The sequence below is a fragment of the Nibrella saemangeumensis genome (assembly GCF_039541915.1).
GTDB classification, from domain to species: domain Bacteria; phylum Bacteroidota; class Bacteroidia; order Cytophagales; family Spirosomataceae; genus Nibrella; species Nibrella saemangeumensis.
This window is the reverse complement of sequence record NZ_BAABHD010000030.1, coordinates 114,746-172,416: the sequence shown is the minus strand read 5'-3', so window position 1 is coordinate 172,416 and position 57,671 is coordinate 114,746. Positions and strand designations below refer to the sequence as shown.

Here is a 57,671-nt window from a genome sequence, read left to right as displayed (position 1 = left end):
CCCACAACGATATACGTGCGCAGTTTGGCATTGTCGTTTTTGATAGGCGAGTAGGCCGCATTTTGCAGTACTTTCCAGGTGTTATCGGTATTGACTACTTTTTCGGCTTCGCCATCACCCTGCACAATAAAACCGGCCTGGTAGCTCATCTGGGCAAACGGAGCCGACTCACCCAGGTACCAGACCTGAGCCGCCAGGGTATTGTTGCCGGTTTGCAGGTACGGCGCCAGATCCAGCGTCTCGTAGTTCCAGTGCTGGGTATCGCTGCGGGCCGGGCCGTGGGCGACCGGCCGACCGTTGATAAAAAGCCGGTAGCGGTTATCGGCCGATACGTGTACCACAAAGCGGCCGGGTTTCTGCGGCAGGCTGAACGTTTTTCGGAAGTGGTAAATGCCGTACTGCCGGCCGGGGGCTGTCGGGTGCATGATCCATTTGGCCGTCCAGTAGTCGGTTTGCCAGCGGGCGTTGGGTTTAGGCGTTTGGGCCGTAGCAGTTAGGCAAGTAGTGAGAACAAACCAGAAAACACACAATCTTTTCATGAAAAGCGGACCGAAAAGCTGATTATCCACGCAAGATAAAGACATTTCGGCAAGCCTGGACATTCGGGCCTGCGGAATGTTTCCGGGCGTATACGTTTGCCGCTAAAGCGAGCTCCGAATTTTCCCGGCCGGGAAGTTACCAGATCTTTTTTACGCTCAGAAAGCCACCGACCGTGTTTTCGTAGAGTTTTCCCCGGTCCAGCGCCACTGAGGCTGTGACGATGGTATTGGACCAGCGTGGCAGGGTAATCTGCGCCGAGAGCAGCGACGAAAACTGCTCAATGACGGAGAGGTAAGGCTGTGCGAAAATGCCGTAGTTGCGGCTATAGGATGTTCGAAGCCGCCACGTCAGCTGGTTGAGCAGCCGGCCCTCGGCTCCAACGTACCAGACCTCAACCCGGGTATTGGGGAAAAAGCCTCCGCCGGCCTGTTGGGTTTCCGGTCGGAAGTCCAGATAAGGAGCAATGAACGGTGTACCAATGGTGCGGCCTTTATACGACCAGCCTTCGATGTACTGGGCGTGATTGAAATAATTATCCCGGCCCTGGTAAATGGAGTTTGGGACGTAGAAGGTAGAACCACTCTGATCAAGTGTGCTGATAAATTCCAGCACCACCCGGCTCAACTGAAAGGCACCCGTAGGCGGGGTAAGTGGTTTCCGCTGCCAGCTCAGGCCCGTCAGCCCATCGGGAATATTGACCAGCGCGATGCCCGATTTGTCGTCAAAAATATGCTGGTGGTACAGCAGGAAGTGCATCTGCCGAGTGTCAACTTCAATACCGGCATCGTAACTGCCCAGGTTGTTACCCACGGCATACGTATCAAAGGAGGTAATGTCTGTACCCGCCCAGTCTTTGGGGACAACTCCGGTAACAGCCGCTACATAGGCTTTCAGGGAGGAGGGAAGTTTACCATCGGGGTTGACGCGATCCGAAAAATCACGGAGGTAATCGGCCTGACCGGCCCACTGAACCTGGTGGTTAACGCCGAGGTGTAGCTTCACGGGCCATTCAGGCTTACCCAGCCGGCCATACAGATACTTCTGATGCAGATAGGCGCCTTTTATATAGTCGGCGTTAAACCAGCCATGTCCGTAGCCGGCATTGATCGCCAGCACGCTGCCGAGAAATTTCAGGGGTATATAGCCCATCGTTGCCAACTGCACTTTGGGCACGGGCAGCGCATTACCGGAGCCGATCATAAAACCGGAAGACAGGGTAGAGTCACCCAGGCCAATTAGCTCACGACGTCGTCCTGCGAATAGTTCGAGGGATCGGAAACGCCCTTTTACGTAAGCCTCCGCCAGTATTACCTGATTGGTTTTTCCGGCATTGACCACCGGATTGACCCCAAAGCCCCAGTCGACCGATTTGCGGACGGCACTGGTATCCTGATGAGCATAGCGTTTGGTCAGACTCGCTCTCAGGGTAGCTACCGGAGCCGTCAGCGGAACAATACCGTACTGATTGGTCCTCAACCAGAACGGCATCGCCGACGGAGAGGCCATGAATCCCCCAGCTTCAAGCTCTGCCTGCCAGGCATTTTTATGAACGACTGATTGGGCTGGACTGCTAGTCGGCAGCATAGCGACAATAAACAAAAGACTAGCCAGGCTAAGACCTTTCCCATTAATGGACATACCGGTAAACATAAAGTGGCCTGGGGCCAATTTAGCAGAAATTAAAATAAACCTCCGGGCCAGAGACAGGTGTTCTGTTGATAAGTTTTTTACCGGAAAATAAATCAGTTGACACAAGATTTGATAAAGAGAAGGATATTAACTGTGTGTTCACAGAAAAAGTTTACCAGTGTCAACTTTCTAATTCGGCAAACTTATGAAAAACAAACGTAATGCTTTTTTCGCGTTGCTCGTTGCGCTGCTGGTGGTGAGCTGTCAGGACCACAATTTACCATTAAATCCGAATCGTATTCAGGTGACGGATTTTGCTTCCGGCTTAAAAAACCCTATGGCTATGGACACCGATCCGCAGGGCCGCGTATGGGTAGCAGAGGTTGGAACCGGTCAGAACGATGGTCAGATTTCGGTCATCTTGCCGGGTGGTTTCCGGTTTCCGGTTGTTATTGGTTTTCCCTCGTTTTTTGTGCCTACAGAGCCTTTCCCGGTCGGGTTGAATCATTTTCTGTACATCAGCGGTAAGCTCCATATATTACATGCTAATGGGATGATGTATGTGGCGGACGTCAGTCAGTTTAACCCCGGTACCAGTGTACCCCTGCTGGCGAGTAACCTGCCAACGGAAAATATTGGTCAGTTTGTTATCAACCATAATTTTGGGGCGGAAGATACGGGCGAATCCAATCCCTATAATATGACGGCGGGTCCGAACGGTAACCTCTATATCGTTGATGCGGCTGCTAATGCCGTTATCCGGAGAGACCTGAATGGTACCTTAAGCGTCTTTGCGACCCTTCCCCGTTTCGCTAATCCGACTAATCCAATGGTTGGACCGCCGATGATCGACCCGGTACCGACGGGTATCAATTACCACGGTGACGGATGGTTTTATGTAACTACGCTGACCGGCTTCCCGTTCCTGCCGGGAAGAGCTACTGTTTACCGGCTGGGGCTCAACGGTGTTTTCTCTACGTTCCAGACCGGGTTTACCACGCTGGTTGATGTGGAGTTTGCGGATGGTGTCAGCGGAAGCCTGCCGCTGGTCGTGCAGTTCTCTAATTTCGGTCAGCAGGGCTTCCAGCCCAATACCGGCAATGTTATCATGGCCCACGGCAACACCACTACCAACGTGGTGAGCGGACTGAACTTCCCGACTGATCTGGATAAAGCGAGTCCCAATATGTATTATATAAATAGCATGACGGACGGTACCATTAAGCGGATAACGTATCAGTAGCACAATACCCCGTACCCCGGAATACATTTCCGGGGTACGTACTATATTCGATCAATCAACTCCTTCACCTGGTGTACTTCGCGGCCTACGATGTGGTCGATGATGGCCTGGGCGTGCTCGCGGCCATTTTCAATAAACACTTTCTCGGTGTAGATACCCGCCATCACGGTGCCGCAGACGTACAGCCCCGGCACGGTGGTCTCAAACGTTTCTTTGTTGTAAACGGGCACCTGCGTTTCGTCGTTTAGCTCAACCCCGCAGCGCCGGAGCAGTTCGGCATCGGGAATGTAGCCGGTCAGGATCAGCACAAAGTCGGCCGGTAATGCTCCTTCTTCGCCGGTCTGCAGATTGGTAGTGTACACTTTGCCGGGTTCAATGCGCGTAACGCAGGTGTTGAACTGCGTATGGATCTTGCCTTCTTTCACCCGGTTCTTCACATCCGGTATCAGCCAGTACTTGACCGTTTTCCGAAAATCCTCCGCCCGGTGGACAATGGTGACGTGCGCATCGGTCCGGTATAGTTCCAGGGCCGCTTCGACCGCCGAGTTGGAAGCTCCAATGATCACTACATTAGAGAAGGAATACTGGAAGGGTTCGTCGTAATAATGCGTTACGTGCGGCAGGTCTTCGCCGGGGATACCCAGCCAGCGCGGCTTGTCGAAGTACCCCGTCGCCAGAATTACTTTGCGGGCGTGGTAGGTTTGGCCAGTTGTGGTCAATACGCTGAACGTCTCGCCCTGCTTCTCCACCCGGTCTACGGGCGTAAATAATTTGATGTTTAGTTTGTAGTACCCCGCTACTTTGCGGTAATACTGCAGCGCTTCGTTCCGGTTGGCTTTTACGCCGGTGATGGGAAACGGTATGCCGCCGATCTCGATGTTCTCGGCGGTTGAGAAAAAGCGCATCAGTTTGGGATACCGCCGGATGGATTCGGTGACGCTCCCTTTTTCCAGAATCAGGTGGGTTAATCCACTTTTGGTGGCTTCGATCCCGGCCGCCAGACCGCAGGGACCTCCGCCAACGATAATTACGTCGTATATCGCTGTGCCATTCATTGTTGCCATACCGAACAAACAACCAGAAAGCCCGTTATAGTTTGCCCCAGCGGGCTTTTTTGCAAAGATGATACCCCAATCGATTACTTTCCGGCCGGCCGCATTCGTATTTCTGTTGTATATTTAGGCACGGAGTACCCATCAACCCGCTTGTCTATTGTTCGATTCGCTGTTTCCATACGCTGCTGCTGAAGAGGTTACCTTTTTTGTAGACCTGATTCTGCCCATTCCGGTACCGAAGCTGTTTACCTATCGGGTACCACGGGAGATGGCCGGTCTGATCAAAATCGGTGCCCGGGTGATTGTGCCGTTTGGAAAGAGCCGGGTGATGACCGCCGTGGTGGCGAACATGCACAACCACCCGCCGGCCAAATACCAGGCCCGCTACGTGCTGGAACTGCTCGACGAATACCCGTTGGTGACCAACTACCAGTTGGAACTGTTCAACTGGATGGCGGAGTACTATATGTGCTGTGTCGGCGAGGTGATGAACGTGGCCCTGCCGTCGGGTCTGAAGATCACCAGTCAGTCGAAAGTCCAGTATAATCCGGATTTTGACTACCCGGAACTGCTGACCCCGGAGGAGTGGGACCTGCTAAAGGAACTGCAAAAGCACCCGGCGCTCTCGTACGAGGAACTGGGCCGGCTGGTTGGCGAGGTGAACGTACCAACCGTCATTAAATCGCTGGTGGGTAAGCGGGCGGTCATTGTGTTTGAAGAGGTGCGGGAGAAATACGTACCGAAGATGGTGCGCAAGATCCGGTTGCACGCCAACTACGAGAACCGCGATCAGTTGCTGATGCTCATTAACCGGCTCGAAAAACTGCCGAAGCAGCAGGAAGTGGTGATGCGCTACCTCCGCTACGTGCCGGTGCAGATCAACCCGGCTACCAATCAGAAAGGGCTGGACAAAACCATCCTGAACCAGGACGATGAACTCTCGCAGTCATCCCTGCAGACGCTCATCAAAAACGAGGTATTTGAGACCTTTGAGGTCATTCAGCCGCGCTTCAGCGATACCGGTATTACCCCCCTCGCCGAAATACGGCTGACGGCTGCCCAGCAGGGCGCGATCAACCAGGTAATGGCCCTGTTTCAGGAGCGGGACGTAGTGTTGTTTCACGGCATCACCGGTAGTGGTAAAACCGAAATTTATATCCGGCTGATCCAGCAGGCGCTGGAAGGGGGCACCCAGGTGCTGTACCTGCTGCCCGAAATTGCGCTGACGACCCAGATTGTGGTGCGCTTGCAGAAGGTGTTCGGCGACAAAATGGGCATCTACCACTCCAAGTTTTCCGATAACGAGCGGGTAGAGGTCTGGAAGGGCATCATCTCCGGGCAGTACCAGTTTGTCATTGGTGTCCGGTCGGCGGTGTTTCTGCCGTTCGACAACCTGGGGCTGATTATTGTGGATGAAGAGCACGAAACTTCCTATAAGCAGCATGATCCGGCTCCGCGCTACCACGCCCGCGACGTAGCCATTATGCTGGCGCACTGGCAAAAAGCCAAGGTACTGCTGGGATCGGCCACGCCATCGGTCGAAAGCTACTTCCACGCCCAGCAGAAACGCTATGGGCTGGTCGAGCTCTTCCAGCGATTTGGCGAGGCTACCCTGCCCAACATCCGGCTGGTCAATGTCCGGCAGGAACGCAAGCAGAAGACGATGAAAAACGAATTTTCGTCGGCCCTGCTGCAGGAACTGGAAATGAACCTGGACCGTAAGGAGCAGAGTATTCTGTTCCAGAACCGCCGGGGTTACTCACCTTACCTGCAATGCGAAGACTGCGACTGGACCTCGCAGTGCCCCAACTGCGCCGTGAGCCTGACGTACCACATGCGGGCGGCCGAACTGCGCTGTCACTACTGCGGCCACAAAGAAGAGGTGCCGCGCTTATGCCCGGTATGCGGCTCCACCAAGGTAAAGACGATTGGCTTTGGTACCGAAAAGATTGAAGACCAGTTGCAGATCCTGTTCCCGCAGGCCCGCATTCAGCGAATGGACCTGGACACGACCCGCACTAAAAACGCCTATCAGCAGATCATCAAGGAGTTTGAAGAAGGGCAGGTTGATATTCTGGTGGGTACCCAGATGATTACCAAAGGCCTCGACTTCGACAACGTCAGCCTCGTCGGTATTTTCGATGCCGACCGGCTCATTCATTACCCCGAATTCCGGGCGACGGAGCGGGCGTTTCAGATGATCACCCAAGTGAGTGGTCGCGCTGGTCGCCGGGCCGACCGGCAGGGGAAGGTGCTTATCCAGACCAGCAATCCCGAACAGACTATTTTGCAGAAGATTCTGGAGAACGATTACCTGGGACTCTACCAGGAGGAGGTCACCGAGCGCCAGAATTTTAATTACCCGCCTTTTAGCCGGCTCATCAAACTGACCATCCGGCATCAGGAGCAGGTGATCAGCCGGCAGGCCGCCAACAAACTGGCCGCCGACCTGACCGAAAAACTGGGCAGCAGCCGGGTGCTGGGGCCCGAAGAGCCGCTGGTCGAGCGTATCCGCAACCAGTTCCTGTACGACATTCTGATTAAGCTCGAGCGGGAAAAGCTCAACATCAAAGCAGTAAAGACGTTCATTCAGGAATGCATTACCAATATTCTGACGGATAAAGGGCTGCGGTCCGTGTCGGTAGTAATTGACGTCGACTGCTTATAATCTTCTTACTCGGCCGTATCACTGGTTTAACCTACCACGGTGTTTGTTTGTATATTACCGCTACTTGCTAGTTCACTACCTCCCTATGAACCGGATTTTTGCCTGCCTGATTGTTCTGCTTACCCTGAGTAGCGCTACCCGCGCTCAGTCGGGCTACATTCTGTCGGGTATTGTCCTCGACTCCGCCACGAACCAGCCGCTGGTCCGGGCGGCCGTTGTACTGGATTACGCCAGACAGACGACCGGTGCTTACACCGACACGCAGGGCCGTTTTGAAATTCGCGTTACACGCGGTGCGCACGTGATTGTGGTTAGGCATATTGGCTATTTATCCTTCCGGCTGGCGCTTAGTGTGCACCGGGATACAGACCTTACGGTGAAGCTACCCTCCGTCTCCAGTCAGTTGGAGGAGGTAGTGGTGACCAGCAAGGGCTATGACCGTACCGTGCGCGAACCAAGGCTTGGCGTTAGTCAGATCAGCATGAAAACGCTCGAACGGCTGCCGGCCGCCCTGGGAGAGGTAGATATTCTGCGGGGCCTGCAACTGCTGCCGGGCGTTACCAGCGTGGGCGAAGCCGCCAATGGTGTCAACATTCGGGGCGGCACTACCGATCAGAACCTGATTTTGCTGGATGATACGCCGATTTTTAATCCTACCCATATGTTCGGCTTATTTTCGGTGTTTCCGCCCGATGCCGTCAATGGGTTGGATCTTTACAAAGGCAACGTACCAGCGCGTTACGGAGGCCGGGCGGCTTCGGTGCTCGACATCAGCTTAAAGAATCCCAATTTGGAGCAGTTCCGACTAACCGGGGGCATTAGCCTGGTGTCCAATAAGCTAACCGCCGATATCCCTGTTGTGCCGGGAAAAGTAGGCCTGCTGGTCTCAGGCCGGGGGGCGTTTAATTCCCGGCTGTTGCCGATGGTCTCCAATCAGCTTAGTAGCATCCGGGCCGACTTCGGCGATGTAGTTGCCAAAGCATTCTGGCGAATTAGTGACCGCAGTACACTGACCGCCATGGGCTATTTCAGCAAAGATTTTTTCCAGACTAACCTGCTGGGTAGTTTAGCCAATATCAATTCAACCTCTACGCAGTTTCGCCACCAGACCCTAAATAGCATGGTGCGGTGGTTTTATGCCCTTACTCCCCGGCTCAACCTGCAGGCCACCGTCACTCAGGCCCAGTATGTACCCGATATATTGTCGAGAGAAGCGGTTACTGACAACATGGTAACCCTGCGGCAGGCACTCCGGCAGCGGCAGGCTAAAGTCAGCCTGAACTACCAGCGGGAGTCCGACAAAACCGAGGTAGGTATCAGCGCCATTCACTACCAGCTCAATCCGGGCGAACTGCTGCCGGGCAATAGCCTCAGCGTAAATTACCAGAAAACACCGGGCGAGAACGCCCTCGAACTGGACCTTTACGCCGACCACGAAGCCAGTATATCGGAGCGGCTGGCGGTGTCGGCGGGCCTGCGGTACTCTCATTTTCTGAGCCTAGGGCCAGCTCTGGTGCGCCAGTACACAAGCGGGGAACCCATTGATGAAACCTCTGTTGTAAGCACCATTGAATACGCGGCCGGAAAGGTGACCCGGCAATACAACGGTCTGGAACCCCGGGTAGGCGTTCGTTATTCCGTAGGTGCCAACGCGTCGGTAAAGGTCGGCTACAACCTGATGCGCCAGTATTTGCAGGTTGTGACTAATACGACTACACCCCTGCCTACCGCCCGCTGGAAAACCAGCGACCCCCATATTCGGCCGCAGGTGAGTCAGTTATGGTCGGCAGGTTGGTTTCAGAACCTCAAAAACAATGTCTACGAGTGGTCGGCAGAGGTGTACTGGCGCAATACCCGGAACGTGCTGGACTACAAGCCGGGCGCTGATTTTCTGCTCCAGGCGAACCCGGAAACGCAGCTGCTTCAGGGACGTAGCAAAGCCTACGGACTGGAGATGATGCTGAGTAAAAAAAAAGGAGAACTGACCGGCTGGGTCAATTATACTTTTGCCCGCACACTCAACCAGGTAGTGGCTGGTGCCGACTTCGATCAGCGCATCAACGGGGGCGACTGGTACAGGGCAAACTACGATCGTCCTCATAGTGTAAACGCCAGCATCAATATTAACCAGAGCAAACACCACAGCTTTTCGTTCAATTTTGTGTACAGTACCGGACGACCTTATACCGCTCCCGAGGGCATAATCCGGTATCAGAACCGCAACTATCCGTATTATAACGAACGGAACCAATACCGGCTGCCTGACTACCACCGGCTGGATTTTGCCTGGAACATTTACAACCCAGGCCTGAAGGCCCGGCGCTGGCAGGGGCACTGGACGTTTACGGTCTATAACCTCTACGGTCGTAAGAACGCGTACTCGATCTTTTTCCGGACCGAAGGGCAGGCGACCAACCCTTACCGGCTGGCTATTTTTGCGGCTCCTATTCCTAGTTTATCGTACAACTTTGAGTTTAAGTAAGCTATGATTTCACTCGTCTCCCTGCGTTTACCCCGATTGAACTGGCGCTTACTTGGGCTGTTGGTTGGCAGCTATTGGCTGACGGGTTGCGTGGATTCCTTTCAGCCGGAATTCAACGCTACGGTCAATGTGGTTGTCGTAGATGGCACCATTACCAACCTGCCCGAATCTCAGGTGATCCGGCTTAACCGCTCCAGGGCTGATCCATTTACGGGACGCTTTGGAAACATACCGCTTACTAAGGCACAGGTGCAGGTAATCGTGGATGGAAGTCAGGTAGTTAATGCGCACGAGACGGTGGAGGGTAGCTATCAGCTCCCCAGCGATTTCCGGGGGCAGGTAAGGCACAGCTACCAGCTGCGGTTTCGGTTGGAGGATGGTAGCCAGTATGAGTCTTCGCCCCAGATCATGCCCGATGTACCGCCTATTGACCGGGTCTATGCCCAATTTAATCCGCGAGTTCCCCGGCCCAATCAGCCGAATGCTTTTATGGGTGCCCATGAATTTTACCTGGATATGAGCGACCCGGCTGATCAGCAGAACTACTATAAGTGGGACTGGAAACTGTACGAAAAGCAGGCCTGGTGCCGGAGTTGCACGCAGGGCATATACGCAGTTTACAACATTATTCCGGGCAGATATATGTTTGGTGCCTACTATGTATCCGGTGACCAGCTTTACGAAGATTGTTTTAATCAGCCGCCTAATGTCGCCAGAGAGGGAGGACCACCTTATCACAATGAGCTTTGGTATTATGATTACACCTGCCGGACTCAATGCTGGGAGATACTGCACAACTACACCTTGAATTTATTTGATGATGCGCTGGTGAATGGTAACGCTATTTTGGGGCGTAAAGTAGCGCTGATTCCTTATTACCAGCGGAGTCCGTGTCTGGTTGAGATTCGTCAGTCGGCGCTTACCAAAGAAGCTCACCGCTTTTTTAAACTGGTAGAAACCCAGACGCAAAATACAGGAGGGCTGGCCGATACGCCCCCATCGGCACCGGTGGGTAATGTTAAAAATACAGCCAATGCGCGGGAAAATGTAGTCGGCTTTTTCGGGGCATCGGCAGCGTCGGTAGTTCGCTACTGGCTGGATCGAAAAGATGCTACCGGTATGCCCGTAGCCGCCTTTGACGATAAGGGTAATCCGCTGCTGAATAATGAAGAATTGTTTTATGCCCTCAATGGCCGACGTCCGGAACCGGAGCCTTACCCGCCCTATACGGGTGAGCGTCTAGAGCCCAAAATGCAGATTTGGGGCGGTCCTCCTCGTGTGCCAACGGCCATTTGTGTACCCAGCGACAGTCGGACGCCGTTTAAGCCCGAAGGGTGGCAAGAATAGCTTTGCTTTGGTTTTGCAAAAAATTTACAGACATATTCAGATAGGCAGTTAATTTTGCAGCGGCTTTTGGTAAACATTGCCAAATCTTACTGTACCCTATGTTCAAAAGAACCAAGATTGTTGCCACTGTCGGCCCGGCTTCTGACACAAAAGACCAATTGCTGGCACTGGCAAAAGCTGGAGTTAATGTTTTCCGGCTCAATTTCTCCCACGGTACCCACGAAGATCATCTGGCCCGCATTCAGCGCATCCGCGAAATCAACGAAGAACGAGGCTTAAACCTTTGCATTCTGCAGGATTTGCAGGGTCCCAAAATTCGCATTGGTAAAGTCGAAGACGACAACGGCGTAACCATTCTGCCCGGTAACCGGCTCGTGTTTACCAATGACGAAATTATTGGTACCGCCGAGCGTGTCAGTACACCGTACAAGGGCATGTACCGCGACGTGCATCCGGGCGAACGCATTTTGCTCGACGATGGTAAACTGGAGGTGAAAGTAATAGGCGTAGAAGAGACCGATGTGGTTACGGAAGTAGTGTATGGCGGTCCGCTGAAATCGAAGAAAGGGGTGAACCTGCCGAACACCAAGGTATCTATGCCGTCGGTAACCGAGAAAGATTATATTGACCTCGACTTCGGCCTGGAACAGGATGTAGAGTGGATTGCGCTGTCGTTTGTGCGCTATGCGTCGGATATTCAGGAGGTAAAAGATTATATAAAGTTGAAGGGGAGGAACTGCCGCGTGATCTCTAAGATTGAAAAGCCCGAGGCTGTTCAGAACATCGACGAAATTATTGCCGCTACCGACGGCATTATGGTCGCCCGTGGTGACCTCGGCGTCGAGCTGCCCGCCGAAGAAGTGCCGATGATTCAGAAGATGATCGTGGAGAAGTGCAACCGGGCGGGTAAGCCAGTTATTGTGGCGACGCAGATGCTCGAAAGCATGATTGATGCGCCCCGCCCAACCCGTGCCGAAATCAACGACGTGGCCAACTCCGTTTTAGATGGTGCCGACGCCGTGATGCTCAGTGCCGAAACGGCCTCGGGTAAGTATCCGATCCTGGCCGTAGAGAACATGACCCGCACCATTCAGCAGGTCGAGAACTCTACAGATAAGATTTATTTCCGCTACCACGCCCACGTAAACGAGCAGCCTACCGAAAACGTGCTGAACGACAACGTGGTGATGAGCGCCTGCCGGCTGGCCCGCGATACCAACGCCAAAGCCATTGTGGGTATTACCACTTCGGGCTATACGGCCGTACGCCTGTCGCACCACCGTCCCAAGGCTCAGATCTGTGTTTTCTCGTCCAACGCCCGGCTACGCAACATCCTGGGGCTGTACTGGGGTGTTCAGGTGATGCCCTATGAGCCCAACGAAAATCTGAACGTTGACCAGACCGTTGATGAAATCAAGGAAGTATTGGTGAACAAAGGCGTTTTGAAATCGGGGGATATTCTGATCAATACGTTAACGATGCCGCTTGCCAAGCATCGCCGGACGAATACGGTTAAACTCAGTCTGGTTGATTAGTTCATTGGTTGACCAGGTGTCGACAAACCAGTTAACTAATCAACCAATGAACCAAACTAAAAAGCAGCGAAGCCAATGGCCCATCGCTGCTTTTTCTTTCTCACTGAAAATGGATACTCTTTACGCTGGCTTCTGCTCCTCCTGTTCGGCTTCGTTGGCCGGAGCATCGGTGGTATCGGCCGAAGCGTCGGCTGTTTCGGCCGCTTCGCTCTTCTCGAATACCTCCGGTGCGTTCTTCCGCAGGATAGAATACCAGCTTACAATCTTCTTAATATCGTTGGGGCGAACCCGCTCCCGGTCATAATCGGGCAGGGCTTCCTCCATAAAATCGGTCAGTTCGTCGTTTGCGCTTTTGGCATTGACCGGTAACTCGTCACCAAACTTGTCGGCAATTGCCATGAACACTTCGCCCAGCGGCATCGACTCATCCGTCGTGTCTACGTACACCGAAATATCGTGCAAAATCGACACCCGCGCCGAGGGGCCCATCATGGTTTTCTCTTTCTTCTCATCAAGCGTTTCGACGATAACGCCCGAACGGCTTGGCTTCAGAATCCGGTAGAGGCCGCTGTGACCGGCGATGTTTGCGATTTGCTTCAGTGCTTCCATACTCCCTTTGTTTATCTCTAACGCCACTTTAGTAATATTGTTGCCGGTTTTTTGTTTGAATCGAGCCGCGAAAATAAACAAGTTTGGTTAGTTCCGACCAGAAATTTACAGCGTGTTTTTCGGCAGTCAGCGCTATCGTTCTGAGGCTCAGGGAATTTTTACCTCCTGATTGAGCGATTGAATAAACGCTAAAATTTCGTCGCGCCCGGCTCCCGAAGTCGCTGAGGAGGTGAAAATTTGTGGTACTTCCTCCCAGGTCTGCAGCATGGTTTCGCGGTATTGGTCCAGTTGTTTCTGGAGGGCCGTTTTGCTCAGTTTCTCCGTTTTTGTGAATACGATTACAAACGGCAGGCCTTTCTCGCCCAGCTTTGCCATAAACTCCAGGTCAATCTTCTGCGGATCAATGCGGGCGTCGACCAGCACAAACGTGCAGACCAGGTTGGAGCGGGTAGTCAGGTAAGTATCAATCATGGTACCCCAGTTTTCCCGATCGGTTTTGCTGACTTTAGCGTAGCCATAGCCCGGCAGGTCGACGAGAAACCATTCATTGTTGATGATAAAATGGTTGATGAGCTGGGTTTTGCCCGGTCGTCCGGATGTCTTGGCCAGTGAATTTCGACCGGTCAGCATATTGATCAGCGACGACTTACCGACGTTGGACCGGCCGATGAAGGCATATTCCGGTTTTTTCGGGGGCGGGCACTTTTGGGGATCACTGTTGCTGATAACGAATTCGGCGCTATTGATTTTCATAGGTTCTGACCGGTTGCAGCCGCAAAGTTCGAAAAGAATACGGATAATCGGCAATGTTGCCGAACCTGTGGCTACCAGAAGCTCAATTCACCTCAACAATCTATCTACCGCTCAGGCCAGCACCGAACCTTTCGCTTACCTAATAGTTCATTCCTATAATTTACCGGCCGCTAAACTGGCATACCGGGTAGTTTTGAACTGGATTTTAACGTATACAGGCACAAATGGAGACTTTATTTACGGCAGAGGCTATCATTAGTCTTCTGACGCTAACTTTTTTGGAAGTTGTTTTAGGTATCGACAATATCATATTCATCTCTATCGCGGCCAATAAGCTGCCGCGGGCCGAGCAGGCCAAAGCCCGCAACATTGGGCTGCTGGCCGCTATGTTTTTTCGGATTGGCCTGCTGTTCGCCGTTTCCCTGCTTATCTCCCTGAGTAAACCGTTTGCGACGGTTAACAGTCAATTGTTTGATGGGGCTTTTTCGGGGCAAAGTGTGATCCTGATTGTGGGCGGTCTGTTTCTGTTATATAAGGCTACCTCGGAAATCCATCATAAGCTGGAAGGAAAGGCCGATGTGGTGGAGGAAGGGAAGCCGGTAGTGAAAACAGCCGTGAAAAAAGGGGTCGCCGGTGTTATCTTTCAGATTATTCTGATCGATATGGTTTTCTCGATCGACTCCATTCTGACGGCGGTGGGCCTGACTCAGAATTACACGGTTATTGTGATCGCCATTGTTGTATCCGTTGGGATCATGTTGTTCTTCGCCGGGCCGGTCGGTCGTTTTATCAATGAGCATCCCAGTATTCAGATGCTGGGCCTGGCTTTCCTGATCATGATCGGCTTCATGCTGATTGCCGAGGGGGCTCACCTGGCCGATGTCGTCATCTTCAATCAGGAAATTGGCTCTGTCCCGAAAGGCTATCTTTACTTCGCCATTGCCTTCTCGCTGCTGGTCGAATTCCTGAACATGCGCATTCGCAGGAGCCAGAAACCTGTGGAGCTGAACACCTACAGTCAGCAGGCCGAACGGGAGGGCGTAATATAAGCAGCGGCAGGGGCCTGAGGGTAAGCGTCCTGTAATTCTTACTCCGGGCCCCTTGCCCCCTGCCCCCCGCTATATTACCTTTGCCTGTCGTTACGTACCCATTCACTTTGCAACTTCGCGACCAATTACAGGATATACTGGATAGTCTGGGCGGCTTTGGGCCGGAGGTATGGCTTTCGGTGGCTTTCGCGGGACTCCTGGTTGCTGAATTACTCCTGTCGCGGGCAGCATCACCCCAACAGACCCGTCGCTGGCTGGCCGTTCTCAGTATCGGCGCGCTACTGGTCGCCGGCTGTTGGGCCGTTTTGCAGCCGTTGCGCGGATTTTTATTTCTGCATCTTCTCTTTCTGGATGATCAGGCCGTCTTCTTCAAAGTAGTTATTATCCTTGGGGCGGTGGCTGTTGTTGCCTATGAGGCTTTTGGTACGGCAGAAGAGGACCTGTACCAGCCGGCAGACAGGCTTCCTGTTGAGTGGTATTCGCTATTGACGGCGCTGGTGCTTGGGTTGTTTATCATGACCATGGCAACCAACCTGCTTGCGATCTACCTGAGCCTGGAACTGGTGTCGATCTGCTCGTATCTGCTGACGGCGCTGACAACCAGCCGTAAAGCGGCCGAAGGGAGTATTAAATACCTGTTGTTCGGGGCGGTTAGCTCGGCTATTATGCTGTACGGGATGTCGCTGCTGTACGGTATGACCGGCACGCTGGATATTACCAGCACTGTGTTCGGCGTCGAATTGGCAAAAAATGGGCCGGTCGTGGTCGCGCTGGCCAGTATGCTGACGCTGGCCGGTCTGTTGTTCAAATTATCCCTGGTGCCCTTTCACATCTGGACGCCGGACGCCTACGATGCCGCTCCGGTGCCCGTAGCCGCGTTCTTCTCCATTGGTCCCAAAGCGGCTGGGCTGCTGGTGCTGATGCGGCTGGTGTCGGCCCTGCCGGGCGAGTTGCAAACCCCCTTAGCCGTGATTGCGCTGGCCAGTATTACGCTCGGTAATTTATCGGCGCTCTGGCAAACAGATGCCAAGCGGCTGCTGGCGTACTCGACCATTGCACATGCCGGGTTTATCCTGGTCGGGGTGGTGGCGTTTAACGAGAGCGGCTTTCAGGCGGCTACCTTTTACGTCGCTACGTATCTGTTCATTAACCTGGCCGCCTTTTTTCTGATTGATGCGTTTGCCCGGAGCACGGCAGGCAGCCTGCGCATCGGTGATTTTGCCGGGTTGGGTGCCGGCCGGCCGCTGCTGGCGGTTGCCATGACCGTAGTGATGCTGGCCCTGACCGGCCTGCCGCCTACGGTGGGCTTTACGGCCAAGCTATTGTCATTCTCTGCCTTGCTTCAGGCCTACCAGACCACCGAAAACCCCTGGCTGCTCGTTCTGTTTGGGCTGGGGGTGTTGAATGCCGTAATTTCCTTATTCTATTATCTGAAGATTCCCTATCTCCTCTTTTTCAAGGTAAGTACCCGCCGTGAAAATGGGCCTGTACCGTCTGTTGCCCGGCAGGTGCTGATTGGCGTGCTGGTGGCACCGATTATTATCCTGTTTATGAAGCCGGACTGGTTATTACGGCTGATTGCAAATCTCTGATTCAGATTAAAGTTTCAAAAAGCTCAGGCCGGCTCGTTGATAACTCTACAGGATTCTTAACTTTGTTCAAGTGCTTCACCGAACGAAAAGAAAACAGGTAACGTTACCTTTTCATCACTAAAAACCTCCTCATGAGCGACGCCATCAAACATGAGTGCGGCATTGCAATGATTCGTCTGCGCAAGCCATATCAGTACTACATCGACAAATACAAAACACCCCTTTACGCGGCTAACAAACTCTACCTGCTCATGGAAAAGCAGGTAAACCGGGGGCAGGACGGAGCCGGAGTTGCCAACATCAAGATTGACGTTCCGCCCGGACACCGCTACATCAGCCGCTATCGTTCTGTCGATTCACAACCGGTGGCGCATATCTTTCAGAAGATTAACAAGAAGTTCAAGAAAGCGCTGAAAGGCAACAAAGAGCATATCCGCGATGCCCGCTGGCTGCAGGAGAACGCTGCGTTTACGGGCGAGGTCTGGCTGGGTCACCTCCGTTACGGTACCCACGGTGCCAACGAAATTGAAAACTGCCATCCGATGCTGCGCCAGAATAACTGGCGGAGCCGTAACCTGGTCGTAGCCGGTAACTTCAACATGACCAATGTGGATGAGCTGTTCGATAAACTCGTCTCCCTGGGTCAGCATCCGAAAGAACTGGTCGACACCGTAACGGTGATGGAGAAGATCGGACACTTCCTCGACGAAGAGAACCAGCGGGTATTCGACCGGTTTAAAGGTATTTACGAAAACCCTGACCTGTCGGATATCATTGAAGATAACATGGACCTCCAGCGGGTGCTGTACCGCTCGTGCCGCGATTTCGACGGCGGGTATGCTATGGCGGGAATGACCGGCTACGGGGCGGCTTTTGTGGCTCGTGATCCGGCTGGTATCCGCCCGGCGTATTATTATGCCGACGATGAAGTAGTGGTAGTCGCGTCGGAGAAGCCGGCCATCAAAACGGCTTTTAATGTCGAATACAGTCAGATTAAGGAAGTCGAACCGGGGCACGCCCTCATTATCGATAAGTACGGCGAATACGACGAGTACGAATTCATCAAGCCGATTGAGAAGCGTTCCTGCAGCTTTGAACGCATCTACTTCTCCCGCGCCACCGATCCGGATATCTACAACGAGCGCAAAATGCTCGGGCGGTTGCTGGTACCGCAGATTCTGGAAGAAATCGACTACGATCTCGAAAATACCGTTTTCTCTTACATTCCGAACACCGCCGAGACTGCGTTCTTTGGCATGGTAGAAGGTTTGGAGGATTATCTGGCCAAGCAGCGGAAGAAGGCCATCATGGAAGGCATTCTGTTTGAGCAGGACCTGGAAAAAGTCCTGTCGTTCCGGCCCCGGATTGAGAAGCTGGTTTCGAAGGATGTAAAGCTCCGCACCTTCATCACCGACGACGCACACCGTGAGGATATGGTGGCGCATGTGTATGATACCACGTTCGAGGTAATCAAAAAAGGGAAAGACAATATTGTGGTTGTGGATGACTCCATCGTGCGGGGAACGACGCTGGAGAAAAGCATTCTGCGGATGCTCGACCGGCTCGGCCCGAAGAAAATTATCATTGTATCATCGGCCCCGCAGATTCGCTTCCCGGACTGCTACGGCATTGATATGTCAAAGGTAAAGGAGTTTGTGGCTTTCCGGGCGATACTTGAACTACTGAAGGAGCGTGGCCTGGATGATCTCGTTGATGAAGTATATGCCCAGTGCGTAGTCGCTATCGAGTCGGGTAATGCCAGTCAGAAAAATTATGTAAAAGCCCTTTTTGAGCCGTTTACGTATCAGGAGGTGTCGCAGAAAATAGCCCAGATCATAACACCCAAAGACCTGAGCGCCGAGGTAGCCGTGGTGTACCAGACAGTGGATAACCTGCACCGCGCCTGCCCGAACCACATCGGTGACTGGTACTTTACGGGTGACTACCCAACGGAAGGCGGCAANCTAGCGCTTTTAAGTCTAAAACAGAAGCGGCCCCGGTACTGTACCGGGGCCGCTTCTGTTTTAGAGACGAATTATCTGCGCCAGCTAAGCGTATTTATGTTCCGACCGATCTTCCGGCCTTCAACGAGCCCTATTTCGTTATCCTGCCGGGTGTGAATACCGCCCAGAAAGCGGGAACGGGCCGATTCCTCTGCGGCTTCCCAAAACGAATCGTAAGCTCTGGCTTTAAAGTCAACATTTCGCTGGACATCGCGGGCGCGGCCTACGTGGGAATCGTCTGTAAACGCGAAGTTGTTGCCGTACAGATCGGCCAGTACAGTAGCTGCGGCTGCCGATTGCGTGGCATGGCCGGAGGTATAGCCCGGAAACGGCGGAGCCGGCCAGAACGGAACCCAGGCGGGATCGATAGCCCGCCGGACAAAGGTGTACGGACGCTCGTTGAAAAACTTGTATTTGCATTTCCAGCATAGCGTAAAGGCATCGGCTACGGTTATGCCGGTTCGGGCCAGCGTTTCGGCCGCTTTCGCCAGATTGGCTTTTGACGCTTTGATGGCAATCCGGCCCAGGTTATACGAATGACCGGGGGGCGTAAAGGTTTCACTTGGATCATCGGCCCACCAGACGGCAATTTCCTTCTCGGCCTGGGTCAGCGCCTTGTTTTTGGTGTATACTTCCAGATACTGGGCAAAGTACTGCGATTTCAGATCCGTGGATGCCTCCAGCGGTTGTGGCATCGGAAGATTGCCGTTCGCAGCCAGGAACAGGCGGTTGTTACCCCAGTAAGGCTGCATGGGAATCTGTCGGCCGTTTTCGGTGGGTTGCCAGGAGCCGGGAAACGATGGTACCTTAAAATCGGCAGGAAAATTGCGGTTGTATCCTTCATGCCCGCCGTCGCTTTTCGACCACTCAAAAACGGCCTGAGCAATACTCCGGCCAAAGCTGATAGAACGCTCATTAATTTCGTTATTTTTATCTTTGAACGTTGTCAGAAGCGCATTCTCCAGGGAATCAATACGCGTTTTATTCGCAGTTGGCGTATTGGCAAACAGGTTTCTGAGGATGCTGGCCTGTGCAGCATTGGCGCTTAGAGCCCAATGGTAAGCTTTACCCGTTTCGGGCTGCGGTAATTGCGTAAGCCCCTGAAGCTGCCCAACCAGCGAGCGGTGACCCGTCATACCCGGTACCAATGCCTCGTAGAGGGTAACGCCCGCGTAGCCGAACGTACGGGCCGCTACCGGTGGGGTAAAGCCCGGACTCGTTCTGATCAGTCTCAGGTGTAGATCTGACCATTTCAGCGCAACATCGGCATTAAACGACTCAACGGTCTGGCTTTGCGGTTTTACCGGGTCTGTTGTTTGCTTACAGCGCTGAAACAGCAGCAGGCTCAGCAGGACCAGCGTGCTGATAGCAGGCCGGCTCAGAATCCTGGTAACTGGTGCTGTATATAGAAGGGGAGGTTGTGGTAGAATTTGGTCCATCATCATATGGGGTAGACATTCACAGGCTATACTACTGATTCATAAGGAAAAGAGCAAAATCACTGCCAGTTTGTTACAAATAAAAATTGTTGGCAGAATAAGTTGTTTGTCCACCCGATAAGATTTACCGTAAATTTGGTGTAGACTCCTGTAGTAGGGCGTCCTGGTACTGTTTTAATCCAGCCGTAATGCGCATTCCTGAAGAAACCGTCGACCGCATCCGTCAGGCTGCTGATATTGTAGAAGTAGTGGGTGATTTTGTTTCACTCAAAAAGCGGGGTAGCAATTACATTGCCTGCTGCCCGTTCCACAACGAGAAAACGCCTTCGTTCAACGTCAATCCCACCCGTCAGATCTATAAATGCTTTGGCTGCGGCAAAGCCGGTGATTCGGTTCGGTTTGTCATGGATGTCGAAAATATCGGTTACGGCGAAGCGCTGCGCTTTCTGGCGAAAAAGTACAACATCGAGATTCAGGAGCAGGAAGCCACGCCCGAAGAACAGATCCGCCAGAACGAGCGGGAGAGCCTGTTCATCATCCTGAATTTTGCCAAAACCTTTTACCAGGAAACGCTGACCCGCACTGAAGAGGGACAAAGCATCGGCCTGAGCTACTTCCGGGAGCGGGGCTTCACCAACCCCACCATCGAAGCGTTTGACCTGGGTTATAGTGTTGACCAATGGAGTGCCTTGCTGGACGAAGCGCAGCGGAAAGGTTATAATACGGCCCTTTTGGAAAAGGCCGGACTGGTGCTGGCTAAAGAAGGCGGCAAGGTATACGACCGGTTCCGGGGCCGCGTCATCTTCCCGATCCATAACGTGGCCGGGCGGGTGATTGCCTTTGGCGCCCGAATCTTAAAAACCGATAAGTCGCAGCCCAAATACATAAATTCGCCCGAGACGGAGGTTTATCACAAAAGTCAGGTATTGTACGGTATCTACCAGGCAAAGCAGACCATCCGGCAGGAAGACGTCTGTTACCTGACCGAAGGGTATACCGATGTGCTCTCGCTCTACCAGGCAGGCATTAAAAACGTTGTGGCTTCGTCGGGAACGTCATTGACCATTGAGCAGATTCGTCTGATCAGCCGCTTTACCCAAAATGTAACGATTCTGTACGACGGCGATGCCGCCGGTATCAAAGCGGCCCTGCGCGGGCTGGATATGGTGCTGGAAGAAGGCCTTAATGTGAGCGTAGCCAACTTTCCCGACGGCGACGACCCGGACAGCTACGTGCGGAAAGTTGGGGCGGAGGCTTTCCGTGACCACCTGCGCCGGAATACCCTCGACTTTATTACCTTTAAAACCGATACGTTGCTGCGCGATGCCGGCGATAATCCGTTCAAGCGGGCGGAAGTCATTGCCGAGGTGGTGGGGAGTATCGTGAGGATACCGGACCCCATCAAGCGGCAGGTGTTTTTCCGGACTACCTCGCAGCAACTCCAGGTGGATGAGCAGACGCTGATCAGCGAAGGGAATCGCCTAATCCGCAAACAACAGGAACAGAAAGCCCGTGATTATGAGCGCCAGAAAACGACGCCGGCCAGAGGGTTAGTTCCCGATTCGCCCGCCCCGGCCGGCGGTGACCCCTCTCTCGACGATATAAACGCGCTGCTGAACGGGCTGGAGATAGATGCTCCCCCTTACGATATTCCGGCTCCGGTAACCCCTAAAACGCCAACAACTACCAAAGGAACACGCAGCCCTCTGTCGTACCAGGAGGAAGAATGCATCCGGCTGCTGATCAACTATGGTGCCCGTGAACTGGAGCCCGGTATCTCGCTCTGCCATTATATGCTGAGCGAACTGGGCGATATTCAGTTTCAATACGCGCCCTACGACCTGATGCTGACCCTGTTCCGGGAAGCTTTTCAACGGGGTGATATACTGACCTCCGGCCACTTCCTGAGTCAACCGGATACCCTCCTCCAGCATGAAGCGATTACGCTAACTACCCCCCGCTATGAACTCAGCGACGGCTGGCTCAAACACGAGATCATTGTACCCAGGGAAGAAGAAGTGGCTATTCTGGCCGATTCAGCTTATGGAAATATTCTGCGGATCAAGAAACTACTGGCAGAGCAGCAGATGGTGCGGCTGAAACAGTTGATCAGCCAAACCGCCAATCCGGCTGAGTCTGATCAATATATGCTGGAGTATATGCACTTCAAGCGGGTTGATATGGAAATTGCCAAGCTGTTGGGGACCGTAATATCCGGATAAAACAATCCCGGCTCAGTGGGTTGACCACTAGCCGGGACAACTGTATACAGGGAAGGGAACTACGCCTGCGGGCTGGTCAACCGGCTCAATTCATGCGCAACATTGCGGTTTAAGTCTTCCAGCAACCGGGTATGGACCATCAGCTTGCCCGGCTTTGATGACTCGGGCTGCCTGACCGGTTTAGGGGCTGTCATGTCGACCATCAGCGTGGTCAGTACATCACTCATCTGCTTTCGCAGCTTTAGCAACGCTTGCATTTTATCGGGATTATGCGCACGGTCAGAAAACGCCTTTTTCCGGGGGCGACTATAGCGCGCCCGTTGCGCCCCGTTGATAACTTCGTTGATCTGAAAGTATCGCTGGTAAAACTCTTCGGTGGCCTTGACCCAGTCCATGACGACGGCTTGGGTTTCGGCGACCGGCATATAGTACGTAGGGTTTGAAGCTTCCATAAGTAGAGATGATAAACGGTCTGAAAAAGTTTAACGCTGAACAGCACATGCCGCCCTTGGGCCGCATGCCGAATGGAAACTACGGGAAAGGAACCGTTTGAGTCAACCGCGTACGGACGAAATCAACATTTGAGCGGACGAAATGACCAACAAAGTTTAATGCACCTGGCTAAATTTTAGTCGTTTCGTCCGCTCAAATGTTGATTTCAGTCGACCCAAATTGACAGCCTGAGCGTTAGAACGTAGATTCAGCATGTATTCTTAGGGGGACTCAATATGGAACAAATGGTGGACAGCCCGGATGGCGCAAAAAAATACTTTCTTCGTCGGCGGGATTTTTCAATTCTGGTGGCCCAGTCTGAGCAATTTACGTGTGAGGTGCTCAGTCAGTTGTTGAAAGAGCAGGGATACAATGTGGTAGGAAGGGCGGTAGAGATGGAAGACACCCTGCAGCAGATTCGGGTGAAACGTCCACAGTGTGTGATTCTGGATTCGGAAATATCGGGCCGGCGCAGTTTCGATATTGTCCGGCAGTCGCAGGCCGATGACCAGCATACCAAATTTATTCTTTACACCAGTCGCCCCGATCTGCGGACGATTGCCCATGCCATGCAAATTGGATTTTTTGGTTTTCTGTACGCCAGTGACGGGCTTGAAGAACTCTACCGCTGCTTTCAAACGGTCAGCACAGGTGGGTGTTACTACAGCGCCGGTTTTATGGCCCTGCTAAAAAACTACGGGGTAGAGGTGCTGGAAGAAGGTACCCGTGAGCAGATAAACCGGCTTTCTGACCGGGAGCGGGAGGTGCTGCGGCTGATTAGCCAGGGAATGCCTGGCGACGAAATTGCCAAGGCGCTGCACATCAGCTACCGGACTCTGTCTAACCATAAGACCAATATTGCCAAAAAGCTGAATGTCGGTAGTTGCCGGCAACTCACCCGCTACGGCATTACCATTAAAAACTATCTGTAAAGACAGGCGAATCCGGTAGCGATACAGTGGGACTGGCCGATGCATGCGGAACAGGCTGGTATTTGCCGCCCAGCCATTCTCTGAATTCCTGCAATCTGGCCCGGGGCAGAATAATCTCGCCGTCGAAGGGGCTGTTAAGCCGAACAATGTATTTACCTTTTTCCCAGTGGGCGTAGCTTTGAACCACCCGCCGGTTGAGAATAAGCCCCCGATTAACCCGGAAGAATTTGGTCGGATCGAGTTCGGCCTCCAGTTCGTTGAGTGTTTTGCTCATCATGTATTTACCTTTCGGGTGCTGGACGTAATAATTCCGGTCCTCAATGGTAAAGTACAGGCATTCTTCAACCGGGAAAATCATTTCGCCCTGTCCGTTGCGGCTTTTCACGACATCCAGGTATTCTGGTGCCGGCGTGGTTTCTGAGGACGGCAAACCGCCGGAGGTCGCTATCAACTCACCGGATTCAGGCCTGGCTACATCAGGCTCAGGGTACGACGGTCTCTGATTAAAGTAGTCATACAGCAGGGAGCCGTTAACCGCCAGATAGCCAATAAGAAGTACCGGGGTGAGGTAGAGTACGTACACCCGTACATTAAAGGTGCCCAGCAGGTATTTTTCCAGATACCGATCCAGGGTGTAGAATGGGTATGACTCCGTAATAAAGCGAATCGTCTGAGTAAACGGATTAAAGACAAAAAAGGCCAGCAGCAGAACAGGCAGCAGACGCAGCTGGTAACGCATGATTGCCGGCCAGCTCAGCGGCAGAGAGTGAATTCTGAACGTGGTATGATACGTGTTGATCAGCTTGATCAGAATATACAGTGTACAGACTTCGGGCAAAAACAGGCCCCGAAGCAGTAAACTTGCATAGGTAAGTCCACCGCCCAACTCTTCTACCTGGACCAGCTTGCTCCGATAAGCAACGGCCCAGGTAAGTCCTTCAAATAGTAACGCCACAATGAGCAGAATGGTGATACTATTAAAGGGGTTCCGCAAGTACAACCGGTTTAGCTGAACCTCTTTCATGCTCCACTTTTCCTCTTAAAGCTAAGTTAATAGTAAATATTGACTAAATCACTACGGCTTTTGATACTTTTTCTCCATTGAAGCCCCCCTCCGCCAAAGGTACCTTTGTAATGAATCAAGCGCGCTGATTAACTCACGTCCAAGTCTTCTTTACTCAAGCTTTCACACAGTATAACTCTGATGTATAGTATCATGAAAAAGACATTTTCTATAAAACCAGCCAAGTCGTCCCTGAATGATAAAAATCAGCTTCCGGCGGCTAAAAACGAAACCAGTACCCTTTTCAAATTTAGCGGTGGCAAAGACAAAGATCCTGATTGCTGCCCCTGGCTGATTACCTTTCTGGGTGCGAATGTACAGCAGACGCCCGTTTTATCATAACAAGGTTTTATAAACGGATCATTGTTTATGCAGGCGACACTTCGGCAATATTACAGGGAGTTAACTACGTGCCGGCAGCGGTTCGAAGCCGTGGATTTGCAGAAAGAGCGAGGGTATCTGGCTAAGTTTGTTACCTTCTCGGCCAATGTGCAGAACATTCTGCCCTTTGTACCCCTCTCCCAGCATGAATCGCTGTTTCGGGAATTACTGCTGCAACAGGTGTATACGACCTTTGACCAGGAGTTTCTGAGTGCCGGTGAACTGGTGCAACTGCAGGGCAGCTACCAGCAGGTCATCAGGCCGGGAGTGCCGCATATCTATTGCACGTTTCACCTGGGCTCTTACCGCCTGCTAACCAGCCTGCTTTACCGTCGGGGCCTCGATTGTGTGTTGCTGGTTGGTAGCCAGATGAGCCGGCAGCAAGGCGAGAGTATGCAGGCGCACATCGATGCGCTGCGACGCCAGTATCGCCTGACTAATACTTTTCGGATTCTGGAAGCCGGCAGCCCATCGTCGGTTATTTCGATCCTGCGTGAACTAAAAGCCGGCCGCTCCCTGATTATGTACGTGGATGGGAGTCCGGAGACTGCCCCAACCGGTGATGAACTGGAGAAGCACCTGCTGGTACGATTTGGCAATCGCCAGCTATTAACCCGTAAGGGCGTTGGGTTTATTTCGCACGCGGCCAAAGTGCCCATTGTGCCGGTAATCAGCTACCGGCGTACTGATCTGACCAATGTACTGCGCTGCCTGGAGCCTATCCGTCCCGATAGCTCAATGGATCGGGAAACTTATTCCCGGCAGACAATGCAACTGTTATATGACTCGTTCTGGCGGTATCTGAACCGCTATCCGGGCCAGTGGGAGGGGTGGAATTACATTCATTCTTTCATGGAGCCAGAAAAGCTTTCCATGTCCGGAACAGTAAAGAAGCCTGTCCGGCCTACGTTTAACCAGAAGCGTTATTCCTTATGCGACCTGGAAGATGCACCTGTTCTGTTTGACCGGCGTCTTTACGAAACCTACGAAATTTCTCCTGATTTGCGCGACCTGCTACTTGGCTTAGACGGAGTAGACTCCGTTGAAGATACGTTAGGGACCGAACTGTTTACGGAACTGGTAGAGAAGGAAATTCTTTGCTAATACTGGCCATATAAGACGAAAAGCCCCCGATCCAACGCGTTGGATCGGGGGCTTGACTTTTTACCAGGTAAGCCCGTCAACTGACCGCAGCCAGTTCGATCTCTTCGCCGAAGCGGTTGTGAAACTTGAAGTCTACAACGCCCAGCGAACTATCCTGTATCAGGGTTACCCAGGTCTTGTACTTCCAGAACCACTGCATCTGACGCGACCACGGCCCTTTGGTGAAGTAGGCGTGCAGAAAGGGGTGGAGCATTACCTGCACACCGCGCTCGTTCTGTTTGGTCAGGATATATTCCAGATTGTTCTCGATGATATCCGTGACCAGCACACTGGCCTGAATGGTACCGGTACCGCCACAGGTCGGACAGGTTTCGCGGGTGACAATGTTTAGTTCTGGTCGTACCCGTTGCCGGGTTATCTGCATCAGACCAAATTTGGTCAGCGGCAGAATGGTAAACTTGGAGCGGTCGGCTTTCATCTCCTCCCGCATCAGGTCGAAAACCAATTTCTTGTTTTCGGCCTTCTTCATGTCAATAAAGTCGACCACAATAATACCGCCCATGTCGCGCAGCCGGAGCTGGCGGGCAATTTCTTTGGCAGCTTCCGTATTGACACTGACGGCCGTAGCCTCCTGATCTTCTTCGGAGTTTGATTTGTTACCGCTGTTGACGTCGATAACGTGCAGTGCTTCGGTATGCTCAATGATCAGGTATCCTCCACCGGGCAGACTCACCGAGCGCCCAAAGAGGGATTTGATCTGTTTTTCAAGCCCAAAGGCTTCAAAAACTTTAGTTTTACCGTTGTAAAGCTTTACGATTCGCTCTTTTTCCGGTGCAATGGTGTGAATGTAATTTTTGATGTCGTCGAACATCTCCCGCGTGTCAACGGTAATGCTGTCGAACGATTCGTTCAGCATATCGCGGAGAATAGACGATGCCCGGTTCATTTCACCGATAATGCGGTCACGGGGTTTAGCGTCACGTAACGCTTTTATACCGTTCTCCCACTTTTCGATCGATGCCTGCAAATCACGGTCGAGTTCTTCAACGTCTTTCCCCTGAGCCACCGTCCGGACGATTACACCGAAGTTCTGGGGCTTTATAGAAGACATAAGCCGCATGAGCCGGCTTCGCTCGCCTTTATCCGTAATTTTCTTTGACAGGTTAACCGTATTGGCAAACGGCACCAGCACCAGATAGCGACCTGCGATCGAAATGTCGCAGGAAAGTCGCGGCCCTTTAGTCGAGATGGGTTCTTTTACCACCTGCACCAGAATCGGTGCATTTTTGGTCAGGACCTTATCTATTTTACCTAACTTATCAATCTCCGGCTCCAGTTTAAAATTATTGAGCCGGCCGGTATTGACGCGCTTGGCGATGACGTCTTTCGTAAACTTGTTCAGGGAGTTGATGTTCGGTCCCAGATCAAGATAATGCAGAAAGGCATCCTTCTCATAACCAATATCGACAAAAGCCGCATTCAGGCCTGTAACCAGCTTTTTTACGGTACCCAGGTACAAGTCCCCGACTGTAAAATTGCTGTCTGACTCTTCCAGGTGATATTCCAGCAACCTCTTGTCCTGCAAGAGGGCTATCCGGTCACCTTTCTGAGTTGAACTGATCACTAATTCATTACTCACAAGATGAATGCGCGGTTAGATGGCGGAATGCATGAATGCAAAACAGTTGTGCCGAACTTTGGCACAACGGCTAAAAAAAAGAGAAGCCGCGTCATTCCACGAGGCTTCAGGGGAGTAGGCAGACTACAGTAGGCAGTGGGCAGTAGGCAGAGAGATATCTGTTGACTGCATACTATAAACTGCTTACTGCCTACTGCCTACTACTTTTTCTTATGCCGGTTTTTTCTCAGCCGCTTCTTACGCTTGTGCGTAGCAATCTTGTGACGTTTTCTTTTTTTACCGCAAGGCATAGTGGTAAAACAGTTTACTTGTGTTATACATTGTCGGCTAACTACCCAGTCAGCCCAAAACTTTACTTAAGCCGCTCTTCGTATTCACGAATGGCCGCCAGAATCTGCGGGTCTTTCTCCTGCGTTTTCACCTGAGCCAGCACCTTTCGAGCTTCTTCCTTCTGCCCGGCTTCGGCCAGGCTGATGCCCAGATAAAACTGAGCTTTACGATTACCCGGACTGGTAACCAAAATCTGTCGGAACCGATCAATAGCGCGGGTGTGCTGTCCGGACCGCATCGACAACAGACCCAGGTTAAACAAGGCCAGTTCGTTGGTAGGGTCCTGCTGTAACACCTCACGCAATAGTGTAATGCCCTGCATCGGGTTCTGCGTACTCACGTACGTCATGGCCATATTGGCTTTTGCCGCCAGCAGGTTCGGATTCTTGTCGAGGGCTTTCTGGTAGGCTGCTCTGGTTTTTTCGCCCAGATAGGCTGCCTTCTGTTCATCAACTGCAAATCCGTACGCTTCAAAATACTGATCGCCGGACCGTAGCCAGTTTTGCTCAGTTGGCTCAAGTTTTGCGATTTCCTCTGCGTAATGAGCGGCACTGTCGTACCGGCTCACCGAACGAAAGAAAGTGATCAGTTCGCTGGCTGCAGCCGATTTGCCGGCCGCCGGGGCAGAGGCATACTGGCGCTGCAGCGTTTCCATCCGGCGCTGTTGTTCCGGTGTTACCGGCTCCTGATGCAGATCGGCGTTTCCGGTATCGCCCACGTGACCACCGGTACTGGTTGAGTCGCCGGTCACCATACCTGAACCGGACGTTTGGGCAGAAGAACGGCCACCCAACTGCTTGTTTTCGTTCTGCACAACCACCTTGGGCAGGCTATATAAGCCAGCCGTCAGCGCTGTGGCCAGAACCAAAACGAGTAATATGGATTTTTTCATGATTGACCTTTCTCAGCAAACGTCCGGACCGGGTGGTTTGGTTCGCAGGGCTGGTTCCGCAAAACGCGGCTGTACCCTTACATTTTACTCGACGGAAGCTTTTGTATTCTCGCTGGTTTTAACCTGCTCAACGAAAACCTTGGCAGGCTTAAAACTCGGAATAAAATGCTCGTCGATCACCATCGCCGTATTTTTTGAAATATTACGGGCTACTTTCCGTGCTCTTCGCTTATTGATAAAGCTGCCGAACCCCCGCACATATATCGGCTCATGGCTTGCCAACGACTGTTTGACCACAGAGAAGAATGTCTCCAGGGTTTGCGTTACATCAGCCTTGTCGATCCCTGTCTTCTCGGCAATTTCTGCGATTACGTCTGCTTTCGTCACGACTTTACTAAACTTTAACGTTTATTTTGTTGTTGAATTTTCAGGTGCCCAAAATGGGATACAAAGGTAGGTCTTTCCCCTAAAATACAAAAACCCGGCACCGGTATTTTCTGCCTAACGACTCATTTTTTGATTTTATTTTGAACTGGCAATCAGACGCCAACGAAAAGTTTACGGCTTTTGCCCCTACACTTGAGCGGTGGTATCAGCGACATAAACGCGACTTACCCTGGCGACACACCCGCGATCCATACCGCATCTGGCTCTCCGAAATTATCCTGCAACAGACCCGCGTGGCGCAGGGGCGACCCTACTACGAACGCTTTGTCGAAGCCTTCCCGACGGTCGCTGATATGGCCCGTGCCGAGGAGCGGGAACTGCTGCGGCTCTGGCAGGGGCTGGGCTATTATTCGCGGGCCAGAAACCTGCACCAGACCGCCAGGTACATCGCGGATGACCTGGGCGGACAGTTTCCTGATACGTATACTAAGCTACTGAAACTTAAAGGTATAGGTGTATATACCGCAGCAGCCATTGCTTCTTTTGCTTTTGGTGAGCGGGTACCGGTGGTTGATGGGAATGTGTACCGGGTGCTGGCCAGGGTATTTGGTATTGCCGAGGATATTACCACCACAGGGGCCAGGAAAACATTCGCAGCCCTGGCAATGCGGCTTATTGCATTTGCCGAAGACCCGGCCGAATACAACCAGGCCATCATGGAGTTTGGGGCAATCCAGTGTACGCCTGTGTCTCCTGACTGCTTACTCTGTCCCTTGCAGCAGCAGTGCCGGGCGTTTCTCACGGGGCAGCAGCACAAACTCCCGGTCAAGGCGAAGAAGGCTCCAGTGAAGCAGCGGTTTTTTAATTATCTGGTTTTCAGGAATGGGAACCAGTTGGCCATGCGCGCCCGAACGGCTAAGGATATATGGCTGCAGTTATACGATTTTTACCTGATCGAAACCGACGAGCCGACCGAAGCCTTACGTGACCTGGTAGTACCCACTGCGTCTGAATCGTTAGTGCAGACAGGAGCCCCAGCCAGGTTTCCGGAGACCGGGCAGCAGTTACTGTCGCACCAACGTATAGACGCTAAATTTTGGCTGATTGATGTCCCTGATACCCAAAAAAATGGGCTGCCGGAGGGATTGCAGTGGTATACACCGGAAGAGATCGGGCGGTTGCCCAAGCCGGTTTTAATCACGGCTTATCTTCAGCAAAAGTTTGGATAAGTCGGTTTTTTTCAATAACTTTAACTTCTTAGAGCCCGCTTGTAAATTTCATCTGTTTAACTATTTTTGACTTATGGCTGGTGTAAACAAAGTAATTTTAGTTGGTAATTTAGGCAGCGATCCTGAAGTCCGTTATCTGGACGGAGGGTCGGTGGTAGCGCGGTTCAATATCGCTACCTCGGAGTCGTACACGAATCGCAATGGTGAACGGGTAGAACAAACCGAGTGGCACAAAATTGAACTGTGGGATAACCTGGCCAAGATTGCCGAACAATATTTGCGCAAAGGAAATCAGGTATATATTGAGGGGAAACTGAAAACAGAGACCTGGCAGGATAAAGATGGTGCGCAGCGTACCGGGGTACGGGTACGGGCTACCAGTATGCAGTTGCTCGGTGGCCGCTCCAACAGCGGTGAAAGCCAGGACAGCGGTGAAACGCATACCGAGCAGGCTCCTGTGGCGGCACCCGCTCCGGCGCGTCAGCAGGCTGCGGCTCCCCGCCAGGCGGCTGCTCCGGCAACGGCGGCAGCGGCTCCGGCAGCCCAAAGCCGTCCGGCCGCTCAGGCAACGCGTCGTCAGCCTGAGCCGACTCCTTTTGAAAGCGGTGGTGATGATGATTTACCCTTCTAAAGCCACCGGCTTATTGTTGAACCAGACCCCACTTGCATGGACCCTGGCGATCCGTTAACGCAACAGGTGCTCCCAGCCGCTGCCGGCTGGGGCACCTATTTCACTTTATACGGGCCTTATGTGGCCATCCTGCTGCTGCTTCTGCTGCTGGCTGCTCTGGCCTCCGCTGCCGAAGCGGCTTTCTTTTCCTTAACACCTGAAGACCGGGCGCTCTGCCGGGATGGTAGCCGTCCGGCCGACCGGCGTATTACCTTACTGCTCGAACGACCTAAACGCCTGCTGGCGTCGCTCGTTATCCTGAACAACCTCCTCAATATTGCCATCGTCGTTATCGTGGCCTACCTGACGTGGGAACTCTGGCAGGTCGCCAGAGCATCCGGATGGGTACTTACAAGTATCACGCTGGCAACTACGCTGGCAATTGTACTTTTTGGGGAAATCATTCCTAAAGTGTACGCCAGTCAGAACCACCTGCAAATGGCCCGGCGAACCGCTTCGCTGGCCCATGTAGCCTCGCTGGTTTTCAAGCCATTTTCGCTGCTGCTGGTAAGTCTCAGCAACCAGGTCGACAAGCGGATTCAGCGCCGGGGCTATAAACTCTCTATGGAGGAATTGAACCAGGCTGTGGAACTGACCAGCAGTGAGGCCACGGCCGAAGAGCGTGAAATCCTGAAAGGTATTGTCAACTTCAGCAACCTGACGGCCCGGCAGGTAATGCGCGCCCGGATGGATGTTACCGCTTTTGCCAGTGATCTTACCTTCTCTGAACTTATTGAGCAGATCAATGCCTCCGGCTACTCGCGGGTGCCGGTCTATAAAGAATCCATCGACCAGATCGAAGGTATTCTGTACATAAAAGATTTGCTGCCGCATCTGCACCGCGAGGACGGCTTTCATTGGCAGAACTTGCTGCGATCGGTATTTTTCATCCCTGAAAATAAAAAAATTGATGACCTGCTACAGGATTTTCAGAAACGGCGGGTTCACATGGCTATTGTGGTCGACGAATACGGCGGCACGCGGGGACTCATCACCCTGGAAGACATCATTGAAGAAATCTTCGGCGATATTAATGATGAATTTGATGACGAAACGCCTGAAAACTACCGCCGGCTGGATGATCGGACGGTAGTTATTGAGGGTAAGGTACCCTTGTCTGATGTGTGCCGCATCCTGGATGTTGACCCGACGGTATTTGAAGATGTGCGCGGGGACAGTGAGTCGCTGGGCGGTCTGCTGCTGGAGCTCTTCAACCGCCTGCCTACCTCCGGTGAAGAAATCACCTACGAGAATTTTACCTTCCACGTTCTTAACGCAGACGATAAGCGTATCAATGAGGTTAGGATAACCCAGAACAGCCTGACAACAACCCTCAATAGCCGGTCTACCGGTGAATAATGAGTTTTTTGGTTACGTGGTGATTCGTGTTCTGAATCTGCATCATATACATACCATCGGTAAGATTGGGCGGCAACGGTATCGGGATTAGTCGGTTGGCTACGGCCAGCAGCGATTGTTGCCACCGCACGCGCCCGTTCAGATCAAGGACCGCAATTTGCCAGTTACCGCTCTCCGGCAGCCGCAGCAGCAGATTATGGCCGTCCGTCGGGTTGGGAAAAAGGAATGGTTCATCGATATCCCCAATTGGGCTGGTAATAACTACAGCGCTGTAATATACCTTACCGTTGGGCAATTCATGGCGCACCCGGTAGCGGTTGGCTCCCGGTAGCGGTTGCCGGTCGGTTATAGAGTATAGATGATGCAGGCCGCCGTCGGATCGTGTCTGTACCGCACCCAGCGGCTGGTATTGACCCAGACTATCCTGGCGCTCTACCACAAAGCGCCCACCGGCTGGCTCCTGGGCCGTTAGCCAGTGAATCTCATTCATATAGCCAACCGTTTCGGCTTGCGCGTCAAGAAGCGTTCTGGCAGACTCACTCGGTGCTACTACCCGAAACGCAGCGGAAGGAACCCCAGGCAGTACGGGCTTTGAGGAAACTACCCGGAACCGGTAGGTGCCGGGGCTTAGGGTGTCCGGGATACGCAGCCGGACAGGGCTAGTTTTGCCTCTCCCCAATTCGCTGATAAATTGTCCCTGACCGTCGAGTAACTGGATGATGTAGTCGGGACTGGCGTTCTCAAACCCGGCTTTGCTGAAAGGCACCGGAAGCTCTGTCCCCGCTGGAATCTGTGCTGGAATAAGGCCTGTCCGCAGAAACCACCAGGGCTGATTTACGGGCGACTTTTTAAAGAAATCATCTGTCAGGGCCTGGTTCCAGGAGGCCGCAAAAAGCGAGATGCCCTGAAGGCCATTTCTCACATTTTCAAAATGTCCGTGTGAGGGCCTTGGTACCTGGATGCCATCTGAGTCTGGTCCCGGCCATACGTTGTTGCCAGGGGTTTGAATGAGCTGATTCTGCGCGTTGATAATAGCCGATATGGGCGTAGACGTAGCGTGGCCAACCGATCCTTTGGCCACTACCCAGGTTAGGTGCGGAGCATAGTCCCGGCGTGTAGCGTTGATAAGATCCTGAACAAACCGGCGGTAGTTTTCGGTCGAGGTCCGGAGAGGGATCGCGTCTGATTCGCCATGAAACCAGAGTAAAGCCCGTATGCCGAATTGGCTGTGAAAATACTGTAGGGTATTCCGCAAATTGGTGTAAGGCTGCAGGTATGGCCAGGGTTTGCTATTAAAGATGTTGACGGCCGGTATGCCGTTGGCGGTGGCGCTCCAGTTTTCGGCCACGGTAGACGGGCAGGAGGCATTGAAAAAGGCTACGGGTACGCCGAAGCGGTCGGCAATCATATCACCCAGTTCACTCCAGGCCCAGGCGGCTTCGCCCATGGGATATATGTAGCAACGATCGCGCAGCTGGGTAAATTTAGGTACTGGAAAAGGATTGTCCTTTGCTTCCAGCACATCGTTCTTGTTGTAATGCCAGTTGATGGCATCGAAGGATACAACCCGTTCCGAAGCACTTTTCGACCCTAAGTTTGGTACGCCCATGGCATTTGACTGGCCAGCCACCAGGAATACCTCGCCAACACCGACCCGCTCCACCTGGGCAAGGCTCACCATCCGTCCTTCGCGCATGCCCCGTACGTCCAGGGTATACCAGCCACCTTCGGCCTGTATGGTTCCTTCAAAAACACCGTTCTTCGGGTCAGCCTGAAGCAGCAGCCAGTTGGTGGGCCGGCCGTGCTTTTGCAGAACGGGGGTCAGCCGCACTTCAATCCGGTCGACGGGTATAGTAAAGGTACCGGCAATATGCAGCGGAGCCTGATTGTCGCTATTACGCTGGACCACCATTCGTGGAAACGGGTAACTAACCTCTAATTGGGCCAACGCGGAACGCGAACCGGTCAGACAAAGAAGAACGATAAGTAGATAGTTAGCACATAGTTTCATTTAACAGCCTTTACCTCAATTATTTATACAAAATAAAGCAACAAAGCCGGTATATGGAAAGTCCATTTAATCAGTTTCCCTGTGTGGCTGTGGTGCCATGGTTAACCGGTACCTTATACCCATAAGCCCTGACCGTGATTAAATTGCCGGCCTATGGCTTTTATATCGGCCATTTTATAGGTAAGCCAGCCATTAGCTTTCAGTTGCCGCAGCCGGCGCTTTTCGAGCCGCGATAACCGGCCGTCGATCAGGGCACCAAACACAATGAGCCGTTCGAGACCCCGGCGGACATCTTCCGAAACCTGGCCGATCTGTTCCAAAAATTTGCCTTTGGGGCGAATTACGTCCAGCCCAAACCGGTCCATCAACTCTTCGGTAAATAACAAATGGGCATAGTTAAATTGCCGGTCTTGGATAGACAGAAACGAAAGCGCTTCCGGAATCAGGGAGCAGAACTGCTCATTGTGACCCCATTCTTCATGGATTTCATCGACAAATCCGCGGATGGTAGAGGGGGCCATGATCCGGATCCGGGCCTCGTGAATGACCGCTACGGAAGCAATGATGTTCCAGACCGCAAAGACTGGAATACTTACGAGACTATTCGTCATGGCCGGCAGCGCGTAGCCACCCGGAAGTTGTCTCAGCAGAAGCCTGATCACATAAGTACTGAGGGCAGCTTTCAGTTTGGTATACAAAAAGAAAATGGTCAGGCCCCACCGGGGCAGACTAAAATAAGGAGACTGGCCAAAGAGGAGCAGCCCGGATTTATCGGTCTCCACAGCGGCTTCGGTCATAGCGTATAGGTGTCTTTCGTATTGCGGGTCGTGAGCACGGGGAAACTGGCATAGGGCCATCAGGATGCGTATTGCCCGCAGGTTAACGTAGATCAGCAGGTAAACCTCCAGATAGACGAGCAGAATACCGTACAAAATGGTGATCAGCGGAGCCTCGTATGTCTGATTGAAAACAGGAATCGGTGTAGTGGAAAAGAAGTCTGGCCAAAAAAATTGGGGCAGGTAAAGCAGCAGCAGGCCGATAGTACCCAATAAGGTAACCAGCATTACGGTCTGCCGTTTAACCTGATGAAAAATCCGATGCTCCCAGTCGTTCATCACAAACGGCTCGTCGGCTGGGTGCGCCGTGTCGAGCGAACGCCGGAGATAGCGCAACGCCAGGTGATCGGTTGAACCAGAGGTATCGTTTGGCGGTGGTGTCGCCATAGTAGTAGAGGAAGAATGATAAAACACTACGCAGTATAACTGCGTAGTCCCCCTTCCTGTTTTTACTTGGGTGTAAACGGTTACCTCTCGGATACATTCCCTGCCGTATATTTGGCCTTACTATCTAGCTGATTCTTTGTTAATGTTATTTGAAGATACTTATCGTACCCTGGCCGGCCCGGCTGAGGGACTGTTTAAAGAGAAAGGAAGCAGGTTTCTGGCTTATGCTTTTCCGGTTGTCAGGGAGGCTGAGGTAAAAGCGCATCTGGAGGCTGTCCATAAAGAACACCCTAAGGCCCGGCATCACTGTTACGCTTATCGTCTTGGGCTTGACCGCAACAACTACCGCGTCAATGATGACGGCGAACCCAGCGGTACGGCCGGCCGGCCAATCCTGAATACGTTGTATTCGCATGACCTGACTAACATTCTGGTGGTTGTAGTGCGTTATTTCGGAGGAACGTTGCTGGGTGTTCCGGGGCTCATCAACGCCTATAAGTCGGCAACGGCTGATGCGCTGACCCAGGCAACAGTGGTGGAAAAAACCGTCAATGAAGTGTACCTGGTCCGGTTTGTCTACGAACAGATGAATGAAGTAATGAAAGTAATCAAAGATCAGCAGCTTACTGTCATAAGCCAGTCTTTTGATAACGAGTGTAGCCTGGAGATTGAGTTGCGGAGGACAATGGTCAATGGCATAATCGGGCGGCTGGAGAAGCTGGAGGGCATAACGGTCAGGTGGCTTAGGTAAAAAGTAGCTTTAGAACGGTGATACAATCGGGACTTTCGGGTCAATGTTTTGAAAGTCATTTACATTTTGTGTCATTAACTCCGCGCCAAGCTTCCGAGCCGTAGCAAGAATTATAGCATCGGGCAATTTGATTCTGCTCTGCTTTCGGTACTGAATCACCAGGTTTGCTATATCCATATCGGTTTGATATACAGGCAGCGTGTTAAGGAAATTAACTAATCGGCTCTCCTCCTCGGCATCTCTGAACGGGAATCCCAGAACTTCCATGTAAACAATTGATGGGATATAGATAGCATCGTACCGATCACTAATGGTTTTGAAAGAGAGTTGCCCTTTTGAGAGATAGATTAATATGTTGGAATCCAGGACACCTGCTCCAGTCCGTATTTCAATCCCACTCATTCCGCAGTTGTTTTTGCCAGGCAATGGGGTCTGGCACAGATTCAAACAGGTTTATCTCGTGTAACGACCGCAGCGCTCCTTCTACTGCTACAGGGTCATAGTTCTGCCCGCGTTCAGAAACCTCCATTTCCTCCCATAGGACAATGACCCGAACCTGACTTTTATCAAGGTTGGACATTGTCTCGGGCAACGTAATTTTGCCGTTTTCAATGGTTGTCTCAAACTCAAGTGCTTTCATATAAGCTGGCCATTTATCGTAGTAAAGATAAGATTTTAAAGAGAAAAAGGACCTCCTCCCCATTAACTGTAAACTTAACGCTACACCAAACCAAAATTTTCTCTTTTCTGTTAGAATTAAGAATAAGGCTTTTCATCACGTGACGGAAAACAAAGTTACGACCGAACCGGCACACCGGGACGGTCATAGTCTCACCGATATTGAATTAACGGGCTTTGAGCAGATTGAGGTGCTGGGTGCCCGCGAACATAATCTGAAAAATATTGACGTTACCATTCCCCGCAATAAGCTGGTGGTTGTGACGGGTATCAGCGGCAGCGGCAAATCGTCACTGGCGTTTGATACCATCTACGCCGAAGGACAGCGCCGGTATATGGAGAGCTTTTCGGCCTACGCCCGCTCGTTCATCGGCGATATGGAGCGGCCCGATGTCGACAAGATCAACGGGCTGAGTCCGGTGATCTCTATTGAGCAGAAGACCACCTCCAAAAACCCCCGGTCCACAGTCGGCACCACTACGGAGATTTATGACTTTCTGCGTCTGTTGTTTGCCAGAGCCGGGGATGCCTACTCTTATGCCACAGGCCGGAAAATGACCCGTCAGTCGCAGGACCAGATTATTGATCAGATACTGAATCAGTACAACGGCCAAAAGCTGACGTTGCTGGCACCCGTGGTCAAAGGCCGGAAGGGGCATTACCGCGAGCTGTTTGTGCAGATTGCCAAACTGGGGTATACCAAAGTGCGCGTGGATGGGCAGGTGCAGGACATAGTGCCCAAGATGCAGCTTGACCGCTATAAGGTACACGATGTTGAGATTGTCATTGACCGGATCATTCCCCGGCCCGAAGATCGTTTCCGGCTCTCGCAGTCGGTGCAGACGGCACTGAAGCAGGGCAAGGGAGCCATGCAGATTCTTGACCAGGATGGCCAAGTGATTTACTTCTCGCAGAACCTGATGGACCCGGAGTCGGGCATCAGCTACGATGAGCCTTCGCCCAATACGTTCTCCTTTAACTCACCCTACGGGTGGTGCCCGGTTTGTCAGGGTCTTGGCGTGGTGGAAGAGATTACCGAGGAGTCAGTTATTCCCGATAAGTCCCTAAGCATCAGTCGGGGTGCCATTGCCCCCTTAGGTGAATATCGTGAACTTTGGTTTTTTCGGGAGATTGAGGTCATCCTGAAGAAATTCAAATTAAGTCTGAGTACTCCGCTGACCAAATATCCGCCCGAATTACTGAATGTGCTGCTGTTTGGCGACCAGGAAGAAGCGACCATGCCGTCCAAGAAACACCCTGGTGAAGATTATTATAACTTTAAATTTGAGGGCATCATACCCTTTTTGAAGCGTCAGCAGGAGAACGGCTCCGAAAAGATTCAGGAGTGGCTGAAAGACTTTATGGTGGTCAATACCTGTCCGGAGTGTAACGGAGCCCGGTTGAAGAAGGAGTCGTTGTACTTCCTGATCGCCGATAAAAATATTGCTGAATTGGCCCGATTAGACATTTCGGAACTGTCGGCCTGGATGACCAATCTCGAAGACCGGTTGTCGGAGCGTCAGAACGTAATAGGACGGGAAGTACTGAAGGAAATCCGCAAGCGCATTGGCTTCCTGCTCGATATCGGTCTGGATTACCTGACGCTCGACCGGCCGTTGCGGACCTTGTCCGGAGGGGAAGCGCAGCGTATCCGGCTTGCGACGCAAATCGGCACGCAGTTGGTCGGTGTGTTGTACATAATGGATGAGCCCAGCATCGGTCTGCATCAGCGCGATAACGTAAAGCTGATCGACTCACTGAAGAACCTGCGCGATCTGGGTAATACGGTATTGGTGGTCGAACACGACAAAGACATGATGCTGGAGTCGGATTTTATTCTGGACATTGGTCCGGGAGCCGGCCGGCATGGTGGTCAGATTGTGGGGATTGGCACACCCGAAGAATTTCTGCGAAACGGCAGCACCACGGCTGATTACCTGAGTGGTCGCCGGGCGATTGAGGTACCCGCCGAGCGTCGGAAGGGTAACGGCAAGTTTTTGATCATTAAAGGCGCTACCGGTCATAACCTGAAGAATGTAACCCTGAAGCTGCCGCTGGGCCGGATGGTTTGTATAACGGGCGTGTCAGGCAGCGGCAAGTCGTCTTTGATTCACGAGACTTTATTCCCGGTGCTGAACCGGCACTTCTATAAATCGAAGCGGGAGCCGCTGTCGTTTAAGTCGGTAGAAGGGTTGGAGTATTTGGACAAAGTAATTGAAGTAGACCAGTCGCCGATCGGCCGGACACCCCGATCTAACCCGGCCACGTACACCGGTATGTTCTCCGACATCCGCGCCTTGTTTGCCGAACTGCCCGAAGCTAAAATTCGCGGGTACAAGCCGGGTCGCTTCTCCTTTAACGTGAAGGGAGGCCGCTGCGAAGATTGTGAAGGTGCCGGTATGAAGAAGATCGAGATGGAGTTTCTGCCGGATGTACACGTCGCCTGCGAAACCTGCAAGGGTAAGCGCTTTAACCGCGAGACGCTGGAAGTACGCTTCAAAGGCAAGTCTATTGCCGATGTGCTGGACATGACGGTCGAGCAGGCGCTGGACTTCTTCGCTAGTCAGCCTAAGATTCTGCGCAAAGTGCAGACGCTGAATGATGTTGGGTTGGGCTATATCACACTAGGGCAGCATGCTACGACCCTGTCGGGTGGTGAGGCCCAGCGGGTAAAGCTAGCGGAGGAGTTGTCTAAGAAAGACACTGGCAAGACCATGTACATTCTTGACGAACCAACCACGGGTTTGCACTTTCAGGATATTTCGCACCTGCTGGCTGTCTTGAACAAGCTGGTTGATAAAGGCAACACGGTTTTAATCATCGAACACAACCTGGATGTTATCAAAGTTTCGGACCATATCATCGATCTCGGTCCGGAAGGTGGCAACAAAGGCGGTGAAATCATTGCCGAAGGCACCCCGGAGAAAGTTGCGAAGGTAGAGGGGAGCTATACCGGTAAATTTTTGGCAGTGGAGCTGGGGACAACATCAAACCGTTAAAACGGTTAATTGTAAATGGGGTACGTGGCCGTTTCCCACGGATAAATCCGTGGGCTGATCAAATCGAAATTTTTGTGCTTATGAGTTCGCCCACCTTAATGGCCAATGCACAGAGCCTGGGTGGGTTTGATTACAGCCCACGGATTTATCTGTGGGCTGTGTGATTTAATAAGAAGCAATTCAACCGTTTTAACGGTTTGCCTGTTCCGGCACATCATTAAGGCCATAATGGTGCAAAAATCGTTCGTATTCCGCTGCAAACGGAACCGTGCGATGATGCTCCTCCTGATTCCGAATATATTGAATAACCCGCTCCACATTTGTTTCGCTGATGGAAAATGCTCCATAGCCCGTCTGCCACGCGAATTTTGTCGAAAGTAAATGCCGCTGATTAATCTCATGTGATGAACCGCCTTTTACCTGCTTCATCACATCCGCTACCGAAAATCGCGGATCAAGCTGGAACAGGATATGAACATAATCCTCGACACCGCCAATGGCAGCGACGTGACTACCCAAGTCTGTTAATTGCTTTGTAAGTATGATATAGACTTGAAAGCGAATGGTTTGCCGGATCTGCGGCTGCCTGGCTTTTGTGCTAAAGACAGCATGAATCCATAATTTAGTTTTGGAATGTGACATGCAGAGATGAGTACTAACTTTGGGGTTCAGACGGAGTAGAAAAGGCCTCGTCACAGAGTAAGGGTAAAAGCAGCCGGGCATCTGCTTTTCAAAATGACAACGTAACCTACGCTTATGAAAATCCATTTTTGGCTACTGGGAGCCGCTATACTACATGCAGCCGCCACTCTTGCCCAGCGCGATATTCCCGCCAATCCAGTAAAACCCACTCCGCAGCAGCTCCAATACCAGCAGCAGGAACTCATCGGCTTTCTGCACTTCGGCGTCAATACCTTCTCCGACAGCGAGTGGGGTACGGGTAAAGAAGATCCCCGCAGCTTTAATCCCACTAAACTGGATGCGCGGCAGTGGGTACAGGCCGCTAAAACGGCGGGTATGAAAACGCTCATCATCACGGCCAAGCACCACGATGGCTTCTGCCTGTGGCCATCAAAATACACTGAACACTCGGTGAAGAACAGTCCGTGGAAAAACGGTAAGGGCGATGTGGTGCGCGAACTGGCCGATGCCTGCCGCGAAGGCGGTATCAAACTGGGAATTTACCTGTCGCCCTGGGATATGCACGAGCCGAAATATGGCACCTCGGAGTACAACCAGTTTTACCTGAACCAACTGCGCGAACTGCTCACGACTTACGGTCCGATAGCCGAGTTATGGATGGACGGGGCCAAGGGCGAAAACGCGAAAAATATGGAGTACGATTTTGAGGCATACCGGGCTTTGATTCGTCAGTTACAACCCAATGCCGTGATTTTCTCCGACGTTGGGCCGGGCGTACGCTGGATCGGCAACGAGCGGGGTTTTGCCGGCGAAACCTGCTGGTCGACGATCAATACTGAAGGAATGGCCCCCGGTAAGGCCGACTCCAAATATCTGAACACGGGTGACCCAAAGGGCGACGAGTGGATACCGGGCGAATGCGACGTGTCTATCCGGCCGGGTTGGTTCTACCATCCTAAAGAAGACAGCCGGGTCAAAACTCCGCAGCAACTGGTGGATATCTATTATAAATCAGTTGGCCGGAATGGTACCCTCTTGCTGAACCTGCCACCTGACCCGAACGGTTTGCTTCACGAAAACGATATAAGCGCGCTACGGGGCATGCGCGAAATACTGAACGAAACCTTTAAGTCAAACGGAGCGATTAAAAAGCTGGCAAAGGCCAGCAGCCAGTGGGCCGGGTTTGATACCCAGCGCCTGACCGACGGTAACGCCGATACCTACTGGGCCGCCAAAGAAGGAGAAACGTCCGCTACGCTGGAACTGAATCTGGGCCGCCCTACCACCTTCGACCGCATTGCGTTGCAGGAGCCGGTACGGCTGGGGCAGCGGGTATCCGCGTTCCGGGTAGAGGCTGAGCAGAACGGTGCGTGGCAGGAGGTGGCCAAAGGCACCACCATCGGTTATAAACGGCTGCTGCGGCTTGATGCCCCCGTTACCGCGCAACGCATCCGGATTATAGTGGAGCAGGCCAACAACACCGTAGCGCTTTCGGAAATCGGGTTATACAAGGCCTCTGAGCGGGAGGGTAAGCCCCTGGCGGAGAAGAAATAAAGGAAAACAAAAAAGCGGGTCATGGCCCGCTTTTTTGTTACTTCAGAATCGGTTCCAGCGCGGCCCGGTTCTCATCAAGCCATTTGGCAATGTCGGAAACGATGTCCCTGATGCCTTTTTCGGGTTTCCAGCCGGTGAGGTTGGTGACCTTTGTATTATCGGTAATGTACAGGCGTATGTCGGCGGCCCGGTTTTCGGTCACCTGTTTGATGGGTATCGTTTTGCCGGTTACCTCCTGACAAATCTGGGTCAGTTCCTGCAGCGAGGCACTGCTGGCTACGCCACCGCCGGCGTTCAGGATTTCGCCGTTGACTTTATCCAGGTTGTGCAGTTGCCAGTCGATGAGCCGGTACAGGTCGTCGATGTGCAGCATATCGCGGGTTTGCTTGCCGGTGCCGCCGTAGCCGATGTACGCCAGCGACTGCTCAAAGTAATGCTTGGCAATCCAGAGTACCATTACGCCCTGGTCCACCTTACCCATCTGCCACGGTCCGGTAATGACGCCACACCGGTTTATGACCGTTTTCAGGCCGTAAAACTCGTTATATTCCTGAATAATCAGCTCCGACGCCAGTTTGGTAGTCCCATACAAGGACCGGGCACCATCCAGCGGAAAATCCTCGGCGATGCCTTTAGACGATACCCCCGGCACCGGCTGGTCGTCGCTGAGCACAAACCGGGTGTCGGCTTCCTCGAAATTCAGGGTTTCAATGGTTTTAATGGGGTACACCCGGCTGGTCGACAGAAAGATGAAATTGGCCTTATGCTTCAGCGCGTAGTTGAGGCAGTTGACCGTCCCGAAGAGGTTGGTATTGATGAGGTAATCGGGAGTGCCATCCAGCCCGGCCAGCACCGATGGTTCGGCCGAAGCTTCGATAATGGTATCGACGGCCGGCAGCGCATCAAAATCCTCTTTGCTGCGAATGTCGCCGTGGACGAACTCGACACCAGCCTGCTTCAGCCGGGCAATGTTCAGCTCGGAGCCCCGGCGCTTCAGGTTGTCGAGGGCAAAGATCTGATAATCGGGATAGTTGGTTTTAAGCGCAATCGCCAGCGCCGAGCCGACAAAGCCGGCCCCGCCGGTAATCAGTAGTTTCATGGGTTGGTCAATGAGAAAGGCCAAAAATAGGTGAAAACTTCAGACACTTGAGTATCTTAATTTTTAAGCAACTGAATTTTAGATCAGTTTTTGTTCGCTTACCTGTAAAGATTATCTCTTCTTTTGGTTATCATCCTCCCAGGCTCCTCCCATATACGCCAGTTTGTGTGTGTAAGGCTGGAACAAGACTACTGTGGTAACTTCGTTGTCCTGGCAGGTGTTGTATACCACAAAAGCGGTTTGAGCAACGGGTTCTGTCCAGAAGGATTTGGAGTCTATAATCCCCTGGTACAGCCGCTTGTTGCTGCGTCGGATGTAGCGAAAGGGTATGGCCTTGAGGCAGTGTTGGTCGCAGGGAGACTGCCACGATTGGCAGTTTTGACGGAGAATGCTGCTGAAGTAGCGAATATGAACCTCAGCCGGGTTTCCAAAGCGCACCACCGGAAAGTCGGCCGGCTGCTCAACATAGTAACAGAAGGTGTCGGGTTGCATCAGCACCAGGCTGTCCGGGCCAAATAGCCGGTCGATAAACTGGTAGAGGTGGGCATTTCTGGCCTGTTCTAAGGAGTCTAGCTTGATCTTTCTGACCGGAACATTTTTGATTCGCACAGGTTGAGCCTTAATGGTGAGTTTGGGCAAGAAGAGAAAAATTAAAATAAACAAGGTTTTCATAAGCTTTTTGTTTTGCTTCTGTCACCCAATGATTTTACACAGGTGACAGAAGCGTAATCAGTGAGTTAGTTACAGCGGGAAGTATTAGGCGTCGGACTACCGTGGGTTGTTCTCCGTTCGGTACCTGCCGGCAAACTGATATTCCGTAAGTCTTCTCCCAACTGGCCAGGACTACTGCCACTACCTATACCCCAACTCGTTCTGTTCCCAGGTAAATTGATATTTGCCGCTTGTAAGGCTTGGAGAGTAAAATCCATACAGTTATAGTTTTCTAAATCATAAGAATTTACAGAATGGTTGCGGATATAATTTAGCGTATTCGAGAATTGTGACCATGTAACTGGAAAAGAAATGCTAACATCATATCCTGCAGAGTAGGTGTCGTCCTGCCCGAAAATGCCTGGCCCAACCGGATTGAATGGACTCCCGGCAAAAGTTGGATACCACCCTAGGACTCTGTGAACATAGCTGTTGTTAGGCCCTATTTGCGTTAATCCCAAATAAACATGTCCAAAGCAAGCACAATCATCTGCTGAAGCATATCGATTGTATCCTGATCCAGGGGGTTACCATTTGGTGCGTTTGGGTCAAAAGGAGGGAGCTGTTCATTATAATCGCCAGATGCTGAGCAAATGTAGAGGGTATACTGGTCTGATCCAGTTACGCAGACTTCATTGTTACCTTCCCCCACACATATTCGCCAGTTTACAGTGATCATGAATGGTTGACAACTTGCTGCCCGTCCATTCGGAGAATTCTTTGGCGACTGTGGAGTAAGTACTGAGAAGCTTCCAACTACCTTACCCTTGACGATTTGAAATCCGTTGATAAATTCACCTCCATCATTAAAATTCAAGTACAGTCCGTCACACTGATTAGGGATTACTTTCCCTTTAGACATTTGAATATTGTCAAGTGTAGGTAGCCACTTTACAATGTGGGATTGAATCTGCCCCTGATTATTTTTTGTAAATACTTGAAATGTGTACCAGGCAATTCCACGTTCGGTATTTTTTTGTTGCTTTTCTTTTTCAAGAGTTGACCAGTGAGTGGTTAGCGTTACACCCATCTCATTTTTCATCGGAACCACTACCCAAGGCTTTCCAGTTGATGAAGTCAAGGATTTTGCATTCTCCCAATCTAGAATACGCTCCAGTTTGAAATTTTCTTGAGTGGTTAAATTTCCCGAACGAGTCCGGTCCAATGAGGCTGCTTTATTTACAAACCACTGACGTGCTTCGTCTACTGTAATCGGATATAATTCAGCCATCTGAATTATATCCGATTCAAGAGGTAGTTCAGGCTTTGTGCAAGCGTAGAAGTTAAAAAGTACAACAGTAAATAAAGGTAGAATCTTAAGAAGAAGTTTTTTCATTGTGATTTAACTTGTTGGTTCTACCACAAAGCTGCCTAACTCTTGAACAATGAAAATTGATCTATATCAATTTTTCATTGTTACCTTAGTCTCTTTTTGCTCTGATACGGCTAAAGGTTTCTGGCGTAAGGCCCAAAAATGAAGCAATGTGTTTATTAGGTACCCGGTTAGCCAGAGTGGGGTACTCAGATAAAAAAGCCCGATAGCGTTCGTCGGCCGTTTGCATGCGCAGGTGATGCGCCCGAAGTTCACTCCGCGTATAATATTGTTCGGTCACTACACGGCCCACATAATTGAATTCCGGGTATTGGCTATAAAGGTGACTTAGATGCTGATACGAGAGGCTCCAGAGTGGGCTTTCTTCCAGGGTTTCTAAATACTCGAAAGACGGCTGCTGGCGGTAAAAGCTTACCGGGGAGATTACAAAGGACGTCTCCGGCATGAAACCAGTTGTAATGTCTTTGCCGTCTTTCAAATAGTAGCCACGAACCAGCCCTTTCTCGACAAAGTAGATTTTGGTTGAAATCTGGTCCGGCGATAACAACAGGCTACCTTTGGGGAGGGAAGCATGACTGAGAAGACTGACTAACGATTGCTTCAGCGCTGTACTAACCGGGTAAATAGCTTCGATAAGTGTCAGCAGTGTATTCATCAGCCATGTTCGGCCCCAAATTGCAGCCTACCCGCCGTTCTACGTAGTAATTCGAGTCAATTTTACGTTCTCCACCGGGCGAATGACCAGCGGCACCTTTTCCACTTTTACCGAACTGCTGTCGAGACCAAACCAGCGGTCTTCGGAGGTGGTGAAGCCTTTAATGAAGAAGTAGACATTCATAATCAGCCGCTCCGACACGGGCAGGTCATTTTCAAACGAAAGGAATTTCTCCAGTACCACAAACCGGAAATCACCGATCACGTTCTGCCGATGAAGCGACTCATAGCGGCTGGTAATATCCACCTCCTTATTTTTCACCAGATCTTCAATCACTTTGCGGAAGAAGAGGTTAATGCGTTGTTCTACCCGGAAGCCGAGCCGGAAGGTTACCTTATAGCAATCATCCGGGGCGATGGTGTTTACCTTATACTCCATAGTATATGGATCGTCGGTGGTATCCACGTGAATAAACCAATAGATATCCGCCCGTTTGGGCCGCTTCTGAAAGATGGAATAAATGATCTTGGACTCGATCTCCGACTGCCGGGCGGCATTGCTCATAAACACCAGATGCGTAGCGTATTTCGGAATACTGATGTCCCGGCTTAATTCCTTAATGGCCTGAATGTACTGATCAATGCGGACATATTCAGTAAGTCGCATTTTAATCCGGCTGGCATTCAGCCAGATAATCATCACCATACCCATGATCCCGGCGATGAGCACAGATACCCAACCGCCATGCACAAATTTCACCAGGTTAGCTACCAGGAAGCAGCTTTCAATCGTCAGATAGAAAATGACAAAAAGCACTACCCACCAGGCATTGTATTTATGGGTATAGAGGTAATAACCGAAGAGCATGGTGCTCATCATCATCGTGAGGGTAATGGCCAACCCGTAAGCTGCTTCCATGCGGGAAGAATCCTGGAAATAGATGACAACCCCCACACACCCTATAAAAAGTAGCCAGTTTATGCTGGGTACGTACAACTGCCCTTTTTTGACGGAAGGGTAACGTAAGCGAACTTTTGGCCAGAAATTCAACCGGATGGCCTCACTAATCAGGGTGAAGGCACCGGAAAGCATAGCCTGACTGGCTATGACGGTTGCTCCGGTAGCTATAATAATTCCGATAAACAGGAACCACTCCGGCATAAGGGCGTAGAATGGATTGCGCTCACCTAGTGCCTGACCGTCAAGCGTTTTGACGTATACACCCTGCCCAAAGTAGTTCAGCAACAGGCAGGTCTTTACAAAAACCCAACTCACCCGGATGTTGCCCCGGCCGCAGTGACCCATATCCGAGTAAAGGGCTTCGGCACCGGTCGTAGACAGAAAAACCGCTCCCAACAGCCAGAACGCTCCGGGATAGGTTGATAAAAACAGGTAGGCGTGATACGGATTAAGAGCCGCCAGTACCGAGGGGTCATCAATGATGTGAACAAAACCCAGGACGCCCAACATGGTAAACCAGATCAGCATCACGGGGCCAAACGTAGTTCCGACCACGCTGGTACCGAAGGTCTGAATTAAAAACAGACCTGAGAGTATGGCAATAACAATGGGAATAGTCTCAATGTCCGGGTACAGGATTTTTAGTCCTTCTACCGCCGAGGAAACCGAAATAGGGGGTGTAATAATACTGTCGGCCAGCAACGAGCTTCCCCCAATTATGGCGGGTACGGTGAGCCAGCGGGCATGTCGGCGCACCAGCGCGTACAAGGCAAAAATACCGCCTTCACCGCGGTTGTCGGCCCGCAGAATCAGGACAACGTACTTGATGGTTGTCTGCAGCGTAATAGTCCAGAGGATGCAGGAGAGGGCTCCTAAAACAATCTCCTCTTCAATAACGGGGGCTGAGCCGGCCACGGCCCTGAGCACATAAAGAGGAGAAGTACCGATGTCACCGTATATAATTCCCAGGGCTACCAGCAGACCAGCCGCCGATACCCGGTCCATGTGTCGTTTATCTTCCATAAAAAGTTGCTCTGCCCTGCGCGGGCCGAGCGAATACAAACGCGGCAAAGATAATAGGTGTGCAAGTACGTTGTTTTCGGAAGATAAGAAAGTTATGAGCGTAAAATCTTTTAAAGCACGGTTTCTAAAAGCAGGTAGCTGTTTAAGGCGATAATAATGGCCGAAATAGCCCAAGCGGTCAGCTTCAGCCAGCGGGGGTTGACAAACGCACCCATGCTCAATTTGTCGCTGGTAAACTGTACCAGTGGTACCACCGCAAAACTTAGTTGCAGCGATAATATAACCTGGCTCAGCACCAGCAGATCACCAATTTTTTCGTCGCCGTACAGAATCGTCACAATCAGCGCCGGTACGATGGCCACCATTCTGGTAACAAGTCGCCGGAGCCAGGGCTTAAGCCGCAGTTTCAGAAAGCCCTCCATCACGATTTGCCCCGCCAGTGTACCGGTAAGGGTGGATGTTTGGCCGGCCGCCAGCAGCGCAATGGCAAACACCGCACCGGCAACCTGGGCGCCCAGCAGCGGATCAAGCAACCGATGCGCATCGGTGATGTCGGCTACGGTCTGGTTGCCGGAGAAGTGGAAGGTTGCGGCCGCCAGTACCAGAATGGCCCCGTTGATGAAAAAGGCCAGCAGCAGCGACACACTCGAATCGATGGTGGCATACCGGATGGCGCTCCGGCGACCGTCGTCCGTACGGGCAAAGTTCCGGGTCTGTACAATGCTGGAGTGCAGATACAGGTTATGCGGCATGACGGTAGCGCCCAGAATACCGATGGCAAGGTATAACATGCTGGGGTTGGTCACAATTTCCCGGCGCGGGAGCAGGCCGCCGGCAACTGCCCCGATGTCGGGCCGGGACAGCAGGATCTCATAAGCGAAACAAAGGAAAATGATGAAGATCAGGCCCGCCACAATACTCTCCAGGATCCGAAAGCCTTTGTTTTGCAGGTACAAGAGCAGCAGCACGTCCAGCGCCGTAATAACGACACCCACCGACAGTGGAATACCAAACAGCAGATTCAGAGCCAGCGCTGAGCCAATCACCTCAGCCAGATCCATGGCGGCAATGGCTATTTCGCTCAACACCCACAGGACCATGGCTACGGGACGGCTGTACTGCTCGCGGCAAGCCTGCGCCAGATCGCGCCCGGTAGCAATACCCAGTTTAAGGGCCAGGTGTTGCAGCAACATGGCAAACAGGTTGGAGATGAGGATAACTGAGAGCAGTTTATAGCCAAACTGCGCTCCTCCGGCAATATCAGTAGCCCAGTTACCGGGGTCCATATAGCCTACTGCGACCATCAGCCCCGGACCCACAAAGGCCCGCATTTTCTTAAAAAAACCGCCGTCGGTCGGAACAGGAATGCTGGCGTGTACCTCCGATAATGAACGTACGGCAGATTCCTGGTCTGTTTTAGGTAATAAACGATCTATTCGGTTACTCCGGGGGACAGACAGCGCCTGAGTAGTCCGCACAAATTCTTCTGATTTCATTGTATTTGTGTATACTTTAGAACCATGAGACAAATATATGCGATTGTTCTCAATAAAAATTTAGACTGGTCTAAATTTTTTTAAAGTATACTAAAAAAACTAATTTTGTGGATAAAATGTTCGAGGAGCAAGCACAAAAAGCTTAATAAACCGGATGTTGATCTTGCATGCATACCTTCACGGAAGAAAACTATCTGAAAACCATCTACTACCTCTCCGGTCGGCAGGAAGGCGAGGTTAGTACCAACTCGCTGGCTGAGATGACAGCGACCAGGGCAGCTTCCGTATCGGATATGCTGAAGCGGCTTTCTGAAAAGCAGCTAATTCATTATAAAAAATACCAGGGCGTACGGCTTACCGAAGAAGGGGAGCGGCTGGCCCTGAAAGTGATTCGCCGGCATCGGCTCTGGGAGGTTTTCCTGGTCGAAAAGCTAGGTTTTGGCTGGGACGAGGTACATGTAATTGCCGAAGAACTGGAACATGTTCGCTCCGACGAACTGGTTGAGCGGCTGGACGCTTATCTGGAGTATCCGCAGTTTGACCCTCATGGTGACCCTATTCCTACACCAGCCGGCCAGATGCCAACGACTGCTTATCGAAAACTTTCGGAGGTGGCCGTTGACGAGCGGGTGCGGATTATGGGTGTACTTGAGCACTCTCCCGAATTTCTGCAGCACCTCGACCGCACCGGCCTTACGCTGGGTAGTGAGGTCTGTCTCCAGGAAATCAGCCATTTCGACAAATCGGTCCAGGTACAGATTAACCAGGAAAAATCGTTATTTATCAGTCACGAAGTGGCTAGAAATTTATTGGTTAGTAGATAGGCAATATGGGGCCGCCCGGCGGTCATTGGTGATTTCGCGGAGGGTGGTATCACCAGCAACTATTGACGAACGACTTTTATGAAAATCCTTGATTGGTATATTCTGAAGCGTTTCCTGCAAACGTATATTTTCGTCGTGTTGGTGATTGTATTGGTGGTCTGTGTGATCGACTACACCGAAAAAGTAGACGATTTCCACCACCACAATGCCCCAATGAATAAAATTCTGATTGACTATTACCTGAATTTTATTCCGTATTGGGCCAATACCATTAGTCCGCTGATGGTGTTTATCGCTACCGTATTTATGACCTCCCGCCTGGCTTCGCGGACCGAAATCATCGCTATTTTAAGCAGTGGAGTTAGTTTTATGCGTTTTCTGGTGCCTTACATAGCCGGTGCTATCGTGCTGAGTGTAGCCACGTATTACCTGGTAAACTACGTAATCCCGCAGGCCAATAAGGTCCGGATCGCCTTTGAGTTGGAATATGTAAAGGATCAATTTACCTACACGGGCCGCAACGTACACCTGAAGATCGCGCCGAATATCTATGCTTACCTGGAGAGCTATAACAACCTGACGAATACCGGGTATAAGTTCACCCTGGAAGAAGTAGCCGGCAACGAACTTAAACAGAAACTCTCCGCCGACCGCATCGAGTGGGATACCCAGAAGGGGAAATGGGCACTCTATGATTATAAAATCAGGGCCATCGACGGGATACGGGAAACACTTACACCCGGAACCCGTATGGATACGACTCTGAACCTCAAGCCCTCCGACTTTGACAGTGACTATAGTCTTTTTGAGACTTTTACGCTGCCCGAACTGAACAACTATATCGCGCTGCTGCAAAGCCGGGGAGCCGACGGTGTTGAAACCTACCTGCTGGAGAAGTATTCCCGCACGACCCGCCCGTTTGCCATTATTATTCTGTCGGTCATCGGCGTCATTCTGTCGGCGCGAAAAAGCCGCCGGGGGGTAGGCTGGCAGGTGGCGCTCGGCTTCTTTCTGGCGTTTGCCTATCTGCTCTTTTTTATGCTCGCCAAAGGGGTCGCCGAATCAGGTAACCTGAATCCAATGCTGGCAGTCTGGTTGCCAAACATTATTTTTGCGTCCATAGGCGTACTTTTGTACCATACAATTCCGCGCTAAACGGTGATTCTCTGACCGATTGTCTCGTTCCGGAAGAGCCATACAATAGCTCAGCGGAGCAGATGTCCTACTGTTTATGAGCCAACATTCAATTGGAAAACCTGACCTGTCGGATTATCTGCACCTCCATTTTCTGGTGGTAATCTGGGGATTTACGGCCATTCTGGGGTTACTGCTGGAACCTTTGGAAGCCCCGGCTCTGGTAGTGTACCGCACATTACTGTCGGCGTTGGGTCTGGGGGTGGTGTTGTACTACCGCCGGCAGTTAGTGATACCGCGTGCGTCTGTTCAATGGCAACTTATGGGTACCGGGGCCCTGATGGCCATTCACTGGATTGCCTTCTTCGGGGCCGCCCGGCTGGCCAATGCCTCTGTCTGTCTGGCGGGTATGGCAACGGGTTCTTTGTGGACTAGTGTGCTGGAGCCCCTGTTTCTGCGCCGGCGTATTCGGGCCGTCGAGGTGTTGCTGGGCGGGGTGGTCATAGCCGGACTTTACGTGATCTTTCGGTTTGAGTTTGACCGCATGGCCGGCCTGCTCATGGCTATTTTCTCGGCTATGCTGGCAGCGGTATTTACCATTATTAATAGCCGGTTTACCCAACGCTATAATGCGCTGACGATCTCTTTCTACGAGATGATCGGGGCCTTTGGGGCAGCCCAGCTCTTTTTGCTGATTTATATGTGGGTTAGTCCCGATCAGAGCCTGTGGTCGGCAGACCGGCTGGTGCCTACATCGGCAACGCAATGGCTCTGGCTTGCGGTGCTGGCGTTCGTCTGTACCGTGTATGCCTATACGGCTGCGGTTCAGCTGATGCGTAAGTTTTCGGCATATGCCGTCAATCTCACGGTTAATCTGGAACCTGTTTATGGCATTGTGCTGGCCTTTCTGGTATTCGGCGAAAGTGAACGGATGACATCCGGCTTCTATATAGGTACCCTGATTATCCTGCTGGCAGTACTGGCCTATCCGTGGCTGAACGGTCGGTTGCAACGGTCGTCGGCCGCGCCGGTTGAAGCGGCTGAGACGGGAGGATTGAGCCTGCCTCCGAACGAAACCCATTCCACTACTGCATGAAACACCCGCTTGTTAGCCTTTCCGTACAGATAGTTGCTGCCCTTTTGTTTCTGCTGGCGTTTGTGCCGTTACTCGTGCTGTCTTTCCACAATCACCCCTCGGCGGCTGATGATTATTGCTTTGCCGACACGGCCGTTCGCTTTGGTTTTTGGCAGGCGCAGAAGTTTTATTACGATGGCTGGACCGGCCGTTACTTCTCGAATTTCCTGGTTCATGGTAATCCGCTGGTCTGGGGATGGTACAGCGGTTTCCGCCTGATCCCGGTGCTGGCTGCTGCGGGCTTGTTCCTGGCCATGTACTCCTTACTGAGCGAGTTGCTGCGGGGACGGTCATTAAAAACGCAGCTGCTGACTACGGGGGCCTTGTTTTTTCTGCTCATTCTTGCGATGCAGAGTATGGTGGAGGCTTTTTTCTGGACGGCGGCTGTGGCATCTTATACCGTACCAACGGCGTTTACGCTGCACCTGCTGGCGGTGATGAGCCGCTGGTACCGGTTACGAGCAGGGCTGCTGCGGACACTGACCACTATTTGGGCAGGGTTTCTGGTATTTGCCATTGTGGGGTCCAGCGAAACCAGCCTGGTGCTGCTGGTGCTGCTGTTGCTATCGGTGTTTGGCTACCGGCTGTTGTTTCTGCGAATCGCCGATCGTTTTCTGGGCTTCCTGGTGTTCATGGCCCTAGTGTCGGCCTGGCTGTTGTTCCGGGCTCCCGGAAACGCTATTCGGATGGGTGGCAATGAGCATAGTGGCGAGTTCATAGCTTCCTTTGTGTCTTCGTTTATCTGGCTGGGCAAATCAGTTCTTAAATGGCTTGTCCAAACCCCTGTTCTTCCGTTGTCGGTCATGTTTATTCCGCTTGCCATGCGACTGGTGCGGATGGACAGCCCTTCACGGCCTCTTTTTCACCTGCCCCCGCTGATTGTTACCGTACTTTACATCGGTTTTCTGGCGGCCATGATTTTTCCGTCTTATTATGGCATTGGCATACCACCTGCTTACCGGGTGATGAACGTGGTTTACCTTTTCTTTCTGCTCGGCTGGTTTTATGTCTTGACGGTCTGGATGGTTCAGGCGGTTCGTCGGGGCTGGTTGCGGACCGATACGTTCCGGTTGCCGGTATGGGTGCCTCTGCTGGCCGGGATCTGGGTGGTTGTCAGCATTGGATTCAGTATCCCGCTAAAGACCATGTATACCGACTGGCTAAACGGCGATGCTGCCATTTATGACCGGGATATGACCGAACGATACCGGCAGTTGACCCAGGGAAGCAATGATACCCTCCGGCTGGTCCCGATTCGGGTGTATCCGCCAAGTCTGTTTGTGGAAGATATTAAAGATAATCCCGAGCATCTCTGGAACCGCTGCCAGGCCGGGTACTATGGTCATAAAATGATTCAGTTGGAAACCGTCACCACCGCCGGGCGTCAGCCAGTGAGCCAGCTAGCCACCCATCCCTGAAACCATGTCATCGGTCTGCATCATTGTACCGTGTTTTAACGAAGCCAGCCGATTACCGGTTGGCACCTTTCTGGCGTTTCAGCAACAGCATCCCGATATAAGCTTCTGTTTTGTCGACGACGGCAGCCAGGATGCCACCGCCGATGTGCTGAAGCAGCTACAGGCTCGTAACCAGGCTCAAACAGAGGTGTTGATCCTCGACCGGAACCAGGGCAAAGCCGGGGCGGTCAGGGCAGGTATGCTGCACATGACCCATGACTCGCGAGGAGCCTTTGATTACCTAGGTTACCTGGATGCCGATCTGGCCACTCCCCTGCCGGCAATCTGGGATCTCAGCGCCCAACTCGACCAGCACCCGCAGCGGGAAATGGTGATGGGCTCCCGTATCAAATACCTGGGCGTCGATATTCGGCGCAACAACTTCCGGCATTATGTTGGGCGGATAATCGCCACCGCCATCAGCAACCTACTGAAACTGGCGGTGTACGATACCCAGTGCGGAGCCAAGCTGTTCCGTAGGGTAGTGGTCCCTGATTTATTTCGGGCGACATTCATCAGCCCCTGGCTATTCGACGTAGAAATTCTCGCCCGGCAGATTCAACGCCATGGCCGGGCGGGGCTGGATAAGTACGTGGTGGAGGTACCACTCCGGCAGTGGGTTGAGCAGGATGAATCCAGGGTTAAGCTCAGCTACTTTTTTCGTATGTGGGGTGAGCTGTACCGTATTTATCAGGCTTATCGGTAAAAGACATGAGTAGTGTTTCGCAACAATTGAACTCCCCGGTCAGTCGCATCCGGCAGACTGTGTCCGACAGGCCTGCGCTGGTTTATCTGCTGCTCGGCCTTCCTCCTGTAGTGCTGGGCTGGCTGGTGTATCGCTATGCCGTTAATGTTCCCTGGTTTGATGATGTTGAGGCTTTCCCCGGCTTTTTGCTGAAGTACCTGCAGGCTTCATCGGGGCTGGGCCGGGTAGCCGAACTGCTCAGGCCTAACAACGAGCACCGGATCGTTACCGGCAAGCTGATAGCGCTGGTTAGCTACCACACCACCGGCATGCTCAATATGCGCCTGCTGATCTTCGGTGGCTTTGCATTTCTGCTTGGCACCTGGGCATTACTACTGTACGTCTTCAAGAGAAACCGAATCCCGTTAGCCTACGCTATTCCGGTCTCTTTTTTACTTTTTCAGCCTCAGTTTTACCTGACTACGTTCTGGTCCATTACCGGCCTGCAGCACCAGCCCGTTGTTTTTCTTGGCTTCCTGTCGCTGTATTTACTAACCAACCGGGGCCATCGGGCCACTATGTCATTACTGGGTGCCATTGCGCTGGCAGTGCTGACAACCTTTACCAACGGCAATGGAATGTTTATCTGGTTTGCCGGTCTGGGTGTCGTGCTGTTGCAGGGGCGGTTTTCGGTGGCTATTGCGTGGCTGCTGTCGGCTATGCTGACGGTGAGTCTATACTTCTCCGGTTTTACTACACAGGGTAATGAAGCCGGCATCGCTTACACGTTCGAGCACCCGGTCCGGACCCTGCTGTCATTTTTCAGCTTTATCGGCGGCCTGTTTGATTTTCTGCCGACGCATGAATCCACCACTCTCCGCATCGTTCTGCCGGTACTGGCCGGTTTTGGGTTGGTGGTCTGGATGCTGTTCTGGTTTAGTATGCTCCTGCTACGGCCCGGTGCCAATGAGCCTTATGGTGCCGGCTGGTCTCTTATCTGGACGCGGCTCCAGGCCATAAGCCGGGCGGAAATGTTTCTGGTGGGTTGTCTGCTCTACCTGCTGACCAATGCCGTTATTGTGGCCTTATTGCGGTCGCGCTTCGGTTACGATGTCATTCTGGTCAGCAATTACAAGCTTTATCCGACTCTTTTCCTGGTATTGGCCTATTGCCTGTATGTGTTCAGTCCGTACCGGCAGCCCGTCCCGGGGCGTCGTTATCAGGGACTGATCCTGCTGGTAGGTGGCCTGGTCAGCGTACTGTCGTATTGGCTGTACACCCCCCTGGTCATTGAACGGCGGAAAACGCTGCTGACGCAGGCGGTAAACCAGCGGTACAACGGCTATGGCCTGGGAGCCACGCCCGGCAGCTTGTTTGCTACGTTTCTGGCTGGTACCATGAACCAGCTAACCAGCCAAAAGCTGTACACGTACCCGCATGACCCATTCATGGCCCATCTGGACTCCATGGTAGCTCAGCCGTCTTTTGAAGGGCTGGAGCTGAATCGGATTCCTTTATTTGTCCGGTATGAGCCGGATTATATTGTTGTCGAAAACCAGACGGTTCAGCTACCAACGCATTGGTCGCGGGAGGCTGCAGTTATGCTGCGGGTTTACTCACCCTCGTACAATGTCCTGTTTAAGGCTGATGCGAACCTGAACTGGCTGAATCGTCAACAGCCCGGTTTTAACATGGCGATTCCCAGGGTGCTCCTGCCTGGTGCTGATAGTGGTCGGGTGGATGTGGCGGCCATTGCCGGGCAGAACCTGCGCTGGTTTCAGACGGGCGTGCGGCTTGGACCACGCCCGTCTGAAACGGTGAAAGCGGCCGATAAGCCGAAAACCGCAGAATAAAACTCTGTAGCGGGTGCGCGGGTTCTTGGCATAACCGTCTATTTTTGTCTGATTACTAACTAAACAAGCTGTTGGAAGGCCCGCAGATATCTATTGTTGCTCCGCTCTATAATGAGAGTGAGTCGTTTCCGCATCTGGTCAGCCGCCTGAATGCGCTGATGGATTCGTCTGACCTGACCATTGAGGTAGTTTTGGTCGACGATGGCAGCCGGGACACCACACCGGTCATGATGCAGCAATTGGCCCTGACCGATGAGCGGTACCATTGCGTGTTTTTGTCCCGTAACTATGGACACCAGACGGCGCTCAGTGCCGGTCTGGCCTCAGCCCGCGCCACCGAGGCCGTTATGGTAATCGACGGCGACCTACAGGATCCCCCCGAACTTCTGTCTGAATTCTATAAGCATTATCAGGAAGGGTACGACGTGGTGTATGCCGTTCGCCGGCAGCGCAAGGAAGGCTGGCTCAAACGCATGGCCTATCATACCTTTTATCGCATACTACGCTCGATCTCTTATATTGACATTCCGCTGGATAGTGGCGACTTTTCACTCATCAGCCGCCGGGCGCTGGACGTGCTGAACCGGATGCCGGAAGAGAGCCGGTACATCCGGGGGATGCGCACCTGGATCGGTTTTCGTCAGATTGGTATTCCTTACGAACGAAGCGGCCGGGTAGCCGGTAGCCCGAAATACTCGTTCAAAATGCTCTGGCGGCTGGCCTATAACGGTATATTCAATTTTAGCGAAGCGCCCATCAGCTTTATTACAAGGCTAGGTGTATTTGCCATCTCTGTGGCTGTTA

General features: G+C 52.2%; 46 protein-coding genes and 1 pseudogene (2 of these 47 running past the window's edge). 25 read left to right on the top strand and 22 right to left on the bottom strand.

Annotation, left to right across the window (positions count from 1 at the left end; genetic code table 11):
* Nucleotides 1-539, bottom strand: partial view of a family 78 glycoside hydrolase catalytic domain gene (locus ABD949_RS15765; RefSeq protein ID WP_345244814.1) — the 5' portion only. The gene continues 1,843 nt to the left of window position 1, outside the view; only the first 539 of its 2,382 coding nucleotides appear in the window; it begins with the start codon at nucleotides 537-539; the stop codon falls past the left edge of the window.
* Between the two features lie 136 nt (nucleotides 540-675).
* Nucleotides 676-2,178: a capsule assembly Wzi family protein gene (locus tag ABD949_RS15760; protein ID WP_345244813.1), complete on the bottom strand. Its 1,503-nt coding sequence runs from the start codon at nucleotides 2,176-2,178 to the stop codon at nucleotides 676-678.
* 196 nt (nucleotides 2,179-2,374) lie between these two features.
* On the opposite strand from ABD949_RS15760, the gene ABD949_RS15755 reads away from it, so the two are divergent.
* Nucleotides 2,375-3,412, top strand: a complete 1,038-nt coding sequence (locus tag ABD949_RS15755; RefSeq protein WP_345244812.1) for a ScyD/ScyE family protein — start codon at nucleotides 2,375-2,377, stop codon at nucleotides 3,410-3,412.
* A gap of 41 nt (nucleotides 3,413-3,453) precedes the next feature.
* Here ABD949_RS15755 and ABD949_RS15750 read toward each other — a convergent pair whose 3' ends face one another.
* Entirely contained in the window at nucleotides 3,454-4,476 is a 1,023-nt protein-coding gene (locus ABD949_RS15750; RefSeq protein ID WP_345244811.1) for a YpdA family putative bacillithiol disulfide reductase, read from the bottom strand.
* A 148-nt stretch (nucleotides 4,477-4,624) separates the two neighbouring features.
* Here ABD949_RS15750 and priA point away from each other — a divergent pair, with 148 nt between their 5' ends.
* The 4 genes from priA to pyk all read left to right on the top strand — a co-directional run bounded on the left by priA (nucleotide 4,625) and on the right by pyk (nucleotide 12,499).
* Nucleotides 4,625-7,135 carry a replication restart helicase PriA gene (gene priA / locus ABD949_RS15745; protein WP_345244810.1) on the top strand — a complete coding sequence of 837 codons (2,511 nt, stop codon included), beginning with the start codon at nucleotides 4,625-4,627 and terminating at the stop codon, nucleotides 7,133-7,135.
* A gap of 85 nt (nucleotides 7,136-7,220) precedes the next feature.
* The gene (locus tag ABD949_RS15740; RefSeq protein ID WP_345244809.1) at nucleotides 7,221-9,617 is read left to right on the top strand and encodes a TonB-dependent receptor; all 2,397 of its coding nucleotides are present in this window, start codon (nucleotides 7,221-7,223) and stop codon (nucleotides 9,615-9,617) included.
* A 3-nt stretch (nucleotides 9,618-9,620) separates the two neighbouring features.
* Complete coding sequence (locus ABD949_RS15735; RefSeq protein WP_345244808.1) at nucleotides 9,621-10,964, top strand: DUF4249 domain-containing protein; 1,344 nt, start codon at nucleotides 9,621-9,623, stop codon at nucleotides 10,962-10,964.
* A 98-nt stretch (nucleotides 10,965-11,062) separates the two neighbouring features.
* Entirely contained in the window at nucleotides 11,063-12,499 is a 1,437-nt protein-coding gene (gene pyk, locus ABD949_RS15730; protein ID WP_345244807.1) for a pyruvate kinase, read from the top strand.
* 120 nt (nucleotides 12,500-12,619) lie between these two features.
* Here pyk and ABD949_RS15725 read toward each other — a convergent pair whose 3' ends face one another.
* A complete protein-coding gene (locus ABD949_RS15725; RefSeq protein ID WP_345244806.1) occupies nucleotides 12,620-13,108 on the bottom strand; it encodes a DUF5606 family protein in 489 nt (162 codons plus the stop codon).
* Between the two features lie 147 nt (nucleotides 13,109-13,255).
* Nucleotides 13,256-13,861, bottom strand: coding sequence for a ribosome biogenesis GTP-binding protein YihA/YsxC (gene yihA / locus ABD949_RS15720; protein ID WP_345244805.1), 606 nt, complete (start codon nucleotides 13,859-13,861; stop codon nucleotides 13,256-13,258).
* 224 nt (nucleotides 13,862-14,085) lie between these two features.
* Between yihA and ABD949_RS15715 the strand changes: the two genes are divergently transcribed.
* From ABD949_RS15715 to ABD949_RS15705, 3 genes and pseudogenes are all read left to right on the top strand, one after another.
* Complete coding sequence (locus tag ABD949_RS15715) at nucleotides 14,086-14,910, top strand: TerC family protein (RefSeq protein ID WP_345244804.1); 825 nt, start codon at nucleotides 14,086-14,088, stop codon at nucleotides 14,908-14,910.
* A gap of 107 nt (nucleotides 14,911-15,017) precedes the next feature.
* Complete coding sequence (locus ABD949_RS15710; RefSeq protein ID WP_345244803.1) at nucleotides 15,018-16,502, top strand: NADH-quinone oxidoreductase subunit N; 1,485 nt, start codon at nucleotides 15,018-15,020, stop codon at nucleotides 16,500-16,502.
* Nucleotides 16,503-16,633: 131 nt separating this feature from the next.
* Nucleotides 16,634-18,463: pseudogene (locus ABD949_RS15705) on the top strand (amidophosphoribosyltransferase); the annotation flags it as partial.
* A gap of 74 nt (nucleotides 18,464-18,537) precedes the next feature.
* On the opposite strand, the gene ABD949_RS15700 reads toward ABD949_RS15705, so the two are convergent.
* Nucleotides 18,538-19,947 carry a vanadium-dependent haloperoxidase gene (locus ABD949_RS15700; protein WP_425576763.1) on the bottom strand — a complete coding sequence of 470 codons (1,410 nt, stop codon included), beginning with the start codon at nucleotides 19,945-19,947 and terminating at the stop codon, nucleotides 18,538-18,540.
* A 185-nt stretch (nucleotides 19,948-20,132) separates the two neighbouring features.
* On the opposite strand from ABD949_RS15700, the gene dnaG reads away from it, so the two are divergent.
* Nucleotides 20,133-22,166: a DNA primase gene (gene dnaG, locus ABD949_RS15695; RefSeq protein WP_345244801.1), complete on the top strand. Its 2,034-nt coding sequence runs from the start codon at nucleotides 20,133-20,135 to the stop codon at nucleotides 22,164-22,166.
* Nucleotides 22,167-22,225: 59 nt separating this feature from the next.
* On the opposite strand, the gene ABD949_RS15690 is transcribed toward dnaG, so the two are convergent.
* A complete protein-coding gene (locus tag ABD949_RS15690; protein WP_345244800.1) occupies nucleotides 22,226-22,618 on the bottom strand; it encodes a hypothetical protein in 393 nt (130 codons plus the stop codon).
* Nucleotides 22,619-22,894: 276 nt separating this feature from the next.
* Between ABD949_RS15690 and ABD949_RS15685 the strand changes: the two genes are divergently transcribed.
* Complete coding sequence (locus ABD949_RS15685) at nucleotides 22,895-23,590, top strand: response regulator transcription factor (protein WP_345244799.1); 696 nt, start codon at nucleotides 22,895-22,897, stop codon at nucleotides 23,588-23,590.
* On the opposite strand, the gene ABD949_RS15680 is transcribed toward ABD949_RS15685, so the two are convergent.
* Nucleotides 23,574-24,614: a LytTR family DNA-binding domain-containing protein gene (locus tag ABD949_RS15680; RefSeq protein ID WP_345244798.1), complete on the bottom strand. Its 1,041-nt coding sequence runs from the start codon at nucleotides 24,612-24,614 to the stop codon at nucleotides 23,574-23,576. The two genes, ABD949_RS15685 and ABD949_RS15680, sit on opposite strands and share 17 nt — an antisense overlap.
* A gap of 192 nt (nucleotides 24,615-24,806) precedes the next feature.
* Between ABD949_RS15680 and ABD949_RS15675 the strand changes: the two genes are divergently transcribed.
* Both ABD949_RS15675 and ABD949_RS15670 read left to right on the top strand, forming a co-directional pair.
* Entirely contained in the window at nucleotides 24,807-24,995 is a 189-nt protein-coding gene (locus tag ABD949_RS15675; RefSeq protein WP_345244797.1) for a hypothetical protein, read from the top strand.
* 27 nt (nucleotides 24,996-25,022) lie between these two features.
* The gene (locus tag ABD949_RS15670) at nucleotides 25,023-26,138 is read left to right on the top strand and encodes a lysophospholipid acyltransferase family protein (RefSeq protein WP_345244796.1); all 1,116 of its coding nucleotides are present in this window, start codon (nucleotides 25,023-25,025) and stop codon (nucleotides 26,136-26,138) included.
* A 76-nt stretch (nucleotides 26,139-26,214) separates the two neighbouring features.
* Here the strand turns inward: ABD949_RS15670 and ABD949_RS15665 are convergent, their stop codons facing one another.
* The 3 genes from ABD949_RS15665 to ABD949_RS15655 all read right to left on the bottom strand — a co-directional run bounded on the left by ABD949_RS15665 (nucleotide 26,215) and on the right by ABD949_RS15655 (nucleotide 29,386).
* A complete protein-coding gene (locus ABD949_RS15665) occupies nucleotides 26,215-27,777 on the bottom strand; it encodes an Rne/Rng family ribonuclease (protein WP_345244795.1) in 1,563 nt (520 codons plus the stop codon).
* 352 nt (nucleotides 27,778-28,129) lie between these two features.
* Nucleotides 28,130-28,999 carry a tetratricopeptide repeat protein gene (locus ABD949_RS15660; protein ID WP_345244794.1) on the bottom strand — a complete coding sequence of 290 codons (870 nt, stop codon included), beginning with the start codon at nucleotides 28,997-28,999 and terminating at the stop codon, nucleotides 28,130-28,132.
* 84 nt (nucleotides 29,000-29,083) lie between these two features.
* On the bottom strand, nucleotides 29,084-29,386 hold the full coding sequence (locus ABD949_RS15655) for an HU family DNA-binding protein (protein WP_345244793.1): 303 nt from the start codon (nucleotides 29,384-29,386) through the stop codon (nucleotides 29,084-29,086).
* A 140-nt stretch (nucleotides 29,387-29,526) separates the two neighbouring features.
* Between ABD949_RS15655 and mutY the strand changes: the two genes are divergently transcribed.
* The 3 genes from mutY (at nucleotide 29,527) to gldE (ending at nucleotide 32,644) form a co-directional block, all read left to right on the top strand.
* Nucleotides 29,527-30,615 carry an A/G-specific adenine glycosylase gene (gene mutY, locus ABD949_RS15650; RefSeq protein ID WP_345244792.1) on the top strand — a complete coding sequence of 363 codons (1,089 nt, stop codon included), beginning with the start codon at nucleotides 29,527-29,529 and terminating at the stop codon, nucleotides 30,613-30,615.
* A gap of 73 nt (nucleotides 30,616-30,688) precedes the next feature.
* Nucleotides 30,689-31,246 (top strand): single-stranded DNA-binding protein, encoded by a 558-nt coding sequence (locus ABD949_RS15645; RefSeq protein ID WP_345244791.1) that lies wholly within the window; start codon nucleotides 30,689-30,691, stop codon nucleotides 31,244-31,246.
* A gap of 36 nt (nucleotides 31,247-31,282) precedes the next feature.
* Nucleotides 31,283-32,644, top strand: a complete 1,362-nt coding sequence (gene gldE, locus ABD949_RS15640) for a gliding motility-associated protein GldE (protein WP_345244790.1) — start codon at nucleotides 31,283-31,285, stop codon at nucleotides 32,642-32,644.
* Here gldE and ABD949_RS15635 read toward each other — a convergent pair.
* On the bottom strand, nucleotides 32,631-34,556 hold the full coding sequence (locus ABD949_RS15635; RefSeq protein WP_345244789.1) for a T9SS type A sorting domain-containing protein: 1,926 nt from the start codon (nucleotides 34,554-34,556) through the stop codon (nucleotides 32,631-32,633). The two genes, gldE and ABD949_RS15635, sit on opposite strands and share 14 nt — an antisense overlap.
* Nucleotides 34,557-34,768: 212 nt before the next feature.
* Nucleotides 34,769-35,878 carry an LBF_2804 family protein gene (locus ABD949_RS15630; protein WP_345244788.1) on the bottom strand — a complete coding sequence of 370 codons (1,110 nt, stop codon included), beginning with the start codon at nucleotides 35,876-35,878 and terminating at the stop codon, nucleotides 34,769-34,771.
* A gap of 142 nt (nucleotides 35,879-36,020) precedes the next feature.
* Here ABD949_RS15630 and ABD949_RS15625 point away from each other — a divergent pair, with 142 nt between their 5' ends.
* Entirely contained in the window at nucleotides 36,021-36,629 is a 609-nt protein-coding gene (locus tag ABD949_RS15625) for an IMPACT family protein (protein ID WP_345244787.1), read from the top strand.
* A 9-nt stretch (nucleotides 36,630-36,638) separates the two neighbouring features.
* On the opposite strand, the gene ABD949_RS15620 is transcribed toward ABD949_RS15625, so the two are convergent.
* Nucleotides 36,639-37,031 carry a type II toxin-antitoxin system VapC family toxin gene (locus ABD949_RS15620; RefSeq protein ID WP_345244786.1) on the bottom strand — a complete coding sequence of 131 codons (393 nt, stop codon included), beginning with the start codon at nucleotides 37,029-37,031 and terminating at the stop codon, nucleotides 36,639-36,641.
* Entirely contained in the window at nucleotides 37,018-37,269 is a 252-nt protein-coding gene (locus ABD949_RS15615; protein ID WP_345244785.1) for a hypothetical protein, read from the bottom strand. The genes ABD949_RS15620 and ABD949_RS15615 overlap by 14 nt, the downstream gene beginning before the upstream one ends.
* Before the next feature lie 139 nt (nucleotides 37,270-37,408).
* Between ABD949_RS15615 and uvrA the strand changes: the two genes are divergently transcribed.
* Nucleotides 37,409-40,306, top strand: coding sequence for an excinuclease ABC subunit UvrA (gene uvrA, locus ABD949_RS15610; RefSeq protein ID WP_345244784.1), 2,898 nt, complete (start codon nucleotides 37,409-37,411; stop codon nucleotides 40,304-40,306).
* Nucleotides 40,307-40,495: 189 nt separating this feature from the next.
* Here the strand turns inward: uvrA and tnpA are convergent, their stop codons facing one another.
* Entirely contained in the window at nucleotides 40,496-40,948 is a 453-nt protein-coding gene (gene tnpA / locus ABD949_RS15605; protein WP_345244783.1) for an IS200/IS605 family transposase, read from the bottom strand.
* A gap of 114 nt (nucleotides 40,949-41,062) precedes the next feature.
* On the opposite strand from tnpA, the gene ABD949_RS15600 reads away from it, so the two are divergent.
* Nucleotides 41,063-42,502 (top strand): alpha-L-fucosidase, encoded by a 1,440-nt coding sequence (locus tag ABD949_RS15600; RefSeq protein WP_345244782.1) that lies wholly within the window; start codon nucleotides 41,063-41,065, stop codon nucleotides 42,500-42,502.
* Between the two features lie 37 nt (nucleotides 42,503-42,539).
* On the opposite strand, the gene ABD949_RS15595 is transcribed toward ABD949_RS15600, so the two are convergent.
* The 6 genes from ABD949_RS15595 to ABD949_RS15570 all read right to left on the bottom strand — a co-directional run bounded on the left by ABD949_RS15595 (nucleotide 42,540) and on the right by ABD949_RS15570 (nucleotide 49,779).
* Nucleotides 42,540-43,601: an NAD-dependent epimerase/dehydratase family protein gene (locus ABD949_RS15595; protein ID WP_345244781.1), complete on the bottom strand. Its 1,062-nt coding sequence runs from the start codon at nucleotides 43,599-43,601 to the stop codon at nucleotides 42,540-42,542.
* Between the two features lie 111 nt (nucleotides 43,602-43,712).
* Entirely contained in the window at nucleotides 43,713-44,273 is a 561-nt protein-coding gene (locus tag ABD949_RS15590) for a hypothetical protein (protein ID WP_345244780.1), read from the bottom strand.
* 490 nt (nucleotides 44,274-44,763) lie between these two features.
* Nucleotides 44,764-45,648, bottom strand: coding sequence for a hypothetical protein (locus ABD949_RS15585; protein WP_345244779.1), 885 nt, complete (start codon nucleotides 45,646-45,648; stop codon nucleotides 44,764-44,766).
* Nucleotides 45,649-45,733: 85 nt separating this feature from the next.
* Nucleotides 45,734-46,300 (bottom strand): Crp/Fnr family transcriptional regulator, encoded by a 567-nt coding sequence (locus tag ABD949_RS15580; RefSeq protein WP_345244778.1) that lies wholly within the window; start codon nucleotides 46,298-46,300, stop codon nucleotides 45,734-45,736.
* A 39-nt stretch (nucleotides 46,301-46,339) separates the two neighbouring features.
* Complete coding sequence (locus ABD949_RS15575) at nucleotides 46,340-48,283, bottom strand: KUP/HAK/KT family potassium transporter (RefSeq protein WP_345244777.1); 1,944 nt, start codon at nucleotides 48,281-48,283, stop codon at nucleotides 46,340-46,342.
* Nucleotides 48,284-48,393: 110 nt separating this feature from the next.
* Nucleotides 48,394-49,779 carry an Nramp family divalent metal transporter gene (locus ABD949_RS15570; protein ID WP_345244776.1) on the bottom strand — a complete coding sequence of 462 codons (1,386 nt, stop codon included), beginning with the start codon at nucleotides 49,777-49,779 and terminating at the stop codon, nucleotides 48,394-48,396.
* A gap of 167 nt (nucleotides 49,780-49,946) precedes the next feature.
* Here ABD949_RS15570 and ABD949_RS15565 point away from each other — a divergent pair, with 167 nt between their 5' ends.
* The 7 genes from ABD949_RS15565 to ABD949_RS15535 all read left to right on the top strand — a co-directional run.
* Entirely contained in the window at nucleotides 49,947-50,603 is a 657-nt protein-coding gene (locus ABD949_RS15565; RefSeq protein ID WP_345244775.1) for a metal-dependent transcriptional regulator, read from the top strand.
* Nucleotides 50,604-50,681: 78 nt separating this feature from the next.
* Nucleotides 50,682-51,758 (top strand): LptF/LptG family permease, encoded by a 1,077-nt coding sequence (locus ABD949_RS15560; RefSeq protein ID WP_345244774.1) that lies wholly within the window; start codon nucleotides 50,682-50,684, stop codon nucleotides 51,756-51,758.
* Between the two features lie 76 nt (nucleotides 51,759-51,834).
* Nucleotides 51,835-52,833 (top strand): DMT family transporter, encoded by a 999-nt coding sequence (locus ABD949_RS15555; RefSeq protein WP_345244773.1) that lies wholly within the window; start codon nucleotides 51,835-51,837, stop codon nucleotides 52,831-52,833.
* Nucleotides 52,830-54,290 carry a DUF6056 family protein gene (locus ABD949_RS15550; RefSeq protein ID WP_345244772.1) on the top strand — a complete coding sequence of 487 codons (1,461 nt, stop codon included), beginning with the start codon at nucleotides 52,830-52,832 and terminating at the stop codon, nucleotides 54,288-54,290. The genes ABD949_RS15555 and ABD949_RS15550 overlap by 4 nt, the downstream gene beginning before the upstream one ends.
* Nucleotides 54,291-54,294: 4 nt before the next feature.
* Nucleotides 54,295-55,035: a glycosyltransferase gene (locus ABD949_RS15545; RefSeq protein ID WP_345244771.1), complete on the top strand. Its 741-nt coding sequence runs from the start codon at nucleotides 54,295-54,297 to the stop codon at nucleotides 55,033-55,035.
* A 5-nt stretch (nucleotides 55,036-55,040) separates the two neighbouring features.
* Nucleotides 55,041-56,867, top strand: a complete 1,827-nt coding sequence (locus ABD949_RS15540; RefSeq protein ID WP_345244770.1) for a hypothetical protein — start codon at nucleotides 55,041-55,043, stop codon at nucleotides 56,865-56,867.
* 71 nt (nucleotides 56,868-56,938) lie between these two features.
* A protein-coding gene (locus ABD949_RS15535; RefSeq protein WP_345244769.1) for a glycosyltransferase family 2 protein crosses the window boundary here: on the top strand, nucleotides 56,939-57,671 show its 5' portion. Its footprint extends 260 nt past the window's final position; the window shows 733 of its 993 coding nt (coding positions 1-733); it begins with the start codon at nucleotides 56,939-56,941; its stop codon lies beyond the right edge, outside the window.

Bases quoted from the DNA above. Each gene is read 5' to 3' on its own strand.
- ABD949_RS15760 (WP_345244813.1), bottom strand. From the start codon at position 2,178: ATGTCCATTAATGGGAAAGGTCTTAGCCTGGCTAGTCTTTTGTTTATT.
- ABD949_RS15755 (WP_345244812.1), top strand. From the start codon at position 2,375: ATGAAAAACAAACGTAATGCTTTTTTCGCGTTGCTCGTTGCGCTGCTG.
- ABD949_RS15750 (WP_345244811.1), bottom strand. From the start codon at position 4,476: ATGGCAACAATGAATGGCACAGCGATATACGACGTAATTATCGTTGGC.
- ABD949_RS15740 (WP_345244809.1), top strand. From the start codon at position 7,221: ATGAACCGGATTTTTGCCTGCCTGATTGTTCTGCTTACCCTGAGTAGC.
- ABD949_RS15735 (WP_345244808.1), top strand. From the start codon at position 9,621: ATGATTTCACTCGTCTCCCTGCGTTTACCCCGATTGAACTGGCGCTTA.
- pyk (WP_345244807.1), top strand. From the start codon at position 11,063: ATGTTCAAAAGAACCAAGATTGTTGCCACTGTCGGCCCGGCTTCTGAC.
- ABD949_RS15725 (WP_345244806.1), bottom strand. From the start codon at position 13,108: ATGGAAGCACTGAAGCAAATCGCAAACATCGCCGGTCACAGCGGCCTC.
- yihA (WP_345244805.1), bottom strand. From the start codon at position 13,861: ATGAAAATCAATAGCGCCGAATTCGTTATCAGCAACAGTGATCCCCAA.
- ABD949_RS15715 (WP_345244804.1), top strand. From the start codon at position 14,086: ATGGAGACTTTATTTACGGCAGAGGCTATCATTAGTCTTCTGACGCTA.
- ABD949_RS15700 (WP_425576763.1), bottom strand. From the start codon at position 19,947: ATGATGGACCAAATTCTACCACAACCTCCCCTTCTATATACAGCACCA.
- dnaG (WP_345244801.1), top strand. From the start codon at position 20,133: ATGCGCATTCCTGAAGAAACCGTCGACCGCATCCGTCAGGCTGCTGAT.
- ABD949_RS15690 (WP_345244800.1), bottom strand. From the start codon at position 22,618: ATGGAAGCTTCAAACCCTACGTACTATATGCCGGTCGCCGAAACCCAA.
- ABD949_RS15685 (WP_345244799.1), top strand. From the start codon at position 22,895: ATGGAACAAATGGTGGACAGCCCGGATGGCGCAAAAAAATACTTTCTT.
- ABD949_RS15680 (WP_345244798.1), bottom strand. From the start codon at position 24,614: ATGAAAGAGGTTCAGCTAAACCGGTTGTACTTGCGGAACCCCTTTAAT.
- ABD949_RS15675 (WP_345244797.1), top strand. From the start codon at position 24,807: ATGAAAAAGACATTTTCTATAAAACCAGCCAAGTCGTCCCTGAATGAT.
- ABD949_RS15670 (WP_345244796.1), top strand. From the start codon at position 25,023: ATGCAGGCGACACTTCGGCAATATTACAGGGAGTTAACTACGTGCCGG.
- ABD949_RS15660 (WP_345244794.1), bottom strand. From the start codon at position 28,999: ATGAAAAAATCCATATTACTCGTTTTGGTTCTGGCCACAGCGCTGACG.
- ABD949_RS15645 (WP_345244791.1), top strand. From the start codon at position 30,689: ATGGCTGGTGTAAACAAAGTAATTTTAGTTGGTAATTTAGGCAGCGAT.
- gldE (WP_345244790.1), top strand. From the start codon at position 31,283: ATGGACCCTGGCGATCCGTTAACGCAACAGGTGCTCCCAGCCGCTGCC.
- ABD949_RS15635 (WP_345244789.1), bottom strand. From the start codon at position 34,556: ATGGTGGTCCAGCGTAATAGCGACAATCAGGCTCCGCTGCATATTGCC.
- ABD949_RS15630 (WP_345244788.1), bottom strand. From the start codon at position 35,878: ATGGCGACACCACCGCCAAACGATACCTCTGGTTCAACCGATCACCTG.
- ABD949_RS15625 (WP_345244787.1), top strand. From the start codon at position 36,021: ATGTTATTTGAAGATACTTATCGTACCCTGGCCGGCCCGGCTGAGGGA.
- ABD949_RS15620 (WP_345244786.1), bottom strand. From the start codon at position 37,031: ATGAGTGGGATTGAAATACGGACTGGAGCAGGTGTCCTGGATTCCAAC.
- ABD949_RS15615 (WP_345244785.1), bottom strand. From the start codon at position 37,269: ATGAAAGCACTTGAGTTTGAGACAACCATTGAAAACGGCAAAATTACG.
- tnpA (WP_345244783.1), bottom strand. From the start codon at position 40,948: ATGTCACATTCCAAAACTAAATTATGGATTCATGCTGTCTTTAGCACA.
- ABD949_RS15600 (WP_345244782.1), top strand. From the start codon at position 41,063: ATGAAAATCCATTTTTGGCTACTGGGAGCCGCTATACTACATGCAGCC.
- ABD949_RS15595 (WP_345244781.1), bottom strand. From the start codon at position 43,601: ATGAAACTACTGATTACCGGCGGGGCCGGCTTTGTCGGCTCGGCGCTG.
- ABD949_RS15590 (WP_345244780.1), bottom strand. From the start codon at position 44,273: ATGAAAACCTTGTTTATTTTAATTTTTCTCTTCTTGCCCAAACTCACC.
- ABD949_RS15585 (WP_345244779.1), bottom strand. From the start codon at position 45,648: ATGAAAAAACTTCTTCTTAAGATTCTACCTTTATTTACTGTTGTACTT.
- ABD949_RS15580 (WP_345244778.1), bottom strand. From the start codon at position 46,300: ATGAATACACTGCTGACACTTATCGAAGCTATTTACCCGGTTAGTACA.
- ABD949_RS15575 (WP_345244777.1), bottom strand. From the start codon at position 48,283: ATGGAAGATAAACGACACATGGACCGGGTATCGGCGGCTGGTCTGCTG.
- ABD949_RS15570 (WP_345244776.1), bottom strand. From the start codon at position 49,779: ATGAAATCAGAAGAATTTGTGCGGACTACTCAGGCGCTGTCTGTCCCC.
- ABD949_RS15565 (WP_345244775.1), top strand. From the start codon at position 49,947: ATGCATACCTTCACGGAAGAAAACTATCTGAAAACCATCTACTACCTC.
- ABD949_RS15560 (WP_345244774.1), top strand. From the start codon at position 50,682: ATGAAAATCCTTGATTGGTATATTCTGAAGCGTTTCCTGCAAACGTAT.
- ABD949_RS15555 (WP_345244773.1), top strand. From the start codon at position 51,835: ATGAGCCAACATTCAATTGGAAAACCTGACCTGTCGGATTATCTGCAC.
- ABD949_RS15550 (WP_345244772.1), top strand. From the start codon at position 52,830: ATGAAACACCCGCTTGTTAGCCTTTCCGTACAGATAGTTGCTGCCCTT.
- ABD949_RS15545 (WP_345244771.1), top strand. From the start codon at position 54,295: ATGTCATCGGTCTGCATCATTGTACCGTGTTTTAACGAAGCCAGCCGA.
- ABD949_RS15540 (WP_345244770.1), top strand. From the start codon at position 55,041: ATGAGTAGTGTTTCGCAACAATTGAACTCCCCGGTCAGTCGCATCCGG.